46 protein-coding genes and 1 tRNA gene (2 of these 47 cut by a window edge) are annotated in these 57,671 nt (G+C 71.5%); 23 read left to right on the top strand and 24 right to left on the bottom strand.

The window, feature by feature from the left end; all coding sequences use genetic code 11:
- The 3 genes from ACSDR0_RS20385 to ACSDR0_RS20395 all read right to left on the bottom strand — a co-directional run.
- Positions 1 to 1,143: the 5' portion of a ThuA domain-containing protein gene (locus tag ACSDR0_RS20385; RefSeq protein ID WP_435290430.1), read on the bottom strand. 45 nt of this gene lie to the left of the window's left edge; only the first 1,143 of its 1,188 coding nucleotides appear in the window; its start codon is at positions 1,141 to 1,143; its stop codon lies off the left edge, out of view.
- Positions 1,136 to 4,003, bottom strand: a complete 2,868-nt coding sequence (locus ACSDR0_RS20390) for a PQQ-dependent sugar dehydrogenase (protein WP_435290431.1) — start codon at positions 4,001 to 4,003, stop codon at positions 1,136 to 1,138. Before ACSDR0_RS20390 ends, ACSDR0_RS20385 begins: the two co-directional genes overlap by 8 nt.
- A 702-nt stretch (positions 4,004 to 4,705) precedes the next feature.
- Positions 4,706 to 5,884 carry a helix-turn-helix domain-containing protein gene (locus ACSDR0_RS20395; protein ID WP_435290432.1) on the bottom strand — a complete coding sequence of 393 codons (1,179 nt, stop codon included), beginning with the start codon at positions 5,882 to 5,884 and terminating at the stop codon, positions 4,706 to 4,708.
- 166 nt (positions 5,885 to 6,050) lie between these two features.
- On the opposite strand from ACSDR0_RS20395, the gene ACSDR0_RS20400 reads away from it, so the two are divergent.
- The 7 genes from ACSDR0_RS20400 (at position 6,051) to ACSDR0_RS20430 (ending at position 16,359) form a co-directional block, all read left to right on the top strand.
- A complete protein-coding gene (locus tag ACSDR0_RS20400; protein ID WP_435290433.1) occupies positions 6,051 to 7,169 on the top strand; it encodes a hypothetical protein in 1,119 nt (372 codons plus the stop codon).
- A gap of 236 nt (positions 7,170 to 7,405) precedes the next feature.
- Positions 7,406 to 8,356, top strand: coding sequence for a hypothetical protein (locus ACSDR0_RS20405; protein WP_435290434.1), 951 nt, complete (start codon positions 7,406 to 7,408; stop codon positions 8,354 to 8,356).
- A gap of 906 nt (positions 8,357 to 9,262) precedes the next feature.
- Positions 9,263 to 9,544 carry a CU044_2847 family protein gene (locus ACSDR0_RS20410; RefSeq protein WP_435290435.1) on the top strand — a complete coding sequence of 94 codons (282 nt, stop codon included), beginning with the start codon at positions 9,263 to 9,265 and terminating at the stop codon, positions 9,542 to 9,544.
- The gene (locus ACSDR0_RS20415; RefSeq protein WP_435290436.1) at positions 9,541 to 10,476 is read left to right on the top strand and encodes an AAA family ATPase; all 936 of its coding nucleotides are present in this window, start codon (positions 9,541 to 9,543) and stop codon (positions 10,474 to 10,476) included. The genes ACSDR0_RS20410 and ACSDR0_RS20415 overlap by 4 nt, the downstream gene beginning before the upstream one ends.
- Complete coding sequence (locus tag ACSDR0_RS20420) at positions 10,473 to 12,233, top strand: hypothetical protein (protein WP_435290437.1); 1,761 nt, start codon at positions 10,473 to 10,475, stop codon at positions 12,231 to 12,233. The genes ACSDR0_RS20415 and ACSDR0_RS20420 overlap by 4 nt, the downstream gene beginning before the upstream one ends.
- A 5-nt stretch (positions 12,234 to 12,238) precedes the next feature.
- Positions 12,239 to 13,567 carry a CHAT domain-containing protein gene (locus ACSDR0_RS20425; protein ID WP_435290501.1) on the top strand — a complete coding sequence of 443 codons (1,329 nt, stop codon included), beginning with the start codon at positions 12,239 to 12,241 and terminating at the stop codon, positions 13,565 to 13,567.
- Positions 13,564 to 16,359 (top strand): trypsin-like serine peptidase, encoded by a 2,796-nt coding sequence (locus ACSDR0_RS20430; RefSeq protein ID WP_435290438.1) that lies wholly within the window; start codon positions 13,564 to 13,566, stop codon positions 16,357 to 16,359. The genes ACSDR0_RS20425 and ACSDR0_RS20430 overlap by 4 nt, the downstream gene beginning before the upstream one ends.
- Before the next feature lie 17 nt (positions 16,360 to 16,376).
- On the opposite strand, the gene ACSDR0_RS20435 is transcribed toward ACSDR0_RS20430, so the two are convergent.
- From ACSDR0_RS20435 to ACSDR0_RS20445, 3 genes are read right to left on the bottom strand one after another with little or no spacing between them, the layout of a single operon-like run.
- Positions 16,377 to 17,141: an ABC transporter permease gene (locus ACSDR0_RS20435; RefSeq protein WP_435290439.1), complete on the bottom strand. Its 765-nt coding sequence runs from the start codon at positions 17,139 to 17,141 to the stop codon at positions 16,377 to 16,379.
- Positions 17,138 to 18,694: a hypothetical protein gene (locus tag ACSDR0_RS20440; protein WP_435290440.1), complete on the bottom strand. Its 1,557-nt coding sequence runs from the start codon at positions 18,692 to 18,694 to the stop codon at positions 17,138 to 17,140. Before ACSDR0_RS20440 ends, ACSDR0_RS20435 begins: the two co-directional genes overlap by 4 nt.
- Positions 18,691 to 19,608: an ATP-binding cassette domain-containing protein gene (locus tag ACSDR0_RS20445; RefSeq protein ID WP_435290441.1), complete on the bottom strand. Its 918-nt coding sequence runs from the start codon at positions 19,606 to 19,608 to the stop codon at positions 18,691 to 18,693. The genes ACSDR0_RS20440 and ACSDR0_RS20445 overlap by 4 nt, the downstream gene beginning before the upstream one ends.
- Positions 19,609 to 19,695: 87 nt before the next feature.
- On the opposite strand from ACSDR0_RS20445, the gene ACSDR0_RS20450 reads away from it, so the two are divergent.
- Positions 19,696 to 20,883, top strand: a complete 1,188-nt coding sequence (locus ACSDR0_RS20450) for a sensor histidine kinase (protein ID WP_435290442.1) — start codon at positions 19,696 to 19,698, stop codon at positions 20,881 to 20,883.
- A complete protein-coding gene (locus ACSDR0_RS20455; protein ID WP_435290443.1) occupies positions 20,880 to 21,560 on the top strand; it encodes a response regulator transcription factor in 681 nt (226 codons plus the stop codon). Before ACSDR0_RS20450 ends, ACSDR0_RS20455 begins: the two co-directional genes overlap by 4 nt.
- 47 nt (positions 21,561 to 21,607) lie before the next feature.
- Here the strand turns inward: ACSDR0_RS20455 and ACSDR0_RS20460 are convergent, their stop codons facing one another.
- Genes ACSDR0_RS20460 through ACSDR0_RS20475 form a run of 4 tightly spaced genes read right to left on the bottom strand, consistent with a single transcriptional unit; the run spans position 21,608 to position 27,838 of the window.
- The gene (locus ACSDR0_RS20460; RefSeq protein WP_435290444.1) at positions 21,608 to 23,401 is read right to left on the bottom strand and encodes a hypothetical protein; all 1,794 of its coding nucleotides are present in this window, start codon (positions 23,399 to 23,401) and stop codon (positions 21,608 to 21,610) included.
- A 14-nt stretch (positions 23,402 to 23,415) separates the two neighbouring features.
- Positions 23,416 to 25,347: a hypothetical protein gene (locus ACSDR0_RS20465; protein ID WP_435290445.1), complete on the bottom strand. Its 1,932-nt coding sequence runs from the start codon at positions 25,345 to 25,347 to the stop codon at positions 23,416 to 23,418.
- A 20-nt stretch (positions 25,348 to 25,367) separates the two neighbouring features.
- Positions 25,368 to 26,363 carry a hypothetical protein gene (locus ACSDR0_RS20470; protein ID WP_435290446.1) on the bottom strand — a complete coding sequence of 332 codons (996 nt, stop codon included), beginning with the start codon at positions 26,361 to 26,363 and terminating at the stop codon, positions 25,368 to 25,370.
- A gap of 23 nt (positions 26,364 to 26,386) precedes the next feature.
- On the bottom strand, positions 26,387 to 27,838 hold the full coding sequence (locus ACSDR0_RS20475; RefSeq protein ID WP_435290447.1) for a hypothetical protein: 1,452 nt from the start codon (positions 27,836 to 27,838) through the stop codon (positions 26,387 to 26,389).
- Positions 27,839 to 28,145: 307 nt separating this feature from the next.
- Here ACSDR0_RS20475 and ACSDR0_RS20480 point away from each other — a divergent pair, with 307 nt between their 5' ends.
- The gene (locus tag ACSDR0_RS20480; protein ID WP_435290448.1) at positions 28,146 to 29,546 is read left to right on the top strand and encodes a DUF4407 domain-containing protein; all 1,401 of its coding nucleotides are present in this window, start codon (positions 28,146 to 28,148) and stop codon (positions 29,544 to 29,546) included.
- A 6-nt stretch (positions 29,547 to 29,552) separates the two neighbouring features.
- Positions 29,553 to 31,370 carry a protein kinase domain-containing protein gene (locus ACSDR0_RS20485; RefSeq protein ID WP_435290449.1) on the top strand — a complete coding sequence of 606 codons (1,818 nt, stop codon included), beginning with the start codon at positions 29,553 to 29,555 and terminating at the stop codon, positions 31,368 to 31,370.
- A 56-nt stretch (positions 31,371 to 31,426) separates the two neighbouring features.
- Here the strand turns inward: ACSDR0_RS20485 and ACSDR0_RS20490 are convergent.
- From ACSDR0_RS20490 to ACSDR0_RS20505, 4 genes are all read right to left on the bottom strand, one after another.
- Positions 31,427 to 31,500: transfer RNA gene (locus ACSDR0_RS20490), tRNA-Lys, on the bottom strand.
- A gap of 684 nt (positions 31,501 to 32,184) precedes the next feature.
- Positions 32,185 to 32,580 (bottom strand): OsmC family protein, encoded by a 396-nt coding sequence (locus tag ACSDR0_RS20495; protein WP_435290450.1) that lies wholly within the window; start codon positions 32,578 to 32,580, stop codon positions 32,185 to 32,187.
- An 86-nt stretch (positions 32,581 to 32,666) separates the two neighbouring features.
- Positions 32,667 to 32,951: a hypothetical protein gene (locus ACSDR0_RS20500; protein WP_329085017.1), complete on the bottom strand. Its 285-nt coding sequence runs from the start codon at positions 32,949 to 32,951 to the stop codon at positions 32,667 to 32,669.
- A gap of 61 nt (positions 32,952 to 33,012) precedes the next feature.
- Positions 33,013 to 34,023 carry an NADP-dependent oxidoreductase gene (locus ACSDR0_RS20505; RefSeq protein ID WP_435290502.1) on the bottom strand — a complete coding sequence of 337 codons (1,011 nt, stop codon included), beginning with the start codon at positions 34,021 to 34,023 and terminating at the stop codon, positions 33,013 to 33,015.
- Positions 34,024 to 34,692: 669 nt separating this feature from the next.
- On the opposite strand from ACSDR0_RS20505, the gene ACSDR0_RS20510 reads away from it, so the two are divergent.
- Entirely contained in the window at positions 34,693 to 35,073 is a 381-nt protein-coding gene (locus ACSDR0_RS20510) for a phage holin family protein (RefSeq protein ID WP_435290451.1), read from the top strand.
- Between the two features lie 4 nt (positions 35,074 to 35,077).
- On the top strand, positions 35,078 to 36,565 hold the full coding sequence (locus tag ACSDR0_RS20515) for an aromatic amino acid lyase (protein ID WP_435290452.1): 1,488 nt from the start codon (positions 35,078 to 35,080) through the stop codon (positions 36,563 to 36,565).
- Positions 36,566 to 36,575: 10 nt separating this feature from the next.
- Here ACSDR0_RS20515 and ACSDR0_RS20520 read toward each other — a convergent pair whose 3' ends face one another.
- The gene (locus ACSDR0_RS20520) at positions 36,576 to 37,529 is read right to left on the bottom strand and encodes a LacI family DNA-binding transcriptional regulator (RefSeq protein ID WP_435290453.1); all 954 of its coding nucleotides are present in this window, start codon (positions 37,527 to 37,529) and stop codon (positions 36,576 to 36,578) included.
- A gap of 248 nt (positions 37,530 to 37,777) precedes the next feature.
- On the opposite strand from ACSDR0_RS20520, the gene ACSDR0_RS20525 reads away from it, so the two are divergent.
- Both ACSDR0_RS20525 and ACSDR0_RS20530 read left to right on the top strand, forming a co-directional pair.
- A complete protein-coding gene (locus ACSDR0_RS20525; RefSeq protein WP_435290454.1) occupies positions 37,778 to 38,737 on the top strand; it encodes an amidohydrolase in 960 nt (319 codons plus the stop codon).
- Between the two features lie 157 nt (positions 38,738 to 38,894).
- Entirely contained in the window at positions 38,895 to 39,413 is a 519-nt protein-coding gene (locus ACSDR0_RS20530; protein ID WP_435290455.1) for a cysteine dioxygenase, read from the top strand.
- Between the two features lie 83 nt (positions 39,414 to 39,496).
- Here ACSDR0_RS20530 and ACSDR0_RS20535 read toward each other — a convergent pair whose 3' ends face one another.
- The 8 genes from ACSDR0_RS20535 to ACSDR0_RS20570 all read right to left on the bottom strand — a co-directional run bounded on the left by ACSDR0_RS20535 (position 39,497) and on the right by ACSDR0_RS20570 (position 48,903).
- Complete coding sequence (locus tag ACSDR0_RS20535; RefSeq protein ID WP_435290456.1) at positions 39,497 to 40,594, bottom strand: glycerophosphodiester phosphodiesterase; 1,098 nt, start codon at positions 40,592 to 40,594, stop codon at positions 39,497 to 39,499.
- Positions 40,595 to 40,719: 125 nt separating this feature from the next.
- Complete coding sequence (locus ACSDR0_RS20540; RefSeq protein ID WP_435290457.1) at positions 40,720 to 41,919, bottom strand: CynX/NimT family MFS transporter; 1,200 nt, start codon at positions 41,917 to 41,919, stop codon at positions 40,720 to 40,722.
- A gap of 373 nt (positions 41,920 to 42,292) precedes the next feature.
- Positions 42,293 to 43,753 carry a benzaldehyde dehydrogenase gene (locus tag ACSDR0_RS20545; protein ID WP_435290458.1) on the bottom strand — a complete coding sequence of 487 codons (1,461 nt, stop codon included), beginning with the start codon at positions 43,751 to 43,753 and terminating at the stop codon, positions 42,293 to 42,295.
- Between the two features lie 73 nt (positions 43,754 to 43,826).
- Positions 43,827 to 45,494, bottom strand: a complete 1,668-nt coding sequence (locus ACSDR0_RS20550) for a thiamine pyrophosphate-dependent enzyme (protein ID WP_435290459.1) — start codon at positions 45,492 to 45,494, stop codon at positions 43,827 to 43,829.
- Positions 45,495 to 45,514: 20 nt separating this feature from the next.
- The gene (locus ACSDR0_RS20555; protein WP_435290503.1) at positions 45,515 to 46,279 is read right to left on the bottom strand and encodes an ABC transporter ATP-binding protein; all 765 of its coding nucleotides are present in this window, start codon (positions 46,277 to 46,279) and stop codon (positions 45,515 to 45,517) included.
- The gene (locus tag ACSDR0_RS20560; RefSeq protein ID WP_435290460.1) at positions 46,272 to 47,072 is read right to left on the bottom strand and encodes an ABC transporter permease; all 801 of its coding nucleotides are present in this window, start codon (positions 47,070 to 47,072) and stop codon (positions 46,272 to 46,274) included. The genes ACSDR0_RS20555 and ACSDR0_RS20560 overlap by 8 nt, the downstream gene beginning before the upstream one ends.
- Complete coding sequence (locus ACSDR0_RS20565; protein WP_435290461.1) at positions 47,069 to 47,938, bottom strand: ABC transporter permease; 870 nt, start codon at positions 47,936 to 47,938, stop codon at positions 47,069 to 47,071. The genes ACSDR0_RS20560 and ACSDR0_RS20565 overlap by 4 nt, the downstream gene beginning before the upstream one ends.
- A complete protein-coding gene (locus ACSDR0_RS20570; protein ID WP_435290462.1) occupies positions 47,935 to 48,903 on the bottom strand; it encodes an ABC transporter substrate-binding protein in 969 nt (322 codons plus the stop codon). Before ACSDR0_RS20570 ends, ACSDR0_RS20565 begins: the two co-directional genes overlap by 4 nt.
- A 349-nt stretch (positions 48,904 to 49,252) precedes the next feature.
- Between ACSDR0_RS20570 and ACSDR0_RS20575 the strand changes: the two genes are divergently transcribed.
- From ACSDR0_RS20575 to ACSDR0_RS20595, 5 genes are all read left to right on the top strand, one after another.
- On the top strand, positions 49,253 to 50,434 hold the full coding sequence (locus tag ACSDR0_RS20575; protein ID WP_435290463.1) for a thiolase family protein: 1,182 nt from the start codon (positions 49,253 to 49,255) through the stop codon (positions 50,432 to 50,434).
- A 28-nt stretch (positions 50,435 to 50,462) separates the two neighbouring features.
- Positions 50,463 to 51,803, top strand: coding sequence for a 3-carboxy-cis,cis-muconate cycloisomerase (gene pcaB / locus ACSDR0_RS20580; RefSeq protein ID WP_435290464.1), 1,341 nt, complete (start codon positions 50,463 to 50,465; stop codon positions 51,801 to 51,803).
- 161 nt (positions 51,804 to 51,964) lie between these two features.
- The gene (gene pcaC / locus ACSDR0_RS20585; RefSeq protein ID WP_435290465.1) at positions 51,965 to 52,465 is read left to right on the top strand and encodes a 4-carboxymuconolactone decarboxylase; all 501 of its coding nucleotides are present in this window, start codon (positions 51,965 to 51,967) and stop codon (positions 52,463 to 52,465) included.
- The gene (locus ACSDR0_RS20590; protein ID WP_435290466.1) at positions 52,449 to 53,255 is read left to right on the top strand and encodes an IclR family transcriptional regulator; all 807 of its coding nucleotides are present in this window, start codon (positions 52,449 to 52,451) and stop codon (positions 53,253 to 53,255) included. The genes pcaC and ACSDR0_RS20590 overlap by 17 nt, the downstream gene beginning before the upstream one ends.
- A 189-nt stretch (positions 53,256 to 53,444) precedes the next feature.
- Positions 53,445 to 54,434, top strand: a complete 990-nt coding sequence (locus ACSDR0_RS20595) for a LacI family DNA-binding transcriptional regulator (RefSeq protein ID WP_435290467.1) — start codon at positions 53,445 to 53,447, stop codon at positions 54,432 to 54,434.
- Between the two features lie 24 nt (positions 54,435 to 54,458).
- On the opposite strand, the gene ACSDR0_RS20600 is transcribed toward ACSDR0_RS20595, so the two are convergent.
- Complete coding sequence (locus ACSDR0_RS20600; protein WP_435290468.1) at positions 54,459 to 55,388, bottom strand: SDR family oxidoreductase; 930 nt, start codon at positions 55,386 to 55,388, stop codon at positions 54,459 to 54,461.
- 103 nt (positions 55,389 to 55,491) lie between these two features.
- Here ACSDR0_RS20600 and ACSDR0_RS20605 point away from each other — a divergent pair, with 103 nt between their 5' ends.
- From ACSDR0_RS20605 to ACSDR0_RS20615, 3 genes are all read left to right on the top strand, one after another.
- Positions 55,492 to 56,178, top strand: coding sequence for a TetR family transcriptional regulator (locus ACSDR0_RS20605; protein WP_435290469.1), 687 nt, complete (start codon positions 55,492 to 55,494; stop codon positions 56,176 to 56,178).
- Positions 56,179 to 56,336: 158 nt separating this feature from the next.
- The gene (gene nadE, locus ACSDR0_RS20610) at positions 56,337 to 57,176 is read left to right on the top strand and encodes an ammonia-dependent NAD(+) synthetase (RefSeq protein ID WP_435290470.1); all 840 of its coding nucleotides are present in this window, start codon (positions 56,337 to 56,339) and stop codon (positions 57,174 to 57,176) included.
- A gap of 411 nt (positions 57,177 to 57,587) precedes the next feature.
- Positions 57,588 to 57,671, top strand: the 5' end (the start) of a protein-coding gene (locus ACSDR0_RS20615) for a hypothetical protein (RefSeq protein ID WP_435290471.1). It continues 462 nt past the right edge of the window; the window shows 84 of its 546 coding nt (coding positions 1–84); its start codon is at positions 57,588 to 57,590; its stop codon lies off the right edge, out of view.

Genomic DNA, 57,671 nt, shown 5'->3' on the forward strand with positions numbered 1-57,671 from the left:
GGTAGCCCGCTGGGTGCCGTACACCCTCACGTAACGGGCACTGGTCGCGGTGAAGGTCACGTCGTCCACGCCGCCGTCACCGGCGGTCGTGGCGTGAACCTGCGTCCAGGTCGTGCCGTTGGCCGAGGTCTCGATCCGGTACGCCCTGCCGTAGGCGGCCTCCCACTGCAGCTTCACCCGGCTGACCTGCTTGGCCGAACCCAGGTCCACCGAGATCCACTGCGGGTCCGAGAAGGCCGACGACCAGCGGGTGCCGCCGTTGCCGTCCACCGCGTTGCTCCCGACGAACGACCCGTTCTCCGTGGAGGAGGTCGTGACCGGACGCCCGGACGACAGCAGGACGATACCCGGGCTCGGCGTGGGCGTCGGGGTGGGCGTCGGGGTCGGGCTGGTCCCGCAGTTGCCCGGGGCGACCCCGGCCGCGTAGCGGAGCCCGCCGTACAGGTGCGCCCGGAAGTTCGGCTCGGTGTAGGAGGCGATGGTGTGACCGAGACCGGTGTACCAGGCCCGGCCGCCCTGGTAGGCCTTGCACCAGGCGATCGGGTGGTCGGCTCCCATCGACCCGCCGGAGTAGGTCGACTCGTCCAGCGTGGCGAGCACGTGGGCGGTGGAGCGGGGGTTGGTGCGGTAGTTGTACAGCTCGTCGGTGCGCACCCAGGCCGCCGGAAGGTGGGCCGTCGAGGGGTGCGAGTTGTCCTCCACCCGTACGGTCGCCTGCTGGATGGCGGGGTGGGAGGAGAAGTAGGCGCCGACGAGGCCGCCGTAGAAGGGCCAGTCGTACTCGGTGTCGGCGGCGGCGTGGACGCCGACGTATCCGCCACCGCCCGCGATGTAGGACTCGAACGCCGTCTGCTGCGTGGCGTTGAGCACGTCGCCGGTGGTCAGCAGGAAGACGACCGCCCGGTACTGGGCCAGGTTGGCCGTGGTGAAGGCGCCGGCGTCCTCGCTGGCGTCGACGGTGAAGCCGTTCTCGGTCGCCAGCCCGCGCAGCGCGGTGATGCCCGCCGGGATGGCGTCGTGCCGGAACCCGGCCGTCTTGGAGAAGACCAGAACCTTGTACGCCGGGTCGGCGGCCAAGGCCGGAGCACCCAGACCGATCATGACGACGAACAACGCGGTGACGACCGCGATGATGTTACGCACCGTAAACCTCCAGTTCCCACAGGGAGTAGCCGTACTGCGTGGCCCGCTGGGTGCCGTACACCCTCACGTAGCGGGCACTGGTCGCGGTGAAGGTCACGTCGTCCACGCCGCCGTCACCGGCGGTCGTGGCGTGAACCTGCGTCCAGGTCGTGCCGTTGGTCGAGGTCTCGATCCGGTACGCCGTACCGTAGGCGGCCTCCCACTGCAGCTTCACCCGGTTCACCTGCTTGGCCGAACCCAGGTCCACCGAGATCCACTGCGGATCCGAGAACGCCGACGACCAGCGCGTACCGAGGTTGCCGTCCACCGCGTTGGACCCCGCGGAGGCGGCGTTCTCCGTCGAGGACGCGGTGACCGGGCGCCCCGCCGACAGCAGCGTGCCTGTGGGCGGCGGGCCCGTACCGGTGGTCAGGGTGAAGTCGTCCACGTCGAACAGCGAGCCCGTCCCCCCGGCGAAGACCAGGAAGAGCTTGGTGGTCCCGGCCGGCGCGTTCGTCAAGGTGGCGGAGACGTCGACGAACGTCTCCCACCCGCCGGTCGGTGCCACGGTGGCGGTGCCCAGCAGGGCCCCGGTCGCCGAACCCGCCCTGACCTGGATCGTCCCGCCGACCCCGCCGGAGGAGACCCGGGCGGTGAACCCGGTGACGCCGCTCAGGACGTAGGGGTCGAAGGAGATCCAGTCGCCGTTCTCGATGCTGCCCACGGTCTTCGCCCCGTGCGCGGTCGGCTTGTCGTACTGGGCGACGCCCTGGGAGGTGGTGTAGTGCTCGGCCTGCCGGTTCCTCGGCTGGGTGACGTGCTGGGTGTGGGTGGTGAGCCCGCCGGCGTCGGTGTACTCGGCGTCCCAGACCCCGAACAGGTTGGCGGCCCCGTCGTGCTCGCCGTTGCCAGGCGTCTGGATCGTGCCCGAGCAGCCGTTGGCGGTGGCCATCGGGTGCCCGTGGGTGTCGTGACCGAGGATGTAGGTCATCTTCACCTTCGTGCAGTCGATCGTCGCGTCCTCCGCGTCGGTGACCGTGATCCGGTACGGCACGGCGTCGTTGAAACCGAACACCTGCCCGTTGAGCGGGAGGTCGATCCTCACGACGGGTGCGGTGTTACCGACGTTGATCTCGATGTTGGCCGTCGCGATGTTGCCGGTGCCGTCCCTGACGGTCAGCGTGACGATCCGCCTGCCGTCGGTGGTGTAGGTGTGGGTGGGGTTGGCCGCGGTGGAGGTGGCGCCGTCGCCGAACGCCCAGGAGTAGGTGAGCGCGTCGCCGTCCGGGTCGGAGCTGCCCGCCGAGGAGAACGCCACGGTCAGCGGCGCCTTCCCGGAGACCTTGTCCGAGGTGGCCCTGGCGATGGGCGCACGCCCGCCGGTCCCGATGTGCTCGATGCGGTACAGCGCCGAGTCCTGGTTGCCGTTGAACCAGCCGGTGCCGTAGTCGAGCACGTAGAGGGCGCCGTCGGGGCCGAACGCCATGTCCATCACCAGCTTGCCCGACCAGGGGAAGGGCTGGATGGTGCCCCGGGTGCCGTTGGCGTTGACCTCGATGTCCTTGATCCACTGACGCTGGAGCTCACCGGCGAGGAAGTGCCCGTCGAGCGACTGCGGGAACTTGACCGGCGAGTTCAGCGCGGCGGAGTAGCGGTAGACGACGCCGCCCATCGGCGACTCGGCGCCGCAGCCGAACTCCGGAACCAGGGTGCAGCCGTCGTAGGTGATCCAGGCGGCCTTGGCCGAGGGCAGCTTGACCAGGCCGGTGTTCTTGCGCGAGGTGTTCTCGGGACCGCCCGCGCAGTCGTACTTCGCGCCGATCGTCGAGGTGGCGTAGTCGTAGCGGGCGTAGGTCTCGGCCGGGGTGTTGTTGCCGGTGCAGTACGGCCAGCCGAAGAAGCCCGGCCCGGTGATCCGGTTGAACTCGACCTGCCCGCCGGGCCCGCGGGGACCGGCGGTGCCTGCGTCGGGGCCGTAGTCGCCGAGGTAGACGACGCCGGTGGCCTTGTCGACGCTCATGCGGAACGGGTTGCGAAAGCCCATCGCGTAGATCTCGGGACGGGTGTTCGCGGTTCCCGGGGCGAACATGTTCCCGGCCGGGATCGAGTAGGACCCGTCGGCGTTGACCTTGATGCGGAGCACCTTGCCACGCAGGTCGTTGGTGTTGGCGGCGCCGCGCTGCGCGTCGAGCGCGGGGTTGCGGTTCGGCCTGTCGTCCAGGGGGGCGTAGCCGTCGTTGAACCCGGGCTCGCTGTCGTCGCCGGTGGTCAGGTAGAGGTTGCCCGCGGCGTCGAAGTCGATGTCACCACCGACGTGGCAGCAGGCGCCACGACTGGCCCTGACCTCCAGCACGCTCTTCTCGCTCGCGAGGTCGAGCGTGCCGTCGACGTTCAGCCTGAAGCGCGAGAGCCGGTTGACGCCGTCGAAACGCGCGAACTCCGCCGGGGTTCCGTCGGGCGGGGAACCGTTCGGCGGTGTGGACAGCGGCGGCGCGTAGTAGAGGTAGATGAACCGGTTCGTGATGAAGCCGGGGTCGACGCCGATGCCCTGCATGCCCTCCTCGTCGTTGAAGTAGACGGAGAGCTTGCCCGACACCTTGGTGTTCCCGGCGGCGTCGGTGATCCGGACCGTGCCGTCACGGGCGGTGTGCAGGACGGAGCGGTCGGGCAGCACCGCCATCGTCATGGGCTCTCCCACCTCGGCGACACCCTTGGCCAGCGTGACCTGCTGGAACTTGGTGGGGTCGACGGGCGGGGCGGCGGCGGTCGCTGTGGTGGTCGCGGCGGTGGTCTGTGTGCTTGTCGCGGCGGTGGTCGCTGTGGTGGTCGCTGTGGCCGGGAGCGGGTACAGGAGAGCGGTGACGGTGAGGAGAGCGGTCAAGGGTGGTAACCATCGGCGGAGCGAGGCCATGGGCGAGACTCCAGGTCTCTGTGGGGGGTGGACCGGTGGTCAGGGTCTCGGGGCAGGGGTCCGGGGTCCCCGAAGGGGGACACCGGGGAAAATCTGAGGGAGCGCTCTCCCAACCCGAGATTGCTCTTGCTCGACAATCCTTGTCAAGGGGCTGTTTAACCTGACGGAAACAGCCCGCACACCCCGGGCGAACACCGGGTGCGCCTCAGGGAACGCTCCCCGATGGCGTATTGCACCGTGACAATGGCCCCTGACCTGCCCGAACCGGGAGCTCCTCGAGGAAGCGCTTTCCCCCTCCTCTCCGGTCAACCGCCGAGACGAACCGGCTCCACGGTGCCCCGTCATTGACAGGAAACGCGGGCGCGACCATCCTTTGGCGGGGAGCGCTCTCTTCATGATCGCAAACTCATCGACGGCGCGGCGTGCGGAACGGGGCGGCCTCCACGAACGTTCGGCGTCTTCACGAACGCTCCATACCTCCACGGACACGCGACGCCTCCACGGAGACTCGACGCCCTCACGGACGCTCGGCGCCTCCACAGGGATTCGTCCCCTCACGAACGCTCGGCACCTCCACGCACACGCGACACCTCCGCGCCGCTGCGGGCCACGCCGAGGAAGAGATCCGGCTGAGCGGGGCGCCCTCAGCCGGATACACGATGCGCCGGCCGGTCAGTCCGGTGCCGTGGTGTCCGGGGCGGGAACGTCGTTCCTGAGGTTGACCGGCCGGTGAGCCCGGAACTGGTCGCCCGGTTTCAACCCGTGTTCGACGACGCGGTGGTCGGTGCCGTAGCCGGAGCGCTGCTGGTAGGCCCAGTAGGAGGTGCGTCCCGCGTTGGCCCACCGGTCGAAGATGACCACCGCGCGGGCCGTGTTGCCGCCCACCGGGTCGATGACGAGGTCACCCTGGAGCAGCTCGGTCATCTTGATACGGCGGCTGAAGTTCGGTGAGGCCAGGCTGATCGTGTTGGGGCCCGGCCTCGGGAGCCCGAGGGTCATGGAGACGTAGCCGGAGCCGTCGGTCCGGTAGCCGCCGTACGTCTTGAACTGGCTGTAGGGCACGCGCCGTGCGGTGGCCGGACGCCAGCTCCTGGCGCGGCCGATCACCCCGGCCCGGTCGACGGCCGGTTTCGCCGATGCGGTGACACCGCCCGCGGGACTGCCGAGGACCGACCCCGCCGGTCCGGCGCCATGGCCCGCCCCGTTTTCGAAAGCCGATCCGCTGAGCATGACACCGGCGGCCACCCCGACGGACAGGCCCAGCGCGGTCCCGATCAGGAACCGCCGCCGCGGACGGCTCGTCGGCCGGCGCGCTGCGGGCGCGTCGGCCTCCTTACCGTCCCTGGACCCCTTACCGTCCCCGGACCGCTTCTCGCCCCCGGGCTCTTTCTCGCCCCCGGACACCTCTCCCGCCTTGGCCGCTTCCCCGTCGCGGAGCCCCGCCCCCTCCTCCGGCCCTTCTCCCTCTTTGGGAGTCCCGTTCCCGGACCGCTCCGCCGGGGAGGTTTCCGCGCTCACCTCCGGAGGCCGCTCACCCACCTCCGGGATGCCCGCCATCCGCCGAGCCTGTTCGGCCGCCTCCCACAACTCACGAAACCGGTTCTCGTCCTCCCGGCACAGCCGGGCGAGCCCTTCCACGGCGTCAAGGGGGATCCACGTGTCCCCGGCGAGCCATCGCCCCCAGGACGATCGGCTCGCGTGGGTCGCCTGCTCCAGTGCTCGCAGATCGAGCCCCGCCCGTTCCTTGAGGGCCCTCAGTTCCCGCAAAAGAACGCGGGTCGGCTCGGGCAGATCGTCGGGCAGCGGACGCTGTCGTCGGCTCCGGCTCGTGTTCTCGATTCCATTCACCACGGTGATTCGTCCCAACCTTGTCCCAGCGGCCTGAGTCATCGCAGGTCATATCGTCACAGTGGGACCTATTGTCCCAACTTCACCAATTTCACGATGTGTTTCAGGAATTTCCTGCCAGCGTGTGTCCCGCCAACCGAACGATCAATGGCAGGGACAAGGAGAGCACATGCCCTCGAACCGAAGCTCCTGGATCACGGCGGGAAACCTGGCGCTCATCACGGTGATCGCCTGCGGAGGAGGCCTCGTACCCGCGACATCCGCACAGGCGGCGAGCACCCTCACCGGCCCACTGGCGAAGGCGATCCCGACGCCCGCACCTACTCCCACTCCCACCCCCACGACGACGTCCGCACCCGTACCGGAGGAGGACGAGACCGAGTCGTCCCCGGAGCCGGATGAGGAGGCGCAGACGCTGGCCGCGGCCGCCGCGGCACCGATCACCCGCTCGAAGATGATCGCGCGGGCCAAGACCTGGAAGCCCGGCACCGCGCAGCGCATCCCCTACAGCCAGACCAAGAAGCACGGCGGCTACCGGACCGACTGCTCCGGCTACGCCTCCATGGCACTCGGCCTCGGCAAGCCCGGACAGATCACCGTCGGGCTGGCCAAGAGCGCCTACAGCCGTCCCATCAAGATGTCCCAGCTGCTCAGGGGCGACCTGGTCATCGACGCCATCGGCAGCAACACCACCCGGCACGTCGTCATCTTCGACCGGTGGGCCAACGCGGGACGCACCTCGTACTGGGCCTACGAGCAGCGCGGCGGCTACGGGACGGACTACCGGACGCGCAACTACGGGCTGGCGGCGAAGAGCCAGTACAAGGCGTACCGGGCGTTGAACATCCGCGACGACGCGCCGCCGCCCACCACGGTCACCCGCGCCCAGGTGATCGCGCGGGCCAAAACCTGGAAGCCCGCCACCGCGCAACGCGTCCCCTACAGCCAGACCAAAAAGCTCGGCGGCTACCGGACCGACGGCTCCGGCTACGTCTCCATGACCCTCGGCCTCGCCAAACCCGGACCGATCACAACCGCCCTGGCCACCAGCACCCACACCCGCCCCATCAAGATGACCGACCTGCTCCAGGGCGACCTCGTCATCGACCCCGTCGGCGGCAACACCGCACGACAGGCCCTCATCTTCGACCGATGGGCCGACGCCAAACGCACCTCCTACTGGGCCTACCAGCAGCGTTCCGGCTACGGCACCGACCACCGCGTCGTCAAGCACGGCCTGACCTCCGGCACCCAGTTCCGCGCCTACCGGCCGGTGAGGATCCGCTAGTGCACCGGTCATGGCTCCGCACCGAACCGTCAGGGCCGAGCCCGGACAGCCTGACCGGCCCGGGTGGTCCGGGCACATCGGCCGATCCTGCCGGATCGACCGGTCCAGGCGAGTCGGGCGCATCGAACACACCGAACGCACCGGACGGTCTGACCCGCTCGGGCGGTCTGACCGGTCTGTACGGTCCGTACGGCCTGAGCGGTCCGGGCGGGATCGCGGGAGCGCTCCTCCTCGCGATGGCCGTGGGAGTGAACGTCCTCGGCACACCCGCGGCCGTGGCCGCCCCCCTGCCGACCGCTCCCTGCGGTGGCGGACAAGTGACGGCGGGCGACACGGAGCTGGCCGCCGCTCTCAACGGCCGGCTGACGATGAAGATGCGCGGTTACATGGACGGCTACCGCGTCTCCTGCGCCCGGGTGGTGGTCGGGGCGGTCCGCGCCCGCGGGCTGCCCCGGGAGGCGGCGGTGATCGCGATCACCACCGCCATCGTCGAAACGGGCGTGCGGAACATCAACCGGGAGGTGGATCACGACAGCCTGGGCGTGTTCCAGCAGCGGGCCACCTGGGGCAGCGCCGCCCAGCGGCTGGACGTGACCTGGGCGACCGGTGCGTTCATGGACAAGATGCTCCGCAAGTATCCCGACGGGTCGTGGCGGACGGCGGTGGTGGGCGACGTCTGCCAGCGCGTGCAGGTGTCGAAGTATCCGGAGCGGTACCAGCCGCAGGCGGCGGACGGACAGGTGATCGTCTCGGCGCTGTGGCCCGTTCCCGGCGTGTCCCGCGCCCAGGTGATCGCGCGGGCCAAGACCTGGAAGCCCGCCACCGCGCAACGCGTCCCCTACAGCCAGACCAAAAAGCTCGGCGGCTACCGGACCGACGGCTCCGGCTACGTCTCCATGACCCTCGGCCTCGCCAAACCCGGACCGATCACAACCGCCCTGGCCACCAGCACCCACACCCGCCCCATCAAGATGACCGACCTGCTCCAGGGCGACCTCGTCATCGACCCCGTCGGCGGCAACACCGCACGACAGGCCCTCATCTTCGACCGATGGGCCGACGCCAAACGCACCTCCTACTGGGCCTACCAGCAGCGCCGCGACTACGGCACCGACTATCGGCGCCTGACCCACGGCCTGTCACCGGGAACCGGTTTCACCGCGTACCGGCCCCTCGCCTTCCGCTGATCCGGAACATCCACCGATCCGGAACATCCGCTGGTTCAGAGCGTGCGCTGATCCGGAACAGGAGCCGATCCGGAACAGGAGCCCGGTCACATCCGTGACCGGGCTCCTTCTCGCGTATGAGCCGGGAGGCGATCAGGATCACCGTCGCGCGCCGGGGAAACACGGTTCAAACCCGCGACCGACACTCCGATGAATGACAGATCCTGACGCGAAAGAACAGGATTCCAAAGAAAGGCGGAGCCGGCCTGAGACAGACTTTCCGGTCGTACACCCGCCGAACGGGGACGGGCTTTCCGGTCATGCGCCGACGGCACCTTCCCGGGATTTCCGGTCACACGGCGACGGAGCCGTAACGACTTTCCGGTCATGTGTCGGCGGAGGCACGGAGGTGAACGACGAGTGGCCGGCGAGCGCCGTTCTGCCCCCCTCGGCAACCGGAGCAGATTGAGATGATATTTCGTACTATTCCGCCTAAATAGCCTTATGGATCTTCGTGGCCTCACATTGGCGTGGAGTCCACTCATACCGGCGATGACCCGGCGCGGGCGGGGGTCCGGGAACCCGGCCCGGACCCCGGGGCCCACCTTGGCGAGACAGATCACGAAGGGCTCCCCCGGCGGGCAGATACATTTCATGACCTGCGATGACACAGAACGCCTGCCCCGCCTCCGCTGAATGCGGGACGTTTCATCCGAAGGCCCGGCGGCAGGAGAATCAACCGAGTCTTATTCCAAAGAAAGCACATCACCGGATATGGTGACGCACACCGGTATCTACGGCAGAATCAGTGGCCTGCCATGCGGCACAGAGGACAACATCGATCCCCGGTGAGGTTTCATGGTTGTGGTGGCGGTTCCGAATGCGTCCGGTCACGGGGCCATCCAAATCGAGATCGATGATTTGGAGATGGATGACCACTCCTCCATCTACGACGGCGACACCCGAGGTGCGCTGGAAAAGCCGCTGGTGATCAGCCGCCACCTGTTCAGCGAGGCGGTCCAGCTGGTGACCAGCTGCGCCCACGAGGTGCGGGACCAGATCGAGACCATGGCGGAGAAGGCCCGTCCCGACGAGTTCGAGATGCAGCTCGCCGTGAAGGTCGACGGCAAGGTCGGCGCGAAGATCGTGGAGTTGAGCTCGGGGGCGCAGATCATGGTGACGCTGCGCTGGAGGAAGCCGGTTTCATGACCGAGGTGCGGATTCTGCCCTACAGCCACGTCGTCGGACAGGCGGACCTGCTCCGATGCCTGGAGCTGGCCTTCGTCGCGCCGGGCATCGGCGGCGTGCTGGTCAGCGGCGAGCGCGGCACGGCCAAGTCGACCACGGTGCGGTCCTTCAGCCTCATGGCCTACGGCCGGCTTCCGGTCACGCTGCCCATCAACGCCACCGAGGACCGCGTGCTGGGCGGCTGGAGCATCGACGCGCTGATGACGGGCAGGACCGAGCGGCAGCCGGGCCTGCTGGAGGCCGCCGACAAACAGGGCCTCCTCTACATCGACGAGGTCAACCTCCTCGACGACCACCTGGTCAACATCATCCTGGACGTCACCTCGACCAACGTGCTCGTGGTCCACCGCGAAGGGCTCGACCGGCCGACGATCGCCGTCAAGTTCACGCTGGTCGGCACCATGAATCCGGAAGAGGGGTGGTTGCGCCCGCAGCTTCTTGACCGGTTCGGTCTGCTGGTGCCGGTCAGCGCCGAGACGGCCGCCGAACAGCGGCACGAGATCCTCCGCACGGTCCTGCGGTTCGAGGAGGAGATCACCAAGCCGGGCTCTCCGTGGCTGGAGAAGGGCGCCAGACAGGATCGGGAGATACGGAAGCGGCTCGACCGGGCCAGGGCGAGGGTGGGCGAGGTGGAGATGCCGGACGAGATCCTCGGCCTCTGCTCCCGGATCTCGGCGAAGTTCGAGGTGGCCGGGCACCGCGGCGAGAAGGTGATGGCACTGGCCGCCAGAGCGCGGGCGGCACTTGACGAACGCCGGATCGTCACGCCCGGCGACGTCCGCGCGGTCGCCGAGTTCGCCCTGGCGCATCGCCTTCCCGAGGCGGTGTACGGCGAGTCGATCAAGTGGACCGCCAAGGAGCGAGACCAGCTGGACACGATCATCTTGGGGTGACCATGGCCATGCCGACCGCGTCGCGAGTGCGATACGCCCTGGCGTGCGCCGCGCTCGATCCACGGCTTCGCGGGGTGCTCCTGTTCGACCTCGAGCCCGCCCTGCTGCTCGACATCGGGCACTGGCTCGGATCGCTCCTCGGGAATCCCCATCCGTACGTGCTGGGAGCGTCGGCCGTCGCGGACAGCGCGTGGATCGGGCTGTCCTCCGGGCCCACGTTCGGCGTCTCCCCCGGGCCCCTGGTCGACAGGCCCGGCACCCCTCCTCTCACCGTCCTCGTCTCCGATCTCGCGAAGCTCTCGCCCACCGGGCAGCGGGCCGCGCTCACCCTGCTGGACACCGACGTGGCCAACCTGGAGCGCGAGGGGCTCAGCGTGACCTGGGCGCCGCGGACCCGGTGGGTGGCCATCTGCGCCCGCGCCGACGTCGGCCGCGTCCCGCCGCATCTGCTCGACCGCTTCCCCCTGCGCGTCGACGCCTCCGGGCTCCCCGCGGATCTGGAACCTCCGGCGAAGAAGTGGCGCCACGTGCTGGCCGGGGGCCGGCTGGCGACCGTACCCGACGAGGTGGCCAGAGGGGTCGTCGGCCGTACCGCGGGAGGCATGGCCGGTGCGCGCCGGGACCTCGCCCTCGCCAGGATCGGCCGTGCGCTGGCGACCCTCGACGGCCGTACGCGAACCACGCACGCCGACGTCGAGCGGGCGGCGTCACTCCTGCGTCTCCCCTCCCCGCGCGACCGGGATCGCGGCGACGACTCCGGCCCCGGCGGCGGCGCCCGCGGGTGGCACGCCCCCGAGAGGGACGGGGGAGCCGGAAGGCGCGGCGGGGAGGAGCCGTCCCCCTCGGCGCGGGCGGACGTGTTCGACGTCGCGGCCCCCGCTCCCGCCCAGCCGCTCGCTCCGGGCCCCGTCTCCCCCGCCGACCCCGGCGGCGGCCCCTACCCCGAGGACGACGTCGAGCCGGAACGAGACCCGGGCTCGCTCCGCTCCCAGACCACGCGCCACTCCTCGTCACGGCCCAGCCACGGCAGATCCATCGGGTCACGACCGGGCGCCTTCGGCGACCTGGCGATCGTCGCCACCATCCTCGGCGCCGCTCCCCTGCAGGCCCGGCGGTGCGAGGACCACTACTCGCGCCCGCCGCACCCCCTGCACCTGATCCCGCCGGACCTGAGGGTCCATCGCCGAGGCGCCGACCCGGCCAGGCTCCTGGTCCTCGTCCTGGACCACACGTGCAGGGCGGGCTGGAACTGGCTCGACGCCCTGGCCCCCTACCTGCAGTGGGCCTACACCGGCAGGGCCGGCGTCTCCGTGATCGAGGTCGGCGCGGCGGGCGTCGCCAACGAGCTCCGCGCCCAGCGGTTCAACGCGTCCAGCCTGCTCGACCCGCGGGTCGTACGGGCCCTGGAACGGCCCGTCGGCCGCTGCACCCCGCTCGCGCACGGGCTCGACCTGGCCGTCGAGACGCTGCGCCACCGGCTCCACCTGGGGAGGGTGCCGGCCGACGACGTGCTGCTCGTCATCGTCACCGACGGGCGCGGCAACATCCCGTTGCGCGCGAGCGCGACGGGCGAGCTGCCCGACCGCGTCGGCAGGGAGGGAGTGGAGGACGCGCTGGCGATGGCACGGGAACTGAGCAGGATGAAACGGATCCACGCCGTCGTCCTCGATCCCGGGCCCCGGCCGGGCGCGGCCCTGACCCGCGCGCTGGCCGAGGCCTGCGGCGCCCGGCTTCAGCAGGGCGGTGAGCCGCGGTGACCGGAATGCCGAACAGGCTGCGCAGGGCGCTGCTCAACGGCGGGCGTCCCTTCAACCCGCGCGCCGCCGGACCGACGCGCGCGCAGGCTCCCTCGCAGGGGAATCCCGGGGCGGCGGAGGCCCGGGTTCCACCGGCCGCCGGCCCCGGGACGGAGGCCGCCGAGATGGCCGCCCTCCCCCCGTCCGCCCTCCCCCCGGGCCCCGTCGACCCCACCGCCGCCCTGCCTCCCAGGACCGCCCGCCTGAACGTGTGGCGGGAGAGCGGCACCGGCGGCGAGAGTTACGGGCTCGCGGGGATCTGCTGCTGCGGCATCTCGCTCACCTACCAGCGGCAGCCGCAGCAGGTGAAGCCTTCCAGGCTGACCCTGGGAGACCTCATTCACGGCGGCGACGGCGGGGAGTCCCCGACCAAGACGTTCCTGCGCCTCATGAGCTGGTCCAAGGACGCCAGCGAGGGCCTCAAGCGCTTTCTCTCCGCGATCCGCCGGGCGCACGGCGACGACGTCCGTATGATCATCGAGGATGTCACGGGCTACGGCCTTCCCTGGGAGTTACTGCGGCACCGCGACAAGGACCTGGCCGGCGAGTGGCTGGGCGCGCTGTTCCCGATCGCCCGCTCGATGGGGACACCGCCCGCGGCGGTGACCAGATGCACCGGCGAGATCCTCGCCTATGTCGCTCCCGACATGGCGGACGACCGTGCCCTGCTGGATCGGTTCCGGATGACCACCAGAGACGTCACCCTGAAAGGCCTGCTGAACCTCCTGGACGCGGAGGGCGACCCCGTCTCGCTGGTCTACGTGGCCTGCCACGGAAGATACGGGAGGACCGGCACCCCCACCTCCGGAGCCGAGATCAAGCTCATCGAGGGCTCTCGCGGCTCGAAGCGCGGGATCAGCCTCCGCGAGGTCCACGCGCACGACCTGCTCCGCCTGGAACAGGCCGGCGGGCTCGTCTTCCTCAACGCCTGTCACTCCGCCAGGGAAAGGGTCGACCCCGACCTCGACAACACCACGCTGCGCAGCTTCGCCAGGATCTTCCTCGACGCGGGGGCCTCCGGGTTCATCGGGACCATGGGAGAGGTCGGCCGGGAGCACGGGTACGACCTGGCGAAGAGCCTGCTCGACGCGTTCATCGAGGACCCCGACACGCCCGTGGTCGTGGCCCTGCGCGACTATCGGAGAAAGGCCGCGGCCCCGATCGTGGGCGTTCCCGGTGAGGACGACGACGAGGCCGCCGCGCAGCTGCTCCCGTTCTTCTACGCCTTCATGTACGCGTACTTCGGAAGCCCGGAGACCACCCTGAGGCCGACGCCGCGCGAGAAGGCCCGGTGAGTCCGCCCACCATCCAGCTGGAGCCGCTGGTCAGCTGGCCCCGGAGCATGACGGTGGGCCAGGAGTACCTGGTCACGGTGGACCTCAGGCTCGCGCGTCCCGGCGACGAGTGGCCGTACCGGGAGGAGGAGTTCGCCTTCAGCTGCATGCTCGACGGCGGGGAGCGGATCGCCGTCGAGTCGGTGGACGACATCTCGGTGATCCTCCACCGGTTCGGTGGCACGTACGGGCCCGTCCGGTTCGTCGTGACCGCGCGGGGAGAGGCCGGGGAGCACGAGCTTCGCCTCAGCCTCAGCACCCAGAGGGGCGTCACCGTCAGGACCGACACCCTGCGCGTGCGTGTCGTCGCGCCCGCGTCCGGCGAGGAGGATCGTCACCTCGATCTCCAGGCCCTGCCAGGGAACCCCTGGCCTGGGAGCCGGTCGAGGAGGGATAGGACCTGGATCGCCGCGATCCATCGGGGAGACGACCCGAGGCCGGTGGGCGCCGGAGTGCTCGTGGGCGAGAACCGGCTGCTGACCTGCGCCCACACCGTCCTGGCCGGTCACCGGGCCACGGACCGGTTGTGGGTGACCTTCCCCGGGGCGAACGCGCCGACACGCCGGTACGGCGCCTCGGTGGTCTCCATGGCGGTGGGCTCGGGACCTTCGGGTGTGATGCCGGGAACACCTCCGGGCGACCTGGCGGTCCTGATTCTCACGGAGCGCCCCCCGCCCGAGGTGGCCGCGGCGCCCATCCGGCTGGACGAGGTGGACGACCTGGTGGGGCGGCGGTGGTCGGTGGTGGGCGCGCCCGACGACAGGGGCCGGAGCGTGATCGTCAAGGGGGTCATGGACCCCGCTCCCGCTCGCGGGAGCGTCACGCTGACCACCGACCCCGGCCATCGGCTGAGTCCCGGCCTCAGCGGCGCCGCGGTGTGGTCGCCGGGCTACGGAGCCGTCGTCGGAATGGTCACGGAGGTCGGCGGGCAGGGCGGCGGGGTGGCGATCACGATGCGAGAGGTGAACGCGCTGCTTCCCGGACAGCTGTCCGAGCCGCGTGGAAGGAGACCGCGCGGCCAGGACCGGAGGAGTCTCCTGACCCCGGCGGCGCGCACCGGCGTCGCGCCGGACCACGACGACGGCGTCCCGCCGCGTGCCGACCCCGAGCCGCCGGACGACCCGCTGGGCGACCAGGCCCGGCAACCCGCTCCCGTCCGGCGGGAGCGGGCAGACGTGATCTTCGCCATCGAGATGTCCGGGAGGGAGGAGGCCGTCCTGCGACGCCGGCAGCTGGCGGCGGCCACGATCGAACAGCTGGCGGCCAGATACCCCGGCGAGGTGAACGTGGCCATCGTCGGCTACACCTACCACGACTACAACCGCCGCGGCGACGGGCGCCGGCCGGTGGTCACCGGATCCTGGCTGGAACCCGCGGAGAACGCCCTGGCCTCACTGGCGGGTCTGAAATCGGCGACGGCGGGCTTCCCCGGGGCCGCGCCCCTGGAAGACGCCCTGCATCACATCGATCACCGCCTCCCTCTCGACGGGCCGGGCCGTCCCGTCGTCCTGCTGGTGCTGGCGGGACAACCACCCCATCCGGCCAGGGCCAGCCGGGACGCGGCGCTCCCGTGCCCGAACCGCTACGACCACCGGAAGCTGACCGACCGGCTCGCCGAACGCGGGGTGCGCCTCATGGCCGTCACCGACGACGCCCCCGGCCGGGCGTCCCCGCACCTGCGACGGGTCGGCGCCGACCACTCCGTGGAACTGCGGCGGGCCGACCCCGCCGCCCTCGTGGACGCGATGGCCATACAGCACGCCGCACCCGCCGAGAGACCGGCGCCCACGCGCAGGATAACGGCCGAGCACGGTCCGGCACCCGAACCCGGCCGGTTCGTGCGCCGCATCGGGCTGCTGGGCCCCGCGGGCAGCGGTAAGAGGGTCTTTCTCGGCGCGCTCAACGTGGGGCTCCTGGGCCACGACTCCGGCATGTCGCTGCTGGGGGCCGACAGTGCCGCGGCCGGGCGGCTCATGGAACTCACCGACGCGCTCGTACGGAAACGCAGGTTTCCCCTGACGAGCGTCAGCCTGGATGACACGGAGCTGATGGTCCTGGGAAGCCGGCTGTCCCGGGGCTTCCTGGGGATGGGGCGCCGCGAGACCGGTGTCCGCCTCCACATCGGCGTCATGGACACCTCCGGCGGGCCGCGCGAGGACATGGCACGATGGCTGGCCGACTGCGACGACCTGATCTATCTCTACGACCCCCTCCGCGAGTCGGTGTGGGAAGACTCCTCCGGTTTTTTCCTGAGCACGCTGCCGCAACTCGGTCTTCCCCTCGACGCGACCGGCCGCCTGCCGCACCGTCTCGCGGTGTGCGTGACCAAGTTCGACGAGGTCAGGGTGCTGGAGACGGCGAAGCGGCTGGGGCTGCTGACGACCGACCCCGAGGATCCCTTCGGGTTCCCCCGGGTGGCCTACGAGGACGCGAAGGAGCTGTTCCAGCAGCTGTGCGGCTTCTCGACCGGTGAGGCCACGAGCATGTTGCCGAACGCCATAGGCCGTTTCTTCCACGCACACCGGACCAAATACTTCGTGACCTCGTCGATCGGCTTCTACCTCAACCCCGTGAACAGGCTTTTCAACATGAACGACTACCAGAATCTCGTTCCGGTGGCGTCCGGTCCCGCGGGCGGTCAGGCGGACTTCCCCAGGGAGTCCGGAACCGAGCCCGGCGGCGCGGTCCGGATACGCGGCACGGTGAATCCGATCAACGTCGTGGAGCCGTTCCTCTGGCTGGCACAGCCGTGAGAGGGCTCCTCCCCTCCTCAGGCATCGCGTGCCCGGAACAGCAGCCCGCCGCCCAGGAGTGCCGCGGCGGCCCACGCGGCCAGCACGCCCAGGCCGGCCCATGGGTGCAGGGGCAGGCCGGACAGGGAGGTCGTCGCCTGGACGGCGAGCCCGGCGTTCATCGGTGAGATCTTCCACAGGAACTCGGCGACGTCCGCGTCGGGGACGACGAGGATGATGGCCGGGAAGAGATAGAGCAGACCGAGAACGACGCCGATGGCGGTCGCGGAGTCCCGTACGGCGGTGGCGACGCCCAGGCTGAACAGGGCGATCAGCGCGAGATAGAGGACCGAGCCGAAGGCGGCGCGCAGCATCGGCTCGCCGGTGAGGGCCGGCAGCTCAGAGGCGAAGCCGTTGCCGCGCAGGATGCGCCACCCGGCCGCCACGGACGCGAGCACGGCGACGCTCCCCGCTGCCAGCGTCAGCCCGGTGAGGACGACGGCCTTGGCGGCCAGAACGCCGATCCGCCCCGGCATCGCCGCCAGGGTGGTGCGGATCATGCCGGTGCCGAACTCGCCGCTGACAGCCGGTACGACCAGAACGGCGACGACCGCCTGGCCAGCCTGGATCCCGAAGAGGCTGATCCTGGCGGGGTCGTAGCCGCAACCGGCCGAGGTGCAGGACACGACGGCGGCCGCCGCGACGCTCACGGCGACGGTCAGCGCGACGAGGGCGAGCAGGAGCCGGCCGGTTCCCGGCAGCGTGCGGAGTTTCGTCCATTCCGCGTGCACGTGCCGTCTCATGCGTCCCTCCGGCGCAGTTGCACGACGGCCAGGCCGAGGGCGAGCGCGGCGTAGCCGGCCGACACGGCGAAGCCCGCCCACGGCGCCAGCGGGTAGAAGCCGGCGATGGGCGCGTAGTGACCGGGCACGTGGGCGTACTCCGGGATGCTCTGCTGGATCGCGAAACCCGCGGCCGGGGTGACGCGCAGCAGCCACCGCGCCGCGGTGTCGGGCAGGACGGAGGTGGTCGCGAGGACGTACGGGACCACGATCAGCACGATGGCGGTGACGACCGCCCCGACGCTGCGCCGGAACAGGGCGCCGATGGCGAGGGCCAGCACGGCGGCGACGGCGAGCAGTGCCGCCGTGCCGACGACGACCCGCACCTCGGTGAGCCAGGACACCGGAAGGACGACGTTGCCGTTGGCGCGCAGGATCCGGGTACCGAAGGTGAGCGTGATCGAGGTGGCGGCGAGCCCGGCGGCGAAGGTGACCGTGCCGATCGTGAGGGCCTTGGCCACCAGCATCCGGCCGCGGTGCGGGATGGCGGTCAGGGTGGTGTGGATGAGCCCGCGCCGGTATTCGGCGGTGACGAACATCACCGCCACTACGATCACCACGATCAGCCCGGTCAACACGCCCGTGAGGGTGCGCTCGACGGGCTGGCCCTCGATGGACGGGGCGATGTCGCCGACCCCGGTGACGCTGAACGTGCCGCCGGACACGCTCGCGCGGCCCGGGTGGTGGGACGACCCGTCGGGCGCCTTCGTGACGCCTATGTCGTCGTCGCGCCACGCGCCGCCGGGCGTCTCGCCCTCCAGGCCGACCCGGTCGAAGACGGCGGTGGCCTCGGTGAAGCGCGCCGCCGAGATGGACCCGCCGAGATCTCCCCGCGTGACCGTCAGGTCGCCGGGGGAGGTGACGAACAGCCCGATCTCGACCGTGGCCGGCAGTCCCGGCAGGCGGGCGGTGCCGACCTCGGCCCAGTCGGCGCCGTCGGCGGACTCGTATCCGGTGAGGGTGTCGCCGGAGCGGGTCAGTCGCAGCCAGCGCGGGGAGTCCTTCGACACGCCTCCCGGACGGCCGGCGACGTCGTTGGTGAAGTCGTGCTGCATCCGCACCCCGTGCGCGCCGGTGATCATCACCGCCGCGTAGGCCGAACCCCGCCCGGTGCCGTTCTTGACCATGACTCCGGCCTTGGCCCACGGCACGACTCCGGGAACGACGTTCCTGACCCCCGGGGTGACGTCGGGCTTGCGGATCTGGCCGGTCATGGAGGTCACCCGGGCGGTGATGCCGCCGTTGCCGGCCAGCGTCCGATGCACGAAGTAGAACTTGTCCTCCACCGCCTCGCCGCCCGGCCCCACGGGAACCGCGGGACAGGCGGTCTCGGTGGGGCCGCTGTCGCAGGAGGTATGGCTGCCCGAGGCGGACAGCAGGCCGAGCAGCACGATGACCAGCGCTCCCGCGATCATGGTGATCACCCAGCCGCGGACGGTCCTGAACTTGGTCCACTCGGCACGCAGCAGCCGGGCCGGGCCGCCCTGTCCTGAGCGGTTCACGGCGGTGGTCATCGCGCCGCCCCCCGGAACTCGACGGCGTCCCTGGTGAGCCCCAGGTACGCCTCCTCCAGCGTCGCGCGGTGGGCGGTGACCTCGGAGAACGGCACCGCGCCGGCGTTGAGCAGTGCCACGATCCGCTCGGCCGGCAATCCGGAGACGACGAGCGTGTCGTGTCCGGCGGCGGTCACGTCGGCGCCCGCGTGGGCCAGCGCCGACATCGCGTGCTCGCGTGCCGTCGTGCGCAGCGTGACGCGGCCCTTGGAGGTGGCGGCGATCAGGCCGGCCACGCTGGTGTCGGTGATGACCCGGCCGCGGCCGACCACCACGAGATGGTCGGCGGTGTCCTGCAGCTCGCTCATGAGGTGACTGGAGATCAGCACGGCGCGTCCTTCGGCGGCCAGCGAGCGCAGGAAACCGCGGATCCACACGATGCCTTCGGGGTCGAGGCCGTTGACCGGTTCGTCCAGCATGAGCATCGGCGGGTCGCCGAGCAGCGCCGCGGCGATCCCGAGCCGTTGGCACATGCCCAGCGAGAAGCCGCCCGCCTTGCGCCGGGCGGCCGAGGTCAGCCCGACCTGCTCCAGCACCTCGTCCACCCGCCCGCCGCCCAGCCCCTGGGAGTGGGCCAGCCACAGCAGATGGTTGCGCGCGCTGCGGCCGGGCTGCAGCGCGGAGGCGTCCAGCAGCGCGCCGACGTGGCGCAGGGGGTCGCGCAGGCTGGTGTAGGGCCGCCCGCCGACCAGCGCGTGGCCCTCGTCGGCCGCGTCCAGGCCGAGGATCACCCGCATGGTGGTGGACTTTCCCGCGCCGTTGGGCCCGACGAACCCGGTGACCCGTCCCGGCTGGACGGTGAAGGACATGCCGTCCAGTGCCAGGGTCCGGCCGAACCGCTTGCGCAGCCCGGACACTTCGATGGTTGCTTGCATGCGTCCGTTTGTACGGAGAAGGCGCTAACACCGGCCGAACGGAGGCTGTCATACCGCTGTTAGGCCCGGCACGGCATCCTGGACCCCATGAGAAAGTGGCGACGCCGGGCACGTACCGTACGACTGCGCTTCACCGTTCTGTACGGCGTCATGTTCCTGCTGTCCGGCGTCGGCCTGCTGGTCATCACCAACCTCGTGGGGCTCGGAGGGGCGCGGGTCACCCGGCCCGTGCCCCCCGGGACTCCGCAGGTCGAGCCCGCCACGCTCGCCGCCGCCTCCGAGCGCATCGCATGGCTCCAGGCCCAGCTTTCGGACACGCACGCGGCCCAGTCGCGCCAGCTCCTGATCGGCTCGGTGGTGGCCCTCGCGGTCATGGGGGTGGTGTCGGTCGTGCTGGGCCGGGTCGTCGCGGGCCGGGTGCTGCGCCCGCTGCGGATGATCACTACCGCCACCCGGCGGATCTCCGCCGACAACCTGCACGAGCGGCTGGCCGCGCGGGGCCCGGCCGACGAGGTCAAGGATCTCGCCGACACCATCGACGAGCTGCTGGAACGGCTGGAGGGCTCGTTCGCCGCACAGCGCCGGTTCGTGGCCAACGCCTCCCACGAGCTCCGCACCCCGCTGGCCACCATGCGCGCGTCCCTGGACGTGGCCCTGGCCAAGCCGGAGCCCGTACCGGCGCAGACCGTCGCGCTGGCCGACCGGCTCCGCACCGAGCTCGACCAGATCGACCGGCTCCTTGAGGGCTTCCTCATGCTCGCCCGCACCCAGCACGGCGCCCCGGCCGACCATACGACGCTGTCACTCGGCCGTCTCGCGACCGCCGCCCTGGACGCCAGGACCGCCGACATCGCCGCCAAGGGCCTGACCTCCGTTCACGCCCTGAGCGCCGACGACAGCGCGTGGACGCGGGGAAACAGGACCCTCCTCACCCGCATGATCGACAACGTCGTCGACAACGCCATCACCCACAACCACCAGGGCGGCTGGATCCGCCTCGCCACCACCACCGACGGCACGACGGCCCGGCTCTCCGTCGAGACCGGAGGGCGCGTTCTCGACCAGGGGCAGGTCGATCGGCTGGCCCAGCCCTTCCAGCGGCTCGGCGCCGACCGCACCCGCTCCGGCGACGGCTCCGGGCTCGGCCTGTCGATCGTCGCGGCCATCGCCGCCGCGCACGGCGGCGCCCTCGACCTGCGGGCACGGCCGGAAGGCGGCCTGCGAGTCGCCATCTCGCTGCCCCTGGCGGCCGCTCCGGCGAAGGTTCCGGCATGAGGGTGCTCGTGGTCGAGGACGCCCGCTCCCTCGCCGACGTACTCGTCGAAGGTCTGAGTGATCAGGGCATGGCCACGGACGTGGCGTACGACGGCCTGGAGGCCGCCGCCAAACTCGACCTCAACGCCTACGACGTGGTCGTCCTTGACCGCGACCTGCCGGGCATCCACGGCGACGCGCTCTGCCAGATGATCACCGAGCGCGACGACCGCGTCATGGTCCTGATGCTGACCGCCGCCGACTCGCCCGTCGACCGGGTCGCGGGCCTGACCCTGGGGGCCGACGACTACCTGACCAAGCCCTTCCACTTCCCGGAACTGGTGCTGCGCATCCGCTCCCTGGCCCGCCGCCGGCCCTCCGCCCGGCCCCGCACGCTGCGCGCGGCCGGCATCGAGCTCGACCCGCTGCGCCGCACCGCCACCCGCGACGGCCGTCACCTGGACCTGTCGGTCAAGGAGTTCGCCCTCCTCGAAGCCCTCCTCCGCTCCGCCCCCGCCTTCCTCAGCGCCGAGGACCTGCTCGAACAGGTGTGGGACGAGCACGCGAACCCCCTGACCAACACCGTCACGGTCACCATCGGCCGCCTCCGCCGCAAACTCGGCGAACCCTCGGCCATCACCACCACGCCCGGGGTGGGGTATCGGATCACGGCCCTCGATCCTCACGGAGATCCGTGATCCGACCATCCGGCCGGGCTCCCCCTCGGGGGAACCTCGAACAGGCCCTACGCGCGTTTGCGGTACGTGAACCCGAGGCGGCGCAGGAGTGAGAAGTCGGCGTCGGGCTTCTCCGGCCCGGAAACGCCCGTCCACGAAGGGCCGGAGGGCTCCGGGGTGTCGTGTTCGGCCTGGAACTTCTCGAAGGTCTTCGCCGTGATGCCCCCCTGGTCGAGGAGCTTGCGGAAGACGAGCTGCGTGAGCAGCCGGTGGGCGGGGGCGTCACACAGCAGTGCGAGCGCGGCGAGCAGCGGCACCGACAACACCTCGGCGTGAGAGGTGAAAGCCTCCCGCAGCTCGTCGGAGTCGAGGGACGGGCCGTAGTCGGCCACCAGCAGGACGAGGCACCTCTCGAACTGGCTGTCCGCGTCGGTCCCGTCGAGCCGCTCGACGGCGGTCATGAGCCGTGCCCGGCCCCGCAACGCCGCGCCGATACCGGCCCGCTGGAAGGGGTCGGCCCAGCGGGCCGCGAGCTCCGAGCACACCAGCCGCACGACGGACGTGTCGATCGGCTCCCGCTCCCCCGCCTCGACCAGTTTCTCGACGGACAGCGACGCGAGGGCCGGCGCGGAGCGGTGCGGGTCGAGGCGGTCGGCGATCCTCAACGTGACGGTCGGATCGGCCGCCGGCATCCGGGACAGCGCGGTCAGCAGCCGTGCGGGAATCGGGTCCACGTCCTCAAGGATCTGGTCGAGCCCGTCGACGGTGAGCCGGGGCCCGTAGGCCACGCTCAGCACCAGATCGTAGAGATGCTCCTGAACCGCCGGGACCAGGGCGGGACTCGGGGACAGGAGGCGGCGGTCACTGACGATGTTGCGCCGGCGACGCGCGCTGCCGTTCACGGCGGCCGAATCCCGCAGCGCGTCGAGCCGGGCCAGGTGGCCGGGGATCAGGCCGGCCTGCCCGTACTCGAGGCTGTCGGCGCAGGCGATCAACAGGTCGTCGATCGACATGTGGGAGGACTCCCCGCCGGACTCGGCGATCGGAAGGACGGCCGCCAGGGTCTCCGTGGAGAACTTCCTCTGCTCGGTCTCCCGGGCGAATCGCCTGATCAGTCCGGCGAGTCCGTCCTCCATCCTGCTCGTCAGCATCTCGTGATAGCGGTGGGCGACGGCGTGGCTCGCGGGAACGTTCACCTCCTGCCTCCAGGTGATGTTGAACACGTCCTCCGACGGGTGGTCGGCGAAGAACAGCCTGCTGCGGTGCGTGGCCGTGAGAGGAGCCCACGTCGAGGCGATCAGCTTGGTCCTGAAGCCGTACGGGAGCAGCGCGACCACCGTGTCCAGGAACCGGAGCCGGTCGAGCAGCGACGCCCGGCCGCCTTCGACGACGCAGACCCGTCCATCGGTGAGCAGAAGGGCCGCCGCGCCCGTGACGGTCTGATCCACGGCCTCGGCGGTGGCCTCGGCGTCCAGTGCCGGTGGGGTGACGACGAGCGGGGCGCCGTCGGGTGGCAGCCTCTTGTTCTCCAGCGCCTGATAGAGCCCCTCGTAGGAGACGGGGCCGAGGGCGGCCTGCGCGTAGGGGACACAGAAGCAGCGGGTGACCGCTATCCTCCGGCCCAGCCCGTCGAACGTGCCGGACCACTCCTGGACGGCCAGGAAGAGGTGCGCGTCCCCGTCGGCGCCCGCCCTGGCGATCGTCACCTGGGGAAGCTCCCTGGGGGTCGTCATCGCGTACCGCTCGACAAGCTTGGAGAAGCCCGAGGCGCCGATCCGTCCCTGGCTGCAGGACAGGACCTCGGGCAGGCCCTTGCTCCCCGGGGACATGCCCCACAACGCCCACTCGACGGTTATCGGCATGGCCGGCCTCCCACTCAGGAACCCGGGACCGGGATGAGCATGAAGAACTCCACCAGCGCGATGATCGCGAGCACGATGATCACGACGTACAGGGTGAAGGGCGGGACGAGGGGTTTGGCCCCGCTGCCCCGGCGCCCGCGTCCGAACCACCTCTTCCGCGGCGGAGCGGCGGCGGTCAGATGGCTCACGCCGGACTCGGATTCGAGCAGCCGCCTCTCGACCTCCTCGAAGATCTTGCGGTCGAGCCCCGAGTCGCGCACGAGATTGATGACGGACTTCTTCAGGGCCTCCCCCGCGCCCGCGCCGAACAGGGACACCGCGGCGGCGACCAGCACCGCCGACCGTCCGCCCGGTGAGCGGAAGACCTCCTCGAACTGCTTGAGGTGGAATTCCTGCCCGTAGGCCGCCCTCAGCAGGTCGCAGGACCAGTCGAACTGGGCGCGGTCCCCGGCCGGATGGAGCGCGCTGATCGCGTCGGTGAGATAGCGGTGCTCGCGCAGGACCTCGGCGATCTCCGGGTCCTCGGCATGGCCGTTGCCCCGCCTGACGAGCTCGTCACAGGCGATCTTCACCACGCGCATGTCATAGGGCTGCCGCGCGGCCACCGCGACCAGTTCCCTGGTCTGCAGCGGCTTGAGCATCTCCTCCAGCTCCTCCCGGCCCAGCTCGTAGGCCGTCTTCATGGAGGCGACCGGATCGGGAGGGGATCTGCGGACGATCGCCGTCGCCGACGCCCTGGCCGGCGGGGCCACCTCCTGGGTGACCCCGTCCATCTGCGCGGACGTGGCCGCCAGACCGTATCCGGCCATCCGGATCACCTCGTGCAGGAAGGCCTCCAGCTCCTCGGGCAGGCCGTCTTTCGGCAACAGCAGCTGCCGGTCCCTGATGATCTTCTGGTAGCGGGCCCGCTCGTCGTCCGAGATCGTCAGCCCGCGGCTCGCGACAACGCCGTCCAGCCTGTCGAGGACGTCCCTGATCTCAGCCGTCCCCCCGCGTTCGAGGGCGTCGGCGCACTCGGTCAGCAGCCCTTCCACCGGCTCCCGGGCGGGCGCCCGGGCGGGCGCCTGGGCGGGCGCGGGCATGAGCGCCAGTACGGGCGAGGGCTTGAACCCCCGCAGAAGGTCCAGCGCGCGGGACCTGCCGTTCTTGCCGAACGTGAGCGGTTCGGTCCGCGAGGCGAGCCAGGCGACCAGGTCGGCGTCCAGGGCGTGACGCGCCAGCAGGGTGAGGTAGCCGCGCGCGTCCTCCTCGTGAGGGGGGATCTCCGCCAGCTGTCCCCAGGCGATCGGGTATGTCCTGGCCGGGACGTGCTGGCTGAACGCGAGCCTGATCTTGTGGTCGGCGGTGCTGCTGGCCCAGGTGGACGCCGTCAGCCTCGCGCGCATGCCGTACGGGAGCAGCGCGGCCACCGTGTCGATGAATCGCAGGCGCTCGACCGTCGAAACGGCCTCGCCGCCCACGACGCAGACGTGCTGGCCGGTCATGAGCAGCGCGGCCGTGCACATGACCGTCCCGTCGATCCTGGCCGCCACCGCGTCGGAGTCGAGCGTGGGAACGGAGACGACGAGCTGCCTGTCCGTGGGCAGCGGGCACACCGCGAGAGCCTGGTGGAGGTCTTCGTAGGACACGGGAAGGGGCGGCTGGGTGACGCGGGCGTACGGCACGCAGAAGTAGTGGGTGCGGGCGATCCTGCGGCGCCGCCTGTCTTCCTCGTCCGACCAGTTCTGGATGGCCAGAACCAGATGCGCGTCGTCACCGCTGCCCACCCACGCGATCATGATCTGGGGCAGCTCCTCCGGAGTGCCGATCGTGTAGACGGTCCTGATCTCCTCGAAGTCGTAGCGGCTGAGCAGCCCCTGGCTGCAGGCGAGGATCTTGTAGTCGTCACCGCTGCCGGGGAGCTTTCCTCCCACCGCCCATTCGAACGGCAGCTGCACCGTGCTCATCGGCCAGTCCTCCTGATCGGCTACGGCGCGGAAATCCGCTGTCCGAGCCAGAGCATCGGCTCCATCACATTGATGGGACGCACTTCACCGCGTATCCGAAGCTCGGTGTTGTACTTGGTCTCGGAGGCCGGCTGACCGTCCGAGGACTCGGAAACCGTTGGAACAAGATTCTGATAGTCGTCCATGTCGAAGAGTTTGTTTCTGGGGCCGACGTAGAAGCCGATCGACGAGGTGACAAAGTACCTAATTCGGTCTTCACGGAAAAATCGCCCAATAGCATTCAGTACCATATCCGCGTTTCCGCTGGCCGATACCCTGCACAGCTGCTGGAACAGCTCCTTCGCGTCCTCGTTGGCCACCCGGGGGAACCCGAAGGGATCCTCGGGGTCGGTCGTCAGCAGCCTCAGCCGCTTCGCCGTCTCCAGCACCTTGAAGTCGTCGAACTTGGTGATGCAGACCGCGAGATAGTGCGGCAGCCTGCCGTCCGTCATCTCGGACCCGGCGATCACCTGCTCGGCGAGCTGGGCCAGGGCTCCGTAGAGGTACTCGAACGCGTCGCCGTCCTCGTTCTCCCTGATGGGGTCGAAGAGGAAGACGATGCCCCTGCTGTGCACCAGGTTGTGGAGCAGGTCCTGCTGGGAGGTGCCGGCCCCCCCTCGCTGGTTGCCGAAGGCGCCGCCCGGCGGGTCGAGCAGGTTGATGCCGATCTTGAGGGCGCGGGCCGCCCTCGACCTGCGGAACCAGCGGGCACGCCGCGCGGACCGCCCGACCAGGAACCAGTTGTATTTGTCCAGGCCCTGTGTCGCCGGAGGGAACACCTTGTCCCGCGACAGCGCCGCGGTCTTCTCCGTCAGGAAGCTGGTGGACTGGGCGTCCGCGCCCACGACGCTCCAGTCGCCTTCCTGGCGCAGGAGGGCGATGTTGAGTGCGGCGAGAAGCGTGGTCTTGCCGCTGCCCGGAGCGCCCCACATCGCGATGTTGGGCAGCGAATGCCCGGCTCCGACGTCGGGAGCCATACGCTGCCCGCTCCATATGTTCGTCATGGCACCTCGATCAGAGGGAAGGGAATCGGTTGGTCCTGGGGCGCCGCCAGCCCGAGCTCGGCGCCGAACTCTCGGATGTCCAGGGCGTTCAGCCAGGTCAGCGCCGTCGCGCCCAGGCGGGACCAGACGGGGTCGGTCTTCCCGACGTCCCGGTCGCAGATCGCTCCGAACGCCATGCCCGGATGCTGTTCGAGCCGGCGCAGCAGCGCGTGCCAGTCATGCCGGTGCGGGCAGGGCAGGATCGTCCCGTTCACCCTGGCCGGATGCGGCGACCGGTCGCCGACCGTGAGCAGCACCGTGCGCTCGGCCTCCCCCTCGGCGACCCGGCCGGCCACCACGGCGAGCATGTCCTCCAGCTGCGCGCCGTGCGGGTGGCCCTCCGGTGCCGGGTCGCGCTCCTCCAGGCGGGTCAGCGAGGCGAGGGCGTGCCCGGGAGGGACCAGCCAGTCCACGACCTCGACCTCCCCCTCGGGAACCCTCCGGTCGTAGGAGTGCGCGCCGTAGGCGACCAGTGACACCCGGAGAGGGGCGGAGGGACCCGCGGACATCCTCGCGATCATCTGGCGGAGGCGGCCGAGCCGCTCCGCGACCTCCCCCGGAGCGCCGCTGATCTCGACCGCGCAGATCAGGTGCTGCGAACCGGTCCGGGTGTCGAGCCGGCGCGGCACCGCGGCGACCAGGTCGGCCCAGCTGCGGTCGTCGTCCGCCATGCCCGGCAGGCCGAAGAAACGGACCCGGCCCGGCCTCTCCAGCTCGACCGTGAAATCGTAACGGCCGGGGACGAGGTGCGCGGACTGCAGCGACAGCAGCAGCGGGCTCCGGCCCCAGGCCACCACGGCGAAGGCGGTGCCCCTCTCGTCACCCACCCCGCAGCGGGCGGTGACCTCGGTGACCGCGCCGGGCCTGGCCCCGATGCCGAACAGCTGGTGAGCGGCGAGTTCGAGGCCGCCCGTCACCGCGCTCCGTTTCAGCACGACCAGCTCGTACGGGCGGTCCAGCGGGTCGTTCCGGACGACCTCGCGCAGCAGCGCGTCGACCCGCACGTCCGCCTGGACGAAGACCATCGCCTCCGGGCACGCCGCGTGCAGCCAGGCGAGCGCCTGCCCGGCCAGCGGGCTGTCGGGAAAGGAGCACACGAGGATCAGCGCGGCGTGGGAGTGAACGCCCGCGGCGCGGATGACGGCCTCCTCGGTGGGGTCCTGCCGCGTGAGATCACGCCGCGCGGGGTCGCGCCCGGTGTCGTCCCACCTGCGCTCGCCCACCAGGGAGCTCCACGGGATCACCGGGTCGAACCGGCAGCGCGGCCTGCCCAGGTCGTCGCGGCGCAGGTCGAAGGTGGTGATCCCGTCGACGGCCACCTCCACCACGGCCAGCCGCCCGGACTCGTCGAGCCCCGCGACCGCCCCGGCGAGGGCCTTGCGGAGCAGAACCTCACCCGGCTCGGTCACCTGAAGGCCTCCGTAACGCGTCTAAAGAAAGGCATGACCCACTGCCGGCACGACGGCTCTGCCCGCCACCCGGAATCTCCTCGGCGAATTCCCGAACACCTGCGGTGTAATTCCCTTTCCGCCTTTTGTCAACGTCGCGCCGGCCCCACAATGATCACCTCCGGGATGTCCCACGGACTTGATTTCCCTGCGGTATAAGGAATCACACCTTACGGAATTATAATAGTGTCCGTGTCATGGCGACGCTCCCCGCCCATGATCTAAAGTTCATAGCCGCGAGTTCGAGCGCCATTCGGAAGGGGAATAGATGAGGACACTCCTGATTGCCCTGTCCGGCGCCCGCCCGGAAATCTTGAAGCTCTGCCCGACCGAGCAGGGAAAATTCGAGGGCATCGGCGGAGCGGTGCTCACCACCAGCGTGCTGGCCGTCGTGTCGATGACGTTCGCCCTGAACTCCGCGCTCGGCGTCTCCCTCGTCCTCGCCATCCCGGCCAGCCTCGTCTGGGGCCTGGCCATCATGAGTCTCGACCGGTGGCTGGTCAGCACCATGCACGCCGACGGGCCGCGCCGCTGGCGGGTGGCCCTGCCGCGGATCCTCATGGCCGTGCTGCTCGGCCTCGTCATCTCCACCCCGCTGGTGCTGCAGATCTTCAAGTCCGAGATCGACTCGCAGATCGTCCAGATCAAGCAGCAACGCGCCAACGACTTCACCGCGCGGCAGAACGCGGGCAGCGTCGCCCAGGAGCTCAACCGCCTCCGCAAGGAGACCGCCGCCCTCCAGAACGTGATCACTTCGAAGGGCGACGTCCCGCTGGATCCCGCCAAGGACCCCAAGGTCAAGTCGCTGACCGCGGAGCGCGACGCCCAGCAGAAGCAGGCGGACAAGCTCTACGACGAGTGGCAGTGCCAGCTCTACGGCGGGAAGGCGTGCCCGCGCAAGGGCAACGGCCCCCTGGCCCAGGCCAGCAAGAGCACCTACGAGAAGGCCAAGAGCCGGGTCGACCTGCTCAACCGGCAGATCGAGGAGCGCAAGTCAGAGCTCACCGCCACGGACGAGAGCAGCAAGAGGGAGCGCCTCGCCCAGGCGACGCAGGCGCTGCCCAAGACCCAGGAGCTGCTCGACGCCGCCGTGCGGCGCCAGAGCGACCTGCAGAACGCGTTCGACGCGGAGAACAAGGCCACCGACGGGCTGCTGATCCGGCTGCAGGCCCTCAACGAGGTTTCCGGCGAGGATGTCACCCTCAGGTCCACCCACCTCCTGCTGTTCCTGCTGTTCCTGCTGATCGAGTGCCTGCCGGTCGCGGTCAAGCTGATGCAGAAGCCGGGCAACTACGAGAGGATTCTCAACCTCGCGGCGAAGCAGGAGTTCCGCGACGCGCGAGACAGTTACAGCTCCCAGTTCGGTTCCTCCATTCCCTCCCCGGGTTCCGCGGCGCGGCCGGACCACGACGACGGCTCCGCATCGATATGGGATATCTGGGAGGAGCCGGACCCGTTGCGCTCCACCCGCAGGGTGCAGGCCCCGGCCGGGCCGTCGAAGACCGCGCACATGACCGACCCGCAGAACTCCGACAACGACCACTACTCCGCCGAGGACGACATGCTGCGCGCGATGCCGAGCACCCGGGTGTTCCGTGGATCCGGCTCCACCGGCCCGGCGGGCGAGCGCCCCGGCAGAATCGAACTGTTCCCCGATGACGACGACTGACCCTGCGTGACCCCCCGAATGGACGGCCGCCTGGTCAATGGCCGCTACCGGCTTCTGTCCGTGATCGGCAGCGGTGGGATGGGCAACGTGTGGCTGGCCGAGGACGAGTTGCTCGGGCGCCGCGTCGCGCTCAAGGAGCTCATCCTGGCCCCGAACGGAGAGCACCTGTCCGTGCGCCGCCGGCGCGTGCTGCGCGAGGCGCGGGCCGCGGCGCGGATCAAGCACCCCGGCATCGTCGAGGTCTACGACATGTTCGTGGAGGACGACCTCTCCTGGATCGTCATGGCCTACGTCAGGGGCCGCTCGCTCCAGGACCTGATCGAGCGCGGCCCCCTCGGCGAGCGCCGGATCGCCGAGATCGGCGGGCGGGTGCTGGCCGCGCTGACCGCCGCGCACCGGGCCGACGTGCTGCACCGTGACGTGAAGCCCGCCAACATCCTGGTCGGCGAGGGAGGTGAGGTGTTCCTCGTCGACTTCGGTATCGCCCACATCGTCGGCGAGAGCCGCCTCACCTCGCAGAACGCCTTCGCGGGCACGCTGGAGTACATGGCGCCGGAACGGATCAACGGCCTTCCCCCGGGGCCGCCCGCCGACCTGTGGTCCCTGGGGGCGACCTTCTTCCACGCCCTGGAGGGATACTCCCCGTTCTTCCGCGGCAACGTGCCGGCCACCATGAAGGCCATCACCTTCGACGACCCTCCCCGCCTCACTCGTACGGGGCCGCTGGCCGACGCGGTCGTCAGGCTGCTGCGCAGGGCCCCCGACCGGCGGATGGACGCGCGGGGACTGGAGGGCATCCTGAGGTCGATCGTCGCCGACCCCCCACCCGCGCCCTCGCCACCCCGTCCCAGGCCCGTGCCCTCACCGCCCGCCCCCGACCCCGCGCCACACCGTCCCAGGCCCGCCCCCTCGCCGCCTCCTTCCGGGCCCGCGCCCTCACCACACCGTCCCAGGCCCGCCCCCTCGCCGCCCCCTTCCGGGCCCGACCCCGCGCCCTCACCACACCGTCCCAGAGCCACCCCCTCGCCGCCTCCTTCCGTGCCCGACCCCGCGCCCTCGCCTCGGCCCGTTCCCCCCGCCACGCCGTCGCCCAGGGCCGCGCCCCCGCCGCTCCCCTCCGGGCCCGCGGGGCGCACGCCGGAGAGACCCGTGGACCTCGGCGTCCTGGCCCCGGCCGAAGCCGCCCGGATCGTCGGCGCCATGGCGACCTCACCCGCCGCGCGGCTGCTCGCCCGCCTCCCCGCGGAGGTCGTCCAGCGGATGCTGGTGCCGATGGAGCCGGACGTCGCGGGGGCGATCCTGCTGGAGCTGTCCGCGGAGAAGGTCGCCTCGATCCTCGACGCGACCCCGGCGAGAACCGCCGGCACCGTGCTGAACGTGATGGCGGCCAGGCGCCAGGAGACCGCCGCGGTGCTGCGGGCGATGGGGACGACCCGCGCGGGCCAGGCGCTGAGCCACGTCGATCCGGGGCGGGGCGGCGCGCTGCTGGGCGCCATCCCCCCCGGCGAGGTCGCGAAGATCCTCGCGTGTACCGCCGCCCGGACCGCGGCCGGCATCGTCCGTGTCCTCGCCGCGACCCCGCTCGCCATCCGCCTGATCGAGACGATGCCCGTGAAAAGGGCGTGCGACGTGCTCGGCTACATGCCTCCGGCCATCATCGCCAGACTGCTCGGATCGTCCTCCGACGGCCGCGCCGACCGCCTGCTCAACGGGCTCGACGACGCCGTACGCGCTCAGGTCCTGCGCCACCTGCACCCGGCGAAGGACCAACGATCAGGTGAGGGACGGGCACGGCGGGAGAATCCGGGTGAGGGCCGGAAATGACTGAGGGCACCTCCGCGATGCGGAAGGTGCCCAGGTCATCGGCTTCAGCCGGTGGGTGCGCCGCCAGGGACTCGAACCCCGGACCCGCTGATTAAGAGTCAGCTGCTCTAACCAACTGAGCTAGCGGCGCTTGCAACGGAGGTAACTCTAGCAGCAGCCTCGGCGCGCTCGCACCCCGGTTGATCCCGTTCGGCCCTTGTCCGCCGCCTGGAATATCCGGTCTGTCCGGGCGCCGTCCGGCCCCGCACAGACTCGGGGCCGGACAGTCCCCCAACTGTCCGGCCCCGGTCTCTTCGCGGGCGTTGCCATCGTCTCCCCCAAGACTCCGGCGGCTCCGCTCAGGAACGCGATCCCCCTCGCGTTCTTATCCGGTGAAAAGTCTCTGCAACGCTCCCCCCGGGCTTCGCAGACCCCTCGACCTGCAACAACACTACCTAGCCAAATGTAACGGGGGCGTCATCCAAAGGTTGATTTTGCGCCTACACCCAACCTTGACCCGGTATCACCGAAGCGCCACCAACCCCGGTGATCGCACGAAAAACCACCATCAAAAGGGCGGTCGTACCGGCCTGAACTCGCGGGCGCGTCGCCTGCGGAGCGGCGCGGTCGCGGCACGGGCCACGGATCTCGGGCACGGGCCGGAGACCCGCCGGCCGACCGGGCCCGCCGGATCGCGGTGACCACCGGGTTCCCGGCGGGTGCCTCAGCGGGCTCCCGGAGGTGCCTTCAGGTTCCCGGGCCCTCAGGTTCCCGAAGCCGTGAGGCTCCCGGGGCCGTCAGGCTCCCGGGATGCCCCCAGATTGCCGGGGCGCCCTCAGGGGAGTTCGAGGTTGATCTCCATGTTGTCCCTCAGGGCCTGGCTCACCGTGCAGTACTTCTCCTCGACGCGGTGGGCCACGGCACGGAGGACCTCGGCGGCCTTCTCGTCGCCCTCGGGCAGCTCCACGTCGTAGGTGATGGTGATCGGCCCCAGCTTGGCCGCCTCGACCTTCTCCGACTGGACGGTCATCGCCAGGCGGACCATGCGGTGGCCACGCTGGGCCGTCAGCGGCTCCACGGTGACGATGTTGCAGCCGCCGAGCGCCACGAGCAGCAGCTCGACGGGGGTGAACACCCCCTGCTCGTCGCCGCCGCCCATGGCGACCTCGGCGCCGCGGTCGTTGCGCGCCACGAACCCGTCCTCGGTCCGCTCCACTCTCACCTGTGCCATGGCGTTCCTCCCCCTGAATCTGCCGATCACCCTACAGAGGCCCACAGACGGAGGAACGCCCGGGTCACGGCGGGAACGGGCCCGCCTCAGGCCTCCGGATGTTTGGACAGGTATTCGATGTAGAACGGCCGCAGCGCCTCGCCCAGTTCCCCGTGGCCCGAGGCCATCGCGTCGCTGAGCAGGGCCGAGACCCGGCTGAGGTCGTTGGTCGTCTGGTCCTCGTTACCCGCGGACGCCTCCGCCGCGGGGATCAACGTGAGCAGCTCCCACAGGAAGCCGAGGTCTCCGTGGTGCACGGCGTAGTGGACCGCGCGATCATGCAGTTCCTGGGCCGACAGCGACTCAAGCTCGTCCGTTTCCAACAGACCCACCCCCTCACGCCCCTTCTGCCCCGAGAATATGGCTATCATGCGCGATCGACGGTATGCACCGTCAGTGCACCAGCCGGACCAGCATCTTCCCCACGTTGGCGCCGCGAAGCATGTCGATGAACGCCTGCGGGGCGTTCTCCAGGCCGTCGACGACGGTTTCGGTGAGAGTGATCTTTCCCTCGCGGAGCCAGGCGCCCACCTCCGTGATCAGGCCGGGCATGCGGTCCCGGTGGTCGAACACGATGAATCCGCGCAGGGTGAGCCGCTTTCCCACGGTCAGGCCGATGTTGCTCGGGCCCGGGACCGGCGCGGTGGCGTTGTAGGTGGAGATCGACCCGCACATGGCGACCCTGCCGTACGTTCTCAGCTCCTCGATGGCCGCCTCCAGATGCTCGCCGCCGATGTTGTCGAAGTAGACGTCGATCCCTCCGGGGGCCGCCTTGGCGAGTTGCTCGTGGATCTTGCCGTCGTGGTAGTCGAAGGCGGCGTCGAAGCCGAGATCGCGGACCAGGTGGGTGACCTTCTCCCGCGATCCGGCGCTGCCCACCACGCGCGAGGCGCCCTTCAGCCGGGCGATCTGCCCGGCCATGCTGCCCACCGCCCCGGCCGCGCCGGACACGAACACCGCCTCGCCCTCCTCGAAGTGGGCGATGTCGAGCAGGCCCACGTACGCGGTGAGACCGGTCATGCCCAGCGCGCCGAGGTAGGCGGTGAGCGGGACGCCGGGGATCTCCTCGACCCTGCGGGCCTGTTCCGCGTCGAGAACGGCGTGATCGCGCCAGCCGTACCTGTGGGTGACGATGTCCCCGGGCGCGAGGCCGGGCGCGTGCGACTCGACGACCTCGCCGAGAGCGTCGCCGTCGAGAGGCTCGCCGACCTTGAAGGGCGCGATGTAGGAGGACTTGCCCTCGTTCATGCGCCCCCGCATGTACGGGTCGACGCTCACGAAGAGGTTGCGGACGAGGATCCGCCCCTCGCCGGGAGGGGACAGCTCGACCTCCACCAGCTCGAAGTTGTCCGGAGTCGGCCAGCCCGAGGGGCGCGACACGAGCCGGATCTCCCGCGACACGATACGACCCTCTCCCGGCGTCGTACGGTCGGCGGCTCGCTCCTGCGTCCTGGTCTCGGAGGTGACCCCTCTCCCCGGCCCGGCACCCGCGCCGGGCCTGGTATCGGAGGCGGGCCCGGTCCCCGCTCCCGGCCTGGCCCCTGCCCCCGACCTGCTCTCCGTTCCAGGCTTGGTCTCGGGGCCGGGCTTGGGCGGAGGGCCCGGCTTGGGAACAGGACCGGGCTTGGGCGGGGGGCCAGGCTTGGGCGGGGGGCCGGGCTTGGGAACAGGGCGGGTTTCTGTGCCGGCTCCGGCTCCGGATTCCGCCCCGGTTCCCGCGGGCGGCCTCCCCTGCCGGCCAGTGAACGATCGGTCATCGGACATGATGAGGCCCCCTCGGCGATTCGTGCTCCTCACCTGGGACTTTCCCATCCGGTGCCGGTTCTCCCCGCCGGAGAGCGGCGCGCCTGACAGGATCCGGCCACTTTCATGACCGCATACGGTCACGGATGCGAAACTCTCCCCGGGAGCCGGGGTCGGCTCGCGTCCCGGCGATCGTGGCGACCGTCTCACCGGCGGCGATCGGAGCCGCGGGTGCCGGGCCGGCCAGCGAGCTCCCTGTTATCCGTATATATCCACATTCAGGGCTCGGACCTACCGCCCGTTCGATCATCCATGCGAGGATGCCGAAACGTGAAAATAATCATCAAAATACTGGTCGTAGCAGCCGCCCTGTGGGCGGCGACCCGGTTCGTGGACGGCATCACGGTGTCCGCGCGGACCCCGTTCAAGGAGATCGGCACGCTCGTCGCCGTCGCCCTCGTCTTCGGAATCGTCAACGCGGTCCTGAAGCCGATCATCGCGACCCTCGGCTGCGCCTTCTACATCCTCACGCTGGGCCTGTTCGCCCTGGTGGTCAACGCCGGGCTGCTGCTGCTGACCAGCTGGATCGCCGAGCAGCTCAAGCTGCCCTTCCACGTCGAGGGCTTCTGGGCGGCGTTCTGGGGCGCGATCGTCATCGGCGTGGTCAGCTGGCTGCTCGACCTGATCCTCGACGCGGTCATCGGCGACTGAGCCGATGACCGTCGTCCTTGACGGCGCCCACCTGACCTGCGAGCAGGTCGGCCGGGCGGCACGCGGCTCCGGGATCGCACTGGGCTCCACCGGCCGTGCGGAGGCGGCATGGCGGATGTCCGGCCTGCTCAACGGGCCCGTGTACGGCCGGACCACCGGCGTGGGCGCCAACAAGGACGTGGAGGCCGAGGGCACCGGCCTGGATCTGCTCCGCAGCCACGCGGGCGGCGCCGGACCGGAGATCGAGGAATTCCGCGCCCGCGCCACCCTCGTGGTCCGCCTCAACCAGTTGCTCGCCGGCGGCTCGGGGGTCGACCCGGCCCTCCTGCCCGTCCTCGCCGCCGCCGTCAACCGGGGCCTCACCCCGCCGATCCGCACCTACGGCGCCATCGGCACCGGCGACCTCACCGCCCTGGCCACCACCGCGCTCTGTCTCCTGGGTGAGCTCCCGTGGACCCGGCCCTCCGAGGGCGTACGGACCGAAAATCCCCCGCCGGGAAGCGGGACCGGAGCCGGAGACATCGAGGACACCGGAAACGCCGGGAACGCCGGAAAGACCGTGTCCTGGGAACGGGCTGGATCCGGCCCGCCGGGGACGCAGGTGGGGGATCCCGTACCCCGGTTCGCGCTCGCCTCCGGTGACGCGCTGCCGTTCATCAGCTCGGGCGCGGCGACCCTGGCGGACGCGGCGCTGGCCTGTCACCGCCTGGGAGTCCTCCTGTCCGCCACCACGGCGGTCGCGGCCCGCTCCTTCCAGGCGATCGAGGCCTCGCTCGAACCGCTGTCCCCCGTCGTGCAGCGCGGCCCCGAGCAGACCGAGGTCGCGGCCGGGCTGCGCGCCCTGGTCGGCTCCACCAGCCCGCGCCGCGTCCAGGACCCGTACGGCTATCGCGCCTTCCCGCAGGTCCACGGGGCCGTCCTCGACGCTCTCGGCCGGGCGGAGCGGACGATCACCGAGGAGATGAACGCGGCTCCCGAGAACCCGCTGATCGCCGGTGGCCGGGCCTGGCACAACGGCAACTTCCACTCGGCGCGGGTCGCGCTGGCCCTCGACGCCCTGCGGGCCGCGCTCGTGCAAACCGCGACGCTGAGCGCCGCCAGGCTCTCCACCCTGAACGACCCTGCCCACACGGGCCTGCTCCCCTTCCTCGCCGAGCGTCCCGGGCTGTCCGGGGTCATGATCCTCGAGTACGTCGCGCACTCCGCGCTGGCCGAGCTGCGCCACCTGGCCGCCCCGGTCACCCTGGGCGGCGCGGTGCTCTCCCTGGGCACCGAGGACCACGCGAGCTTCACCCCGCAGGCGGCCCGCTCCGCGCTCGCCGCCGCCGAACCGCTGGAGATCGTCCTGGCGTGCGAGCTGGTGGCCTCCTTACGGGCCCTGCGGCAGCGCGGCCTGCCCTGCGACCTGCCGCTCGATCCGGCGATGGAGGACCGCCCCCTGGACGCCGACCTCGACGCGGCGCGCGGGCTGCTGCCCGGCCTCGCCTCCTGAGACTTCCGGGTCAGCCCACCGAGCCGCGTTCGCGGAGCTGGGGGGCCTGGACGATGCGGCGGCGGCGCGTGTTGCCGTCGGCGGCGGCCACGACGATGCGGACGGCCGCGCGGACGATGCCGTCGATGTCCCAGTTGACCGTGGTCAGACCGGGGGTGAGCAGGCCCGACATGGGATGGTCGTCGTAGCCCATCACGGACACCTCGAACGGGATGCCCAGCTTCCGCTCGGCCGAGGCCGCGTAGACGCCGTAGGCGATCGAGTCGGCGAAGCAGAAGAACGCCCGGTGGCCGGCGTCGAGCATCTCGCCCGCGACCCGGGTGGCGGGGCCCAGCGACTGCGAGGCGGTGACCAGGTCGATGTCCAGGCCCAGCCGCCCGGCCTCGGCCATGACGTGCACGTCGGCGGGCCGGTCGGGGGTGCTGGCCCTGGTCGAGGTGAGGACGGCCAGGCGCCGGTGGCCGCGCTCGCGCAGGTGCTCCAGGGCGAGGGTCACCCCGGCCCGGTTGTCGAAGACGACCTCGCCCGCGGCGCGTGCCCCGGCCAGGGCGTCGCCGATGGACACCACCGGCAGCCCCTCGCACAGATCGGCCCAGAGCGGCGCCGCGGGGTCGACCGGCTGCACGATCAGCGCGTCCACCCGCTGGTCGCGGAGCTGCCTGGCCAGCGTGTGCTCCCTGGCGGGGTCTCCCGCGGCGTCCAGGATCAGGGCGTAGCGGTCGTTGTCCTTGAGCGCGCGGCCGATGCCGACGGCCAGCGCCTGCTGCCAGAGGTCCTCCAGGGAGCCGCAGAGCAGTCCGATCATGCCGGTCCGGCCGCTGGCCAGGGCGCGGGCGATGGGGTCGGCCTCGTAACCGAGCTCGGCCGCGGCCTGACGCACCCGCTCGATGGTCTCCTCCGACACCTGCATGCCGCGCAGGGCGTACGAGACGGCGGCGGGCGACAGGCCGGTGGCCTTCGCCACCTCGCGTATGGTCGCTCGTTTCCGTGGCTGGGGCATCGGACCAGCCTATTCCTCGGGGCCTCCGGGGGTGCGCTCCCCACGCGATCAGGGGTGTCGAGAGGGGCGGGAGGTATTGACACAATGCGAGGTGAAGCGGTTCACTGAAACGGTTCACTGAACCGTGTCACTGTTGGATGTGGCGAGGTGAAGGCGTTTACCCCTATTCTAGGTAGGGAATACCTCGAAGGTGCGAAAGGAGGAGATCCGCCGTGACCGTCGACGTTCACCAGCATCTGTGGACGCCCGCGTTCGTGGAGGCCCTCAGACGCCGCACGACCGCGCCCCGGCTCGACGGCTGGACCCTCCACCTGGACGGCGAGCCCGCCTACGAGGTCGACCCCGCCGACCACGACCTCGCCGGACGCCTCGCGCTCAACGTAGGCCTCGACCTGGCCCTCGTGTCACTGTCCAGCCCGCTCGGCATCGAGTCGCTGCCCCCCGAGGACGCCTGGCCGATCATCGACGCCTACCACGAGGACGCCCTCGCCCTGCCCGCGCCCTTCGGCGCCTGGGCGGCGACCTGCCTCAGCGAGATCGACCCCGCCAGGCTCGCCAGGACCCTCGACGCGCGAGACGGCGTACGGAACGACGTGAAGGACGGCGACGGCGCGGGTGACGGCGCACGGGGCGTGAGGCCGGGACTCGCCGGGCTCCAGCTGCCCGCGACCGCCGTGCGCGACGCCGCGGGCCTGGCCAGGGTCACCCCGCTGCTCGACGTGCTCACCGAGCGCGACCTTCCCCTCTTCGTGCACCCCGGCCCCGCCACCGAGCCCGAGGGCCCCGGCTGGTGGCCCGCCGTCGTGCCGTACGTGCAGCAGATGCACGCGGCGTGGTACGCCTTCGCCGCCTTCGGGCGGGCCCGTCACCCCCGCCTGCGGGTCTGCTTCTCGCTGCTCGCCGGGCTGGCCCCGCTCCACTCCGAGCGCCTGGCCAACCGGGGCGGCGAGGGCCGGGGACAGGTCGATCCCGACATGTTCCTGGAGACCTCCTCCTACGGTCCGCGCGCCATCGACGCGATCGTCCGCGAGCTGGGCGTCGACATCGTGGTCAGCGGTTCCGACCAGCCCTACGCCACCGCACCCGACCCCGCGCTCGGCGACGCCGCCTGGCACGCCATCGCGGTCACCAACCCGAACCGCCTGCTGAACGGAAAGGAGTCGCGCAAGTGAACCAGTACCAGGGCCGCGAGAGCTGTGCGCTCCCGGCGAGAAGAGCCGCGAGCGAGCGGCGCGCACGAGCCGCCCGGCCCGCCGACCGCGCCGGTCGCGCCGGTCACGCCGGGCGAGTGGACACCGCGGGCTCCAGGCCGTTCGGCGGTGAGACCTCATGAGCTACGAGGCCCTGCCCGCCCGCGCCCTCGACCGGCGCGAGCTCCTCGACCTGGTCAACGAGCTGGCCGCCGACCCGTCCGGGTGGAAGGACCAGGTGGAGTTCCCCGAGGAGGGCGGGCGCCACTTCGCCTCCCTCTACCGCGACTCCCACGTGGACGTCTGGCTGCTGTGCTGGCGTCCCGAGGACGACACCGGCTGGCACGACCACGACACCTCCTCGGGTGCCGTCCGCGTGGTGGCCGGGACGCTCCTGGAGTGCAACCCCCGCATCGGGGGCGAGCACCTGGAGACCGTGATCTCGGAGGGCGAGTCCTTCTCCTTCGGCCCCGACCACATCCACCGGCTGACCGGCGCGGTGCACGGCAGCGTCTCGATCCACGCGTACTCGCCGCCGCTGTGGCGCCTGGGCCAGTACTCCATCAGCGACAGCGGCGTGATGCGCCGCGTCTCGGTCAGCTACGCCGACGAGCTGCGTCCCATGGACGACGCCGAGCAGATGGTCGAGGTCGCCTGAGGGACGGCACTCCGTCCTCGAACGAGGGGCACTGGGGTCTCGCCGTCGCGAGACCCCAGTGCGGGTCGCCGTGCCCGGAGGTTTTAGAAGACGCGCTCCCTGACGGCGTTGGCCATGCCCGGGTCGTCGGCGAAGACGCCGTCGATCCCGAGGGAGTAGAGCTTCTCCAGCCAGCCCATCACGTTGCCGGTGGCGCGCGGGTAGGCCGGGCTCGCCGGGTTTCCGAGCCGGAAGTCCACCGGGAGCTGCGCGTTCTCGTTCCTGACGGTCCAGGTGTGGACCTTCAGGCCGGCCCGGTGGGCGTCCCGGATGAGCGGGGTGGGCTGCAGGAGGCGGCCGTCGGGGCCGACGGGCACGATCCGCCTGGTGTCGACGCCGACGCCGTCCGCGTAGCTCGCCACGTCGCGGAGCCCCGCGGGGGTGACCATGGTGTCGTAGGTGCGCGGGTCTCCGGCGGCGATCCAGTCGTACGGGGCGCCGGTGGCGGTGATGAGCTGGACCAGCGGCAGCCTGGTCTTCTTGCTCAGCTCGCGCAGGTTGGCGGTCTCGAAGGACTGGATGAAGACCGGGTCCCGGCTCCCGCGCCAGCCGTGGCGGCCGAGCACGTCGAGCAGCGGCTCCTCCAGGGAGAGCCCGATGGAGTCGAAGTAACTCGGGTGCTTGGTCTCGGGGTAGACGCCGACCCCGCTCCGCTTGGCGAGCGCCACGACCTCGTCGAAGGTCGGGATCTCCGCGAGGCCGTTGAAGGCGGTGTTGTCCGGACGCAGGTCGGGGATGCGCTCCTCGGCCCTGAGCGTCTTCAGCTCGGCGAGCGTGAAGTCCTCGGTGAACCAGCCGGTGATCGAGGCGCCGTCGATGGTCTTGGTCGTCCGGCGTCCCGCGAACTCGGGGTGGTTCTCGACGTCCGTGGTGCCGCCGATCTCGTTCTCGTGCCTGGCCACCAGCACGTGGTCCTTCGTCGAGACCAGGTCGGGCTCGATGTAGTCGGCGCCGAGCGCGATCGCGGTCTCGTACGCGAGCAGGGTGTGCTCGGGCCGGTGCGCGCTGGCGCCCCGGTGGCCGATGACGACGGGTTCGCGGCCGCGGGGCTCGGCGGTCGCGGGTTCGGGTTGTTGCAGCACAACGGCGACGGTACCGGTCGCGAGGACCGCCAGCGCCGCGGCCAGAAGCCTACGGATCATGTTCAGGACCGTAGGAGGCCCAGATGACCAGTGGAACAACGACTCGCAAAGGAAACGGGTCACGGAGGCAGCAAGTCATAAAGGGCACGGGTCTCGGAGGGGAACACAAGGGAGCGGAACGCGTGTCAGGCCAGGGAGGGCGAGTCCTCGGCCGGGCGCGGTTCGTCGGCGCCGACCACCACGACCGGGCGTCCCGCCAGGAACCCGGCCCCCAGTTGCACGACGCACGCGCCGAGCCCGGCCAGCAGCGGCAGCGTCCAGCCGCCCGAGAGCTGGTAGAGCACGCCGATCAGGAACGGCCCGAGCGCGGCCAGCGTGTAGCCGGCGGACTGGGCGACGGCCGACAGCGCGGTCACCGAGACCGGGTCGGGCGCGCGGAGCGCGATGATGAGCATGGCCAGCGCGATCGAGGCGCCCTGTCCCACCCCGAGGATGATCATCCACAGCCACGGGAGGTCCGCGGGGGCGATCAGCACGCCGAGGTATCCGGTCACCGTGAGGACGGTCGCGGCGGTGACGTACGGCACCTGCGACCGGGCACGTCCCGCGAGCACCGGGACGGTCAGCGTGGCCGCCACCTGGGCCAGGCTCGTGAGGCTGAGCATGTATCCGGCCTGGTCGGCGGGGAGCCCCGCGTCCTTGAAGATCGTCGGTATCCAGGCCAGCATGATGTAGAAGGTCAGCGACTGCACGCCCATGTAGACGGTGACGTACCAGGTCACCCGGCTGCGGAGCAGCAGGGCGAACGGCCTGGGCGCGGCCTCCGGGCGGGCGGGGCGGCGCAGCGCCTGGGGCAGCCAGAGCGCGGCCGCCGCCAATGCCGGGATCGCGGTCATGGCGGTCACCTCGCGCCAGCCGAGCCCCGTGGCCCGCTCAAGCGGGACCACGGAACCGGACGCCACGGCGGCGCCCAGCACCAGGCCGGAGACGTAGACCGCGGTGAACGGCCCGACCCGCGAGGGGAAGTGCTGCTTGACCACGCCGGGCATCGCCACGTTCATCACGGCGATGGCCGTGCCGGCGACGGCCGCGCCCGCGTAGAGCGCGGGGACGCTTCCCGTGCTGCGCAGCGTCACGCCCGCGGCCAGGATGAGCAGCCCGGCCATGAGCGTGCGGTCCAGGCCGAAGCGCCGGGCGAGCAGGGGGGCGAGCGGGCCCAGGATGCCCAGGCAGACCACCATGACCGTGGTGATCGCCCCTCCCCCGGCGGCGCTCAGCCCGAGATCGTCCATGATCTCTCCCAGCACCGGGGAGATGCCCGCCAGCGCGGGCCGTAGGTTGAGGGCCGCGAGCACGAACCCCGCGATAAGCAACACCCGCGACATCCGCGACACCCGTAACCCACCGACTCCCCGTTCGGACATTGCCCAACTCTCCCATAAGCCTCGTGGTGAACCACCGGGAGAGGTTACGTCGCGGCCCCTTCGCCCGCCCGCCGGTCCGCCGAGCACGGCCCGACCCGGCCAACGGCCCACCGGGCCGGGATTCCGGTCCGCTCGACGAACCATCGGACACGGCGCGGCCCGGTCTACGGCCCGGTCTGTGGCCCGGTCTGTGGCCCGCGGGGCACGGCGCGGCCCGGCGGACGGCCCCTTGGGGCTCGATTCCACCGCCGACCGCCAGAAAGCGTCAGAACCGGCCCGCCGGAACGGGCCCGTCAAACCCAGCCCGTCAGAACCGGCCGCCGGAACCGGTCCGTCAGAAGGGGTAAGTCGCAATATTTCCTTGCATCGTCACCCAGCGGGTCTCGGTGAAGGCCTCGATGTTGGCCCGTCCCCCGCCGAAGCGCGAGCCGGTGCCCGACGCCCCGACCCCGCCGAACGGGGCCACCGCCTCGTCGTCCACCGTCTGGTCGTTGACATGCACGATCCCGGTGGGAACGAGGTCGGCCAGCGCCAGGCCCCGCATCGCGTCGCGGGTCAGAATGCCCAGCGACAGGCCGTACTCGCTGTCGGACGCCAGCGCGGCGGCCTCCTCGATCGTGGAGAACGGCACGACGGGCGCCACCGGGCCGAACACCTCCTGGATGTACGCGGGCGCGCGCGGGGGCAGGTCGGCCAGGACCGTGGGCCGGTAGAAGAGTCCCTCGTAGGTGCCGCCCGCCGCCAGCCTCGCCCCGGCCTCGACGCTCGCGGTGACCAGGCCGTGGACCTTGTCCCGCTGGCCGGCGTCGATCAGCGGGCCGAGCGCGACCTGCCCGCCCGCCGGGTCGCCGACCGGCAGGTGGTCGGCCTTCTCCGCGAGCCGGGCCACGTACTCCTCCGCGATCGAGGAGTGCACCAGGTGGCGTCCGGTGGTCATGCAGATCTGCCCCTGGTGCAGGAACGAGCCCCAGGCGCCCGCCGAGACCGCGAGGTCCAGGTCGGCGTCGTCCAGGACGATGAGCGCGCTGTTCCCGCCGAGCTCCAGGTGTGCCCGCTTGAGCAGCCGCCCGCACGCCTCGCCGACCGCGCGCCCCGCCGAGGTCGACCCGGTGAAGGAGATCACCCGTACCAGCGGGTCGCCGACCAGCGCCTGTCCCACCGCCACCCCTCCCGGCAGCATGTGCAGCAGGCCGGGCGGCAGTCCCGCCTCCTCGAAGACGCGGGCGATGACGACGCCTCCGGAGACGGCGGTACGCGGGTCGGGCTTGAGGATCACCGCGTTCCCCAGGGCGAGCGCCGGGGCGACCGAGCGGATGGCGAGGATCAGCGGGAAGTTGAACGGGGCGATCACGCCGACCACCCCCGCGGGTACGCGCCGGGCCAGGCTGAGCCTCCGCTTGACGGTCGGCAGGATCTCCCCCAGCGGCTGGGACGCCAGCGCGGCGGCCTCGTGGCACTCCTCGGCGGCTACGTGCGTCTCCACGCCCGCCTTGGGGCGGATCGACCCGGCCTCGCGGACCAGCCAGTCCTGGATCTCCTCGGCGTGCTCCTCGAACAGCCTCCCGGCCCGCCGCAGCACGGCCGCCCGCTCCTCGAACGAGGTCGCCGCCCACTCCCGCTGCGCCCGTACGGCGAGCACGGCCGCCGCCGCCACGTCCTCGACCCCGGCCACGCCGACCCGGCCGAGCTCCGCGCCGGTGGCGGGCTCGACCACGGCCACGTCGCCCGAACGCGAGGGGACCCAGCCGTTCCCGAAGATCTGACCGGCCCACGTCTTGGTATCCATGAGCGTCATAGCGCCTCCTTTGTCATGGTTAAGGGCTCGCTGTCCCAGCCAAGACGGCCACCATGGCCACCACGGCCGGCCGTCAAGGCTGGAAGTCCGGGTCGGGCACGACCGCCACGTCGAGCAGCAGCGGTTCGCGCCGCCCCGCGAGTCCCGGGACCACCTCGTCCAGCACGTCGCCCAGCTCGCGGTAGGTCTCCACCCGCCGCGCCGGGCATCCCAGCGACCTCGCCATGGCCGCCATGCGGACCTCGGTGAACGGCGGCCAGGGAGCCTTGCCCGCGTCGGCCCGCTCCGCCAGCCGGTCCATGACCGCGTACCGCCCGTTGGCGAGCACCACGAACAGCGTCCCCACCTCGTAGTGCGCCGCGCTCCACAGGGCCTGAATGCCGTACAGGGCGGAGCCGTCGCCCACGACCGCCACCACCGGGCGGTCCGGCGCGGCCATCCGCAGGCCGACCGCGGCGGGCAGCGCGAACCCGAGCCCGCCCATGGCAGCCGACAGGAAGCCCAGCGGTCGCCGGGCGGGAACCAGGCGGTGCAGGTCGGGACGGGAGGACGGCGTCTCCTCGACGACCACGGTCTCGGGCGCGAGACGCAGGGCCAGCTCGTGCAGGACGTGCGCGGCGCGCAGCGGCTCGCCGCGTCCGGGCGGGACGGGCGGCAGCGCGCGCGGCGGCAGTGGCGGCACGGCCGTGGAGCGGGCGGGCAGCAGCGTGGCGAGGCGGGCGCAGACGACCGCGGGCGAGGCCAGCAGGGCCAGGTCGGCGGGGCTGCGGTGCGCCTCGGCCGGGTCGTCGGTGACGACGGCCACGGCGGTACCGGGCGCGACCAGCGGGCCGTCCTCGTAGGGGTACTGGCGGAACACCGGCGCCCCGGCGGTGAGGATCGCGTCGTGCCCGGCCAGGACCTCCCGCAGCCGCGACCGGCCCGCGGGCAGGATCCCGGCGAACTGCGGGTGGTCCTGCGGGAACCCGGCGCGGGCGCCGAACGACTCCTGCCAGACCGGGCAGCGCAGCCGTTCGGCGAGCGCGGTCAGCGCGCGCCACGCCTCGGCCGAGTCCGCCCCGGCACCGACGACCAGTACGGGTGAGCGGGCCTCGGCCAGCAGGGTGACGAGGGGTTCCAGGTCGGCGTCGGCGACGGCGGTGGGCCGGATGACCCGCAGCGGCGCCGCGAGCGTCCCGCCTCCCGCGCGACCGGCGCCCGCGCCGTCCCCCGCGCCGTCCCCCGCCGTCAGGGACCAGTCGTCACCGGCGGGCGCGGACCAGTCGTCCATGGGGACCACGACCAGCGCGGGCCCGCGTGAGGTGACCGCCTCGTGGCAGGCCCTGGCCACCGCCCCCGGTACGTCCTGGGCGCGGACCGGCTGGTCGACCCGGACCGGGTAGTCACCGGCGAGACCGTCGAGGCGCCCGGTCAGGAAGGGCTCCAGCGCGAGGTGCCTGCGGTCCTGCTGCCCGACGAGCACCACCAGCGGTGCCCGGTTCACCCTGGCGGTCGCGATCGCGCCGACCGCGTTGCCCAGTCCCGCCGTGGTGTGCAGCAGCGCCAGCGCGGGCCGTTCGCGCGCGATGGCCCAGCCGGTGGCCATGCCGACGACCGAGCCCTCGTGCAGGGCGAGGACGAACTCCAGGTCGTCGGGGAACCCGGCCAGCAGGGAGACCTCGGTCGATCCTGGGTTGGCGAAGATCGTGGTCATACCGGCGCGGCGGAGCACGTCGAAGGTCGCGTCCCTGACGGTCCTCACCGGCCGGACCTCCGCCGGGTTCACCGCTCACCCCTCGCCCGCTGGATCTGGGCGTAAAGATGGCCGCGCAGGTCGGCGAAGCGCGGCAGCGAGCGGGTGGTGAGCTGGTCGCGCTCGGGCGGCAGGTCGATCTCCAGGTCCTCCAGCACGACGGTCGGCGAGGACGACAGCACGACCACGCGCTGGCCGAGGTAGACGGCCTCGTCGATGTCGTGGGTGACGAACAGCGTGGTCACCCCGAGGTCGCGCCAGAGCGCGAGGATCAGGTCCTCCAGGTCCGCCCTGGTCTGGGCGTCGACGGCGGCGAACGGCTCGTCCATCAGCAGCACCTGCGGCTCGTACGCGACCGCCCTGGCGATCGCCACCCGCTGCTGCATGCCGCCGGACAGCTGCCAGGGGTGGGCGTCGGCGACGTCGGCGAGGCCGACGGAGGCCAGCGACCCGGCCACCAGCTCGTCCCTGCGCCCGCGCGGCACCTTCTTCTCCCTGAGCGGGAGCTCGACGTTCTGCCGCACCGTCATCCAGGGGAACAGGCTCCGGCCGTACTCCTGGAAGACCACCGCCATGCGCCGCGGCGGGCCGGTCACCGGCACGCCCGCCACCCGCACCGACCCGGAGGTGGGGGAAAGCAGGCCCGCCACGCAGCGCAGCAGGGTGGTCTTGCCGCACCCCGAGGGACCGACGACGCAGACCAGCTCGCCCGTGTCCACCTGGAACGTCAGGTCGCGCAGGGCCTCGACGTTCCGCCCCTCGTAGACCTTCCTCAGTCCGGAGACCTCAAGCACGGTCACCCCCACGGCCGTAATACCAGTAAAGGACGCGGCGTTCGAGCCGCCTGAACAGGACGGCCAGCCCGTAGCCGAGCAGGCCGAGCAGGAGGATGCCGCTCCACATCTCCGGGATCTCGAACCCGCGCTGGAAGAGCACGATCGTGAAGCCCAGGCCGCTGCTGCTGGCGAACATCTCGCTGATCACCATCAGGATGATCCCGACGGACAGCGCCTGCCGCAGGCCCGCCATGATCTGGGGGCTCGCCCCGCGCAGCACCAGGTGGCGCAGCCGCGAGGTGCCGCGCACGCCGTACATGCGGCAGGTGTCCGAGAGCACCTCGTCCAGCGCGCGGACCCCCTCGACCGTGTTGAGCAGGATCGGCCAGACACACCCCGAGGCGATGACCAGCACCTTCATGCCGTCGTCGATCCCGGCCAGCAGCATGATCAACGGGACGAGCACCGGTGGCGGGATCGCGCGGAAGAACTCCAGCACGGGCTCGGCGGCGGCGCGCAGCCGGGGCGACAGCCCGATCGCCACCCCGATCCCGACCCCGGCGGCGGTGGCGAGCGCGTACCCGGCCAGCAGCCTGAGCACACTCGGCAGCGCGTCCTCCACCAGCCGGGGCGAGAACCACGTCTCCGCGAACGCCCGCGCCACCGTGCCGGGGGTGGGCACGTAGAAACTCCCCGACAGCACGCTGTAGGCCCACCAGGCGAGCACGAGCAGCACGGGCACCCCGGCGACGGTCAGCGTCCGCCGCGCCACCCGGCGCCCGGCGCCCTCCACGACGCGGTGTTCCGTCACGCCGCGGCCTCCCGCCTGACCGAGGGGTGCCAGGAGAGGATCCGCCGTTCCAGCAGGCGGACCGCGAGGTTGACCCCGATGCCGATCAGCCCGGCCAGCACGACCAGGGCGTACATGGTGGGCACCGCGCCGCCGGACTGGGCGACCTGGATGGCCAGGCCGAGTCCGGGACTGCCGATGACCAGCTCCGCGGTGATCGCGAGGATGAAGGCGACGGCCGCCGCCAGCCTCAGGCCGGTCATGACGTACGGCAGGGCGGTCGGCCAGACGAGGTTGCGGATCCGCGACCAGGCGGACAGGCCGTAGGACCTGGCCGTGTCGTGGGCGACGGCGTCCACGTCCGCGACGCCGTACAGGACCTGGATGAGCACCTGCCAGAACGAGGCGTAGACGACCAGCAGGAGGGTGGAGCCCAGGGACGCGCCGAACAGCAGCGTCGCCAGGGGGATCAGCGCGACCGAGGGGATGGGACGCAGGAACTCGATCGCCGAGTGCGTGGCGGCCCGCAGGCCGGGCACGACGCCGATCACCACCCCGACCGGTACCGCGGCGCAGAAGGCGATGGCCAGGCCGAGCGCCCATCCCCACATGGTCTGGCCCAGCGCCGTCCACAGCTCGGCGGTGGCGAGCTCGGCCGCCAGCGCGCGGAGGATCTCCGACGCGGGCGGCAGGTGGCGCGGATCGACCAGTCCCAGCCGGGGGACGGCCTCCAGGACGAGCAGCAGCGCGCCCAGCCCCGCCGCGCCGTACGCCACCCGCGAGAACCCCCGTGGAACGGCTCCCGTACGCGACCCGTTCCGCCCGGTGGCGCGGGTCGCGGGATGCCCGGCGGCGTGGGTCGTGGGATGCCCGGTGGTGTGGGTCACGGAATCAGGGCGGCCACGTCGGCCTTGCTCTTGAGGACACCGTCTCCCTGCGCCAGGTCCGCGATCGCCTGCACCGACTCGCGGTTGATCTCCGTACCCCACCTGGGCAGGTTGATCTTGGCGATCACCTCGGGTGCGATCTTGGTGTACGTCTTCAGGATCTCCCTGGCCTCCTCGGGGTGGGCCTCGGCGTAGGACAGCGACTCGTTCATCGCCGCGGTGAACCGCTTGACCAGGTCGGGGTCGGTGCCGCCGCCGGTGAAGTACATCGCCACGGTCAGGTCGTCGACGGCCTCGGCGAAGTTCCACGACACCGCGCGGGCCCCCTGGGACAGGGCCTGGCTGACGAAGGGCTCGACCACCCAGACCGCGTCGACCCGCCCGCCCGTCAGGGCCGCGGGCGCGTCGGGAAAGGCCAGCTCCACGAACTCGATCGTCGAGGGGTCGCCGCCCGCCTTGCGGACCGAGGCGCGGATGGTGGTGTCGCCGATGTTCTTGAGCTGGTTGACCGAGACCTTCTTGCCCGCCAGGTCCTTGGCGCTCCGGATGGGGCTGTCCTCCCTGACCAGGACGGCGCCGAAGTCCTTGCCCGGCTCGCCCGTGGAGGAGACGCCGTTGGCCACGACCTTCACGTCGAGTCCCTGCTCGCGCGCGGCGAGCAGGGAGGTGGTGTTGGCGAAGGCGAACTGGAACTGGTTGCCGACGGTGCCGGAGATGCTCGCGGCCCCACCCTGTACGGGCGTGATCGTCAGGTCGATGTTCTGCTTGCCGAAGAACCCCTTGGCCTTGCCGAGGTGGATCGGCGCGGTGTCCACGATGGCGATCACCCCGGCGTTGACCTTGTCCCTGCCCTGGCCGTCCTGGCCGCCGGTGGCGGGCTGCCCGGCCGAGCCGCACGCGGACAGCAGGGAGAGCGCGACCGCGCCGGTCAGGATGCCGGTCAGGGCAGCTGTGGAACGGCGCACGGGGCCTCCCGGGGGAAAGCAGTGGGGGGATGGCGTTCGTTATGCGAACAATGATTCCCTGAACGAACGCGGCGTATCGCGGAAGTTACGCCGCCGATATCGGGTGTGTCAAGGAACCGGCAGCGCCGAATTGACCATCCGGACAGCGGGTTAGTATGTTCATTCAGAGAACTTTTGTTCGCACAACGAACACATGTTGACGCGAGCACATAAACCGCGTGAGGGGGCGCGAAGCCCGCGTGAAACATGAGGCACCGGGTAGGCCGCACACCATCCGGCACCGCTGTCCCACGGCCGGAAGGTCCCCCGTGACCGCGACACCCGAACACCCTGCGGACAGGAGCCGATCGTGAACGACGTCTACATCCTCGACGCGGTCCGCACCCCCATCGGCCGGTACGGCGGGGCGCTGTCGGGCGTCCGCCCCGACGACCTGGCCGCGCACGTCGTCCGCGCGCTGGCCGACCGCGCCCCCGCCCTCGACCCCGCCGCGATCGAGGACGTGTTCTTCGGCGCGGCCAACGGCGCGGGCGAGGACAACCGGGACGTCGCGCGGATGGCCGTACTCCTGGCCGGACTACCGGTGACGGTGCCCGGCACGACCCTCAACCGGCTGTGCGGCTCCGGCCTGGAGGCGGCGATCGCCGCCTCCCGCGCGGTGGCCGTGGGCGACGCGTCCCTGGTGGTCGCCGGAGGTTCCGAGTCGATGAGCCGGGCACCGTGGGTGATGCCCAAGCCGGCGCGGGGCTTCGACCGGGGAGAGCGGACCCTGCACGACACGGCCCTCGGCTGGCGCATGGTCAACCCCCGGATGCCCGCCGAGTGGACGGTCGCCCTGGGCGAGGGCGCCGAGATCCTCGCCGACCGCTACGACATCGGCCGCGAGGCCCAGGACCGGTTCGCGCTGCGCAGCCACCTGCGCGCGGCCGCGGCCTGGGAGCGCGGCGTCTTCGATCGCGAGGTGGTCCCGCTCGACGCCCTCGGCCACGACGAGTCCGTCAGGGCCGACTCCTCCGAGGAGTCCCTGGCCCGCCTGAAACCGGTCTTCCGCCCCGGCGGCACCGTCACCGCGGGAAACGCCTCCCCCCTCAACGACGGGGCCGCCGCGCTGCTCGTCGGCGACGAGACCGGGGCCGCCCGGTCCGGGCGAGCCCCGCTGGCCAGGATCGTCTCCCGCGCGGTGATCGGCGTCGAGCCGCACCTGTTCGGCATCGGACCGGTCGACGCGGCCCGTACGGCTCTCAAGCGGGCGGGCATCGGCTGGTCCGACCTGAGCGTGGTCGAGCTCAACGAGGCGTTCGCCGCCCAGTCGCTGGCGTGCCTCGCCGAGTGGCCCGACCTCGACCCCGAGATCGTCAATATCAACGGCGGCGCCATCGCCCTCGGCCACCCCCTCGGCTCCTCGGGGGCGCGCATCCTCGGCACCCTCGCCCACGAGCTGCACCAAAGGGGCGGCGGGTACGGCCTGGCCGCCATCTGCATCGGCGTGGGCCAGGGACTCGCCGTCGTCCTTGAGGGAACCGGCTCCTGAGCGGCGTTCGAACCACCCGGAGGTGGACATGACCTCTCCCGCGACCGGCGGCCTGTTCTCCGGCATGTTCGCCAGGGGCGAGGCCTCGGCGGAGGTGTCGGACGTGGCGTGGCTGGCCGCCATGCTGGACGTCGAGACCGCGCTGGCCGGTGCGCAGGCCGGGATCGGCCTGGTCCCCGCCGAGGTGCCCGCCGCGCTGGCGAAGGCACGCCATCCCGAGCTCTACGACATCGCCGAGCTGGGCGGGAGGGCCGCGCGGACCGGCAACCCCGTCATCCCGCTGGTCGCCGCCCTGCGGGAGCGGATCGAGCCCGGCCTGCGGCGGTTCGTCCACTACGGCGCCACCAGCCAGGACATCAACGACACCGCCGCCATGCTGGTCGCCCGCCGTGCCCTGGCACCGGTCCTGGCCGACCTGTCCGCCTGCGCGGACGCCTGCGCGCGGCTGGCGTCCGAACACCGCGGCACCGTCATGGCCGGACGCACCGTCCTGCAGCACGCCGTACCCGTCACGTTCGGGCTGAAGGCGGCGGGCTGGCTGAGCGCGCTGGACCACTCGCGGGCCGGGCTGGCGGAGGTGCCGCTGCCGGTCCAGTACGGCGGGGCGGCGGGCACCCTGTCGGTCCTCGGCGAGCGGGGCCACGAGGTGCCGCCGCTCCTGGCGGCCGGGCTGGGGCTGGCCGAGCCGGTCGTCCCCTGGCACACCGACAGGACCCCGGTGGCCCGGCTGGCCTGCGCGCTCGGCACCGCCGCCGGGACGCTCGGCAAGATAGCGAACGACGTGAAGCTGCTGGCCCAGACCGAGGTGGCGGAGGTCGCCGAACCCGCGGAGCCCGGCCGGGGCACCTCCAGCGCGATGCCGCACAAGCGCAACCCGGTGGGGTCGATGTCCGTGCTCGCCTGCGTCCAGCGCGTCCCCGGGCTGGTCGCCTCGATCCTGGACGGCATGATCCAGGAGCACGAGCGCGCGGCGGGCCCCTGGCAGGCGGAGTGGGAGACGCTGGGCGAGCTGCTCCGGCTCACCGGCAGCGCCGCCTCCTGGCTCCGCGAGGTGCTGGAGGGCCTGACCGTGGACACCGCGAGGATGCGCGCCAACCTCGGGGCGACCCGCGGGCTGCTGATGGCCGAGCAGGTCGTCGTACGGCTCGGAGGCACCCCGCGGGCCCGGCGGCTGGTGGACGCCGCCTGCGCCCGCGCCACCGAGGAGGGCTCGGAGCTGCGGGAGGTCCTGCTCGCCGATCCCGGCGTCTCCCTGACCGCCGGGGAGATCGACGCGGCCCTCGACCCGGCGGGCGCCCTCGGCTCCGCCGCCACCTTCGTCGACCGGGCGCTCGCCGCCCACGAGAACTTCACGAGAGCCCGCACCTGAGCGGGCGGAACGCCGGGGACACGAGCGGGACGAACGAATGTGCGGCCGGAGACACGAACGGGGAGACCGGAGAGATGAACGACGCGAACGGACGGGAACCCGGGGACACGAGCGGGACGAACGGGCGTGCGGCCGGAGACACGAACGGGGAGACGGAGGAGATGAGCGGCACGAACGGGGAAAGCGGGGAGATGAGCGGCACGAACCGGGAGGCCGGGGAAATGAGCGGCACGAACGGGTGGGAGGCCGGAGGAATGAGCGGCACGAACGGGTGGGAGGCCGGGGACGCGACGCGCCGGGCCGTACTCGGTAACGAGCACGTGGACCGCGCCGTCGCGAGCACCACCGCGTTCACCGCGGACTTCCAGGAGTTCATCACCAAGTACGCGTGGGGCGAGATCTGGACCCGCCCCGGCCTGGACCGGCGCACCCGCAGCTGTATCACGCTGGCCATGCTCGCCGCGCTCGGGCACGAGCACGAGCTGGCCATGCACGTGAGGGCGGCGCTCCGCGTCGGCCTGACCGAGGAGGAGATCAAGGAGGTGCTCCTGCAGACCGCGATCTACGCGGGCGTGCCCGCCGCCAACCGGGCGTTCGCGGTGGCACGGGCGGCGCTAGAGTTCGAGCGGAACGAGGAGGACGGGGATGATCGAACCGGTTGACCGTGGCTCGGACCATGTGCAGTCGCTGGCACGCGGGCTTTCGGTGATCAAGGCGTTCAGCGCGACGAGCCCCGAGCTGACGCTCAGCGAGGTGGCCCGCGCGACCGGTCTGACCCGGGCCGCGGCTAGGCGGTTCCTGCTCACGCTCGTTGACCTCGGCTACGTCAGGACCGACGGGCGGCTGTTCGCGCTCTCCCCGCGCATCCTCGACCTCGGGTACGCCTACCTGTCCAGCCTCTCGCTGCCCGAGGTGGCCGAGCCGCACCTCGAACGTCTCGTCGCCGAGGTGCACGAGTCGGCGTCGGTGGCGGTGCTCGACGGCGAGGACGTCGTCTACGTGGCCCGGGTGGCGACCAGCAGGATCATGCGGGTGACCATCAACATCGGCACCCGGTTCCCGGCCCACTGCACCTCGATGGGCCGGGTGCTGCTGGCCTGGCTGCCGCCCGACGACCTCGACGTCTACCTCGCGAACGTCGAGCTCCACAGGTTCACCGCCAAGACGATCACCTCCCCCGCCGCTCTCAGGACCGAGCTCGACAAAATTCGCGCCCAGGGCTGGGCCATGGTCGACCAGGAGCTGGAGGAGGGCCTGCGCTCGATCGCCGTCCCCGTCAGGGAACGCTCCGGACGGGTGACCGCCGCGATCAACATCTCCTCCCACGCGAGCCGTACGACCTCGGAGTCCGCCCGCCGCCACCTGCTCCCGCCGCTGCTCGCCACCGCCGCGCGGGTGGAGGCCGATCTGCACGCGTCGGGCGTCAGGGGCAGCGCCCTGTCCCCCCGCTGACCTGACCCCCTTCCACCACTGACCTGGCCACCCCCCTTCCACCGCGGGCCCGCTGTCCCCATCGCCCCGCGACCCCCGCCCCCATCGCCCCGCGACCGCCGTACCTCCGCCGAGCCCAACGGGCGGCACCGTGCACACCACCTTGATGACAACGTTGTCAGCACGCTGAACCTGGGCGATGATCGGGCCGTGACAGAGAGCTCGCGGGGACGTCCCACCATGAAGGACGTCGCGGCGGTGGCCGGGGTGGCGCTGAAGACCGTCTCCCGGGTCGTCAACGACGAGCCGGGGGTCGCCCCCGCCACCGCGGAACGGGTCACGGCCGCCATCGAGCGGCTCGGCTACCGGCGCAACGAGAGCGCCCGCGTCCTGCGCCGGGGCAGGACCGCGAGCATCGGCCTGGTGATCGAGGACGTGGCCGACCCCTTCTCCTCCGGGCTCGGCCGCGCGGTCGAGGACGTGGCGCTCCGGCACGGCTCGCTGGTGTTCAGCGGCTCCTCGGGGGAGGATCCCCGGCGCGAGCGGGAACTGGTCCTCACCTTCTGCTCCCGCGGCGTCGACGGCCTGATCATCGTGCCCGCCGGGACCGACCACGGTTATCTGCGGCCCGAGCTCGACGCGGGCGTCCCCGCCGTCTTCGCCGACCGTCCGGGCGGGCTGGACACCGACACGGTGCTCTGCGACAACGCCGGAGGCGCGCAAGCCGGGGTGGCCCACCTGATCCGGCACGGCCACCGCCGCGTCGCCTTCGTCGGCAACAGCGCGTCCATCTTCACCTCCGGTGAGCGCCTGCGCGGCTACCGTCGCGCCCTCGGGGAGGCGGGCCTGGCGTTCGACGCCTCCCTGGTCGCGACCGGTCCCGCCGAGCAGGCCGGTCCCGCCCTGGTCAGGATGCTCTCCGGCGACGACCCGCCCACGGCGGTGTTCACCGGCAACGGCCGGATCACCGTGGCCGCGCTGCGCACGGGACACCGGCCCGCCCTGGTGGGCTTCGACGACTTCGAACTGGCCGACCTGCTGAGCCCCGGCGTGACCGTGGTGGCCCAGGACCCGGTCCGGCTCGGCGGCACCGCCGCCGAGCTGCTCTTCCGCCGCCTCTCCGGCGACCTCGGTCCCCCCGAACGGATCGAGCTGCCGACCCGGCTCATCCGCCGGGGCTCGGGAGAGCTCCCGCCGTGACCGGCTTCCGTACGACGTGAACGGTCAGGCGACGTGGGCGGGCAGGGCGACGCCGGTGAGGCGCTCGGCCTCGGCCCACAGCCGGGCGTTGGTCGCGGAGTCCAGCGCCCTGCGAGGCACCCGGGCGGTGACGGTGGGGCCGACCAGGCCGAATCGCCCGCCGGGACCGTAGTAGCCGCCCGCGACGGCGTCGGGGCTGGTCGCGGCGTACAGCAGCGGCTCGGTGCCCGGCTCGACGTCCTGCGACGGCAGAAAGTCGATGGCGTTGAACAGGGTGCGCAGGCGCGACGGCCTGTCGCGCCCGAGGCTCGCGCCCGCCGTCTGCAAGTTCGTACGGGTGTAGCCGGGGTGGGCGGCGGTGCTCAGCACGTTCCAGTTCCGCTGGACGGCGAGGGCGGCGAGGTGCCGGGTCAACATGAGGTCGGCGAGCTTGGACTGGGCGTAGGCGAGGCCGGGGCTGTAGCGGCGCTCAAACTGCAGGTCCTCGAAATGGATCCGGCCGAAGTGGGCCGTGCCGCTGCTCATGGTGACCACGCGCGGCGCGGCGGCGGCGAGCACCGTCGGCAGGAGCCGGACCGTCAGGGCGAAGGGACCGAGATAGTTGCTGCCGAACTGCAGCTCGAAGCCGTCTGCCGTGGTCATGCGGGTGGGCGGGGACATCACCCCGGCGTTGTTGACCAGCAGGTCCAAAGGGGTGCCCTCTGCGATGATCCCGTCGGCGAACTCCTTGACCGACGCCAGGTCGGCCAGGTCGATCCTGCGCACCTCGAGCCGGGCGTGCGGGTGCCGGGCCAGGATCTCGGCGCGGGCCCGCTCGCCCTTGGCGACCGTGCGGACGGCCATCACGACGCGTGCCCCGGCGTCGGCGAGACGCCGGGCGGCCTCCCTGCCCGTGCCGCTGTTGGCGCCGGTGACGACGGCGAACCTGCCGCTCTGGTCGGGGACGGCGTACATGGCGACTCCTCGGGTTTCCCTTAAAGACTGACGGTCTGTTGACGGGAACGCTAGCAGACTACCGGTCTGTTAACAAGGGACCGCCGGTCTGTAGACTGCGGGGATGACGACCTTCCAACGCGCGCGCAGCGAGGAGCAGCGCGCGGTGCGCAGGCGGGCGATCCTGGACACCGCGGCCGCGATGCTGGCCGAGATGCCGGTGGCGCAGATAAGCCTCAACGAGCTGAGCCGGCGCGTCGGCCTGGCCAAGTCGAACGTGCTGCGCTACTTCGAGTCGCGCGAGGCCGTGCTGCTCGAACTGCTCGACGTCGCCTCGCAGGAGTGGCTGGGAGGGCTCGGCGGCGCGCTCGCCACCGCGGTCGACGCCGGCACACCGTACGAGCGTGGCGACCAGGTGGCCGCCACGCTCGCGACCTCGCTGGCGGACCGCCCGGTCCTGTGCGACCTGCTCGCCTCCCAGGCCGCGGTGCTGGAGCACAACGTCTCCCCCGAGGTCGCCGCACGGTACAAGCGCACCTCCATCGCCAACGCCATCACCCTGAGCGGGCTGATCGGCGAGCACATCCGCGAACTGGGCGAGCACGACGCGATGAGGTTCACCGCCGCCACCGTCATGGTGACCGGTGCTGTGTGGACCCACTCGCGCCCGGCGGCCGCGATGCTGGCCGCCTACGACGCCGACCCGTCGCTGGCCGCCATGCGGATGGACTTCACCACGGCCCTCCGCGAGACGCTCGAAGTCCTGATCACCGGCCTGCTCGCGCGCCCATCCCACCGAGGCGAGGCATAGCCCGAGGAAGCCCCCGCGGAGGAGTGTTCCACGAACGTCCCGCTGATCTGAGAGCTTGGGGAAGGGGCCGGCGGGTGACCGGCCGTTCCGCGCGGTGTGGCCGCGGCGGTTCTCCTGGCCTCATCGGCCAGGATCTCGGCGATCGGTACTGTATGGGGATGGCGAACCTACGGGAGCAGATTCTCACCGAACTCGGCGTCAAGGCGACCATCGTCCCCAAAGTCGAAATCCGGCAGCGGGTCGACTTCCTCAAGAGCTACCTGCGGTCGACCCCGGCCAAGGGTTACGTGCTCGGGATCAGTGGCGGCCAGGACAGCACGCTGACCGGCAGGTTGTGCCAGCTCGCCGTCGAGGAGCTGCGCGCCGAAGGGCACGAGGCCACCTTCGTCGCGGTGCGGCTGCCCTACGGCGTGCAGGCCGACGAGCACGACGCGCAGATCGCGCTGGCGTTCATCCGGCCCGACCGGTCGATCACGGTGAACGTCAAGCCGAGCTCGGACGCCGTCGCCACCGAGACGGCACTCGGCCTGCGGGAACTGCTGGGCGATGAGCCCAAGCTGCGGGACTTCGTGCGTGGCAACATCAAGGCCCGCGAACGCATGGTGATCCAGTTCTCGATCGCCGGGCAGCTGGGCCTGCTCGTCGTGGGCACCGACCACGCGGCCGAGGCGGTGACCGGTTTCTTCACCAAGTACGGCGACGGCGGTGTCGACATCACCCCGCTGACCGGACTGACCAAGCGCCAGGGCGCCGCCCTGCTGCAGGAGCTGGGCGCACCACCGAGTGTCTGGGAGAAGGTGCCGACCGCCGACCTTGAGGACGACCGGCCCGCACTGCCCGACGAGATGGCACTCGGCCTGAGGTACGCCCAGATCGACGACTATCTGGAAGGTGTCGACGTCGCGCCGGACGTGGCGGCGAAGGTGGAGTCGTTCTACCTCGCGACCCGGCACAAGCGGGCCGTTCCGGTCACCCCACTCGACGACTGGTGGTGTTGATCCCGGCCGTGACCTCGAAGCGTCACCGGAGAGCGGCAGGGGGCGGCATCGTTCTCTCGAAGCCCGTGATCAGGTGCCCGATCACCGCTCCGCAGCGTGGACGGGGCGTATGACAAACGGGTGGCGAAAATACTGATCGCGTGCGGACGACGTCCGAGCACCGAGCGCGACCGCGAGAAGAACCAGACGAGATGTTCGCGCCACGACAGGCGCGCCGGCGCGGGGTTGGTCGTGGCGACGACGGGCATACCGACCTCATTGCCGACTCGGGGGAGAACGCATGTCACAGGGGTGAAAGCCGGTCGTTCGGCGGCGCCCGCGGGCGCGGGCCATCGCGGGACCGGGACGCGTCCACGATCCGGTCGTCCTCCTCCGCTCCGATGACGCGGCACCGGCGGGGAGGCGGCGACCGTGAGCCTGACGGCCGGAATCCTCGCGGGCGCGGCGGGCACCACCGCGCTGAACATCGCCGGCTATCTGGACATGGTCGTACGC

The sequence above is a fragment of the Streptosporangium sp. G11 genome (assembly GCF_051192615.1).
Taxonomy (GTDB): Bacteria; Actinomycetota; Actinomycetes; order Streptosporangiales; family Streptosporangiaceae; genus Streptosporangium.

Coding starts and splice junctions, on each gene's coding strand:
- ACSDR0_RS20400 (WP_435290433.1), top strand. CDS start 6,051: ATGCCCTCGAACCGAAGCTCCTGGATCACGGCGGGAAACCTGGCGCTC.
- ACSDR0_RS20405 (WP_435290434.1), top strand. CDS start 7,406: ATGGCCGTGGGAGTGAACGTCCTCGGCACACCCGCGGCCGTGGCCGCC.
- ACSDR0_RS20410 (WP_435290435.1), top strand. CDS start 9,263: ATGGATGACCACTCCTCCATCTACGACGGCGACACCCGAGGTGCGCTG.
- ACSDR0_RS20415 (WP_435290436.1), top strand. CDS start 9,541: ATGACCGAGGTGCGGATTCTGCCCTACAGCCACGTCGTCGGACAGGCG.
- ACSDR0_RS20425 (WP_435290501.1), top strand. CDS start 12,239: ATGCCGAACAGGCTGCGCAGGGCGCTGCTCAACGGCGGGCGTCCCTTC.
- ACSDR0_RS20435 (WP_435290439.1), bottom strand. CDS start 17,141: ATGAGACGGCACGTGCACGCGGAATGGACGAAACTCCGCACGCTGCCG.
- ACSDR0_RS20440 (WP_435290440.1), bottom strand. CDS start 18,694: ATGACCACCGCCGTGAACCGCTCAGGACAGGGCGGCCCGGCCCGGCTG.
- ACSDR0_RS20445 (WP_435290441.1), bottom strand. CDS start 19,608: ATGCAAGCAACCATCGAAGTGTCCGGGCTGCGCAAGCGGTTCGGCCGG.
- ACSDR0_RS20450 (WP_435290442.1), top strand. CDS start 19,696: ATGAGAAAGTGGCGACGCCGGGCACGTACCGTACGACTGCGCTTCACC.
- ACSDR0_RS20455 (WP_435290443.1), top strand. CDS start 20,880: ATGAGGGTGCTCGTGGTCGAGGACGCCCGCTCCCTCGCCGACGTACTC.
- ACSDR0_RS20460 (WP_435290444.1), bottom strand. CDS start 23,401: ATGCCGATAACCGTCGAGTGGGCGTTGTGGGGCATGTCCCCGGGGAGC.
- ACSDR0_RS20465 (WP_435290445.1), bottom strand. CDS start 25,347: ATGAGCACGGTGCAGCTGCCGTTCGAATGGGCGGTGGGAGGAAAGCTC.
- ACSDR0_RS20470 (WP_435290446.1), bottom strand. CDS start 26,363: ATGGCTCCCGACGTCGGAGCCGGGCATTCGCTGCCCAACATCGCGATG.
- ACSDR0_RS20480 (WP_435290448.1), top strand. CDS start 28,146: ATGAGGACACTCCTGATTGCCCTGTCCGGCGCCCGCCCGGAAATCTTG.
- ACSDR0_RS20495 (WP_435290450.1), bottom strand. CDS start 32,580: ATGGCACAGGTGAGAGTGGAGCGGACCGAGGACGGGTTCGTGGCGCGC.
- ACSDR0_RS20515 (WP_435290452.1), top strand. CDS start 35,078: ATGACCGTCGTCCTTGACGGCGCCCACCTGACCTGCGAGCAGGTCGGC.
- ACSDR0_RS20530 (WP_435290455.1), top strand. CDS start 38,895: ATGAGCTACGAGGCCCTGCCCGCCCGCGCCCTCGACCGGCGCGAGCTC.
- ACSDR0_RS20535 (WP_435290456.1), bottom strand. CDS start 40,594: ATGATCCGTAGGCTTCTGGCCGCGGCGCTGGCGGTCCTCGCGACCGGT.
- ACSDR0_RS20540 (WP_435290457.1), bottom strand. CDS start 41,919: ATGTCGCGGGTGTTGCTTATCGCGGGGTTCGTGCTCGCGGCCCTCAAC.
- ACSDR0_RS20545 (WP_435290458.1), bottom strand. CDS start 43,753: ATGACGCTCATGGATACCAAGACGTGGGCCGGTCAGATCTTCGGGAAC.
- pcaB (WP_435290464.1), top strand. CDS start 50,463: ATGACCTCTCCCGCGACCGGCGGCCTGTTCTCCGGCATGTTCGCCAGG.
- pcaC (WP_435290465.1), top strand. CDS start 51,965: ATGAGCGGCACGAACGGGGAAAGCGGGGAGATGAGCGGCACGAACCGG.
- ACSDR0_RS20590 (WP_435290466.1), top strand. CDS start 52,449: ATGATCGAACCGGTTGACCGTGGCTCGGACCATGTGCAGTCGCTGGCA.
- ACSDR0_RS20600 (WP_435290468.1), bottom strand. CDS start 55,388: ATGTACGCCGTCCCCGACCAGAGCGGCAGGTTCGCCGTCGTCACCGGC.
- ACSDR0_RS20605 (WP_435290469.1), top strand. CDS start 55,492: ATGACGACCTTCCAACGCGCGCGCAGCGAGGAGCAGCGCGCGGTGCGC.
- nadE (WP_435290470.1), top strand. CDS start 56,337: ATGGCGAACCTACGGGAGCAGATTCTCACCGAACTCGGCGTCAAGGCG.